Source organism: Haloarcula vallismortis ATCC 29715 (assembly GCF_000337775.1).
In the GTDB taxonomy this organism is placed as follows: domain Archaea; phylum Halobacteriota; class Halobacteria; order Halobacteriales; family Haloarculaceae; genus Haloarcula; species Haloarcula vallismortis.
This window is the reverse complement of the sequence record NZ_AOLQ01000030.1, coordinates 1-51749: the sequence shown is the minus strand read 5'-3', so window position 1 is coordinate 51749 and position 51749 is coordinate 1. Positions and strand designations below refer to the sequence as shown.

Here is a 51749-nt window from a genome sequence, read left to right as displayed (position 1 = left end):
GAGGAGACCGACACGCGAGACGACGAGATGAACAGTACGATCGAGCAGTGGATCGATGAGCTCGTCGCCGGCGTCGACGACGCGCAGGCTAGCGAGGAGTTTCAGGAGTGGCTCGACGTCCAGAGTCGCTTCCACGACTACTCGTATCGGAACACGCTCCTCATCAAGCAGCAGTACCCCGAGGCGACGCGCGTCGCGGGCTACCGAACGTGGCAGGAGGAATTCGACCGGCACGTCCAGGAGGGGGAGTCGGCCATCTGGATCTGGGCGCCGATCATCACGAAGCAGTGCCCGGAGTGCGAGAACTCGCCGAGCTACCACGAGGACAGTGACTGTGAGTACGACGAGAAGCCGCCCGAGGAATGGTCGGAGGGACTGGTCGGGTTCAAGCCCGCGCCGGTGTTCGATGTCTCCCAGACCGAGGGCGAGCCACTTCCCGACTTGGACACGCAAGCGACCGGCGACGCCGGCGACCTCGTCGAACAGTTGACTGCCGCCGCTGATGAGCTCGGCGTGACGGTGCGAATCGTTCCAGCCGAGGAGTGGACACACGGCGAGGCGAAGGGTATCTGTGAGCATCTGAGTCTGGTCGATATGCAGCCGCGTGTCGAGGTTCAGGATCGGGAGAACGACGCTGATCTCGCCCGGACGCTAGTTCACGAATGCGCGCACGCCCTGCTCCACTTCGACGTCGACGACGACACTGAGCGGTCGAAACGCGAAGTCGAGGCCGAAGCCGTCGCATACGTCGTCGGGCGGTACTGCGGGCTCGACACTAGCGGCTCAGCGTTCTACCTCGCAGCCTGGGAGTCGGACGATCCCGAGGTCGTTCGCGAGCGGCTCGGCCGGATTAGTACCACAGCAGAGAAAATCGTTGAGACACTCGAAAATTGAAGGATTATCCAGCGCTCGATTCGGTACTCCGCTGTTCGTTTGTTACCATACTCAGAATCGCTTTGTGTTGCTAGCGTATCGGGTGGCTGTTTTTGTCACTCGGCACTTTAGATGAGATTGTATGCCGGCGCCAACGGGAGCTGATGGAGTCGGACGCGGTCTACAGGAGGTGTTTGTCCCGCCGGTCGGCGTCTTCTTGATCGTCGTGTTCATCAAGGAGTTCGTTGGGCCGGTCGTAGCAGGACTAGTGTACCTGCTCATGCTTACAGGTATCTTCCTAGGGATCTATACGTCCGCGAAATATTGGAACATCCGCTACACGACGGGGTTCGTTCTGTCCGGTATCATCCTGATTTGGATGGCTCCCGGCATTATCTCGACAGTAATCCATCCCGTATTCGGGTTGTTGGGCACCCTAATTGGGTTCGTATTCCTTGGTGCGATGGCACTCCTATTGATTGAGAAATCTGGCCTCGATGAGATATTGACGAGGTAAGGTTAGTCGGACGGCAGAGGAACTCATCGACGTGCTCGAAGAGCCGGTTGCTCGCTAAATCTATTAACCAACAGATTGCCGGATTTTCCCTCTTTCGTTGGTTAAGTTTTTCTGCGCCCGCAGAGGGGCGGAGGCGCATTCTGACCTCCGCGAACCATGACTGACGACTATCTCACAACGGTCCTCGAGGAAGCCGAGCACGTCGCCGAGCAGCACGACCAGGTCGCCCGAACGACGGACAACCAAGCCCACGAGTACCTTCGATACGCCGTCCTCCGGATACTCGAGGGGCAGGCAGACCACCTCCCGACGGGTTGGACGCCGATCGACGGCGTCACGGTCGGCTACGGCAGCGACGACGCGATGTTCGACAGCTGGAGCGCCAGCGAAGACTGGTGGGAAACTGTCCCGCCTCAGGAGGCGTGTACCCGCTTCCGGGTGTTCTTCCCCGACGACCACCAGACCGTCCCACGGATCATCGTCGACGTGATGGCTGCGCTGGGTGCCTGGCGCGTCTGGATGGGGAGCGCAGCCGCGTGTGGCTCCTACGACCATCGCGAGCGCCGCGAAGTCCACTATCTCTGGCCGGAAGGCCATCCAATCGAGGAACGACTCTTCGAACGGCTCGGCGGTCCTGCAGAAGCCGTCGCCCCGGACGGTGGTCGATCCGGTGACGTTCGCAACCGACTGGTCGTCGACGATGACCCACGGCCACAGGCTGACCTCGAACCACGCACGAAGCGCGCCGTCAACGAATCGATGGACATCTCGCTTCTCTCGAAAGGTGGTCGCTACGAGGTCCAGTCCACGTCCGGCAATCGGTACGAAGTCGACGTAGTCGACGAATCGTGTACCTGTCCCGACTGGCAGCAACGCTCACCCGAGGGTGGCTGTAAGCACCTGCGTCGCGTCGATCACGAAATCAAAAACGGGCGTGTGCCCCGCCCAGATGGCCGTCTCCCATCGCAGCTGTGATTCCCGTATTCTTACGTCCAGGCCGATCTGTTCCAAGCAGTTTACCTCAGAGTAAACTACTTAGGTAGATTCAGTCGAATACACTGCTATGGATGACAGCCTTGGTGACAGTGACGAGACGACACCACGGGAACTCGTCCACTTCGTAACGCAGCAGACGCGGTTCGCGCTGATCAGCAACATCCTGCAGCACCCCGACCAGCTCCCCTCGATGTACGAGCTCGAGGAACTCAACCCCAGCGTGAGTGATGCCACTGTCTACAAGCACATCCAGAAACTCATCGACGCCGGCATCGTCCGAGAGGTCGCCCTCGACGATGATCAGCGCCGGCAGGGATATCCCTGGAAGTTCTACGGCCTCACCGAAGAGGGTCGCGAGTTCCTAGACGCTCACAACCTGCTCGCGGCGGAGGAGACGCTCCAGCAGATCTACGACACCATCTCTGACAAGCCCGAGAAGATGGTCAAGTACGAGAACGCGCCACGCCCCGACGACGTCTAACGGTACATTCTATTCTAGAATAGTATGCTATTCGTACGCTTTAGCCGGCGACGAACGAAATCTGATTAACCAACAAATCTTTGGTGACAGCCGCTCTGTTGGTTAACACGAGGCGACCGCTGATGTCCTACGAGCCACCCACGCCGCCGGCGGATCTCCCGACAGACATCGTCAACACACTCAACGACTACTCCCCAGATCAGCTCCAGCAGGTCGCACGCTACGCCGAGGAACTCGCAGAACACAAAGCTCGCGAGGCCCGTCTCGACGAAAAGTCAGAGGAGGACGAGATCGACGAGCGTCCCGATGATCTCCCAGATGATGTTCCCTCGAAAGCGACGATTACGATCAAGGAGATCAACGACAATCGCTACTACTACTGGCAGTGGCGAGAAGGTGAAAAAGTGCGTTCCCAATATAAAGGCCCTGTCAGTCCCGACGAATAGACGGCGCCGAAACCGTGGCCGGTGCTATTTCAGGCAGTTAGTAGCGTTATAGAGGACACCCCCCAGAGTGTGAATGGGTCCTGCCTACCACACACCCCTCAGTGTGAATGGGTCCAATCAACCCGGATGGACTCGAAGAGGGAAGCGACCCACCCCAGGTTTCCGTCGTAACTGGAGGCCGGTGGAAGGACTGTGGCCACGACGTCAGGCACCTCACCCCCCACGTTTCCGTCGTTTCGTCACCCACCCCACGTTTCCGTCGTATCGAGAAATACACTCGTGACCAGGGGTGCGCGGAGCCCCCTGAAACGTGAGCTAGGCCAAATCTTCCAGCCGGCTGTCCCGGAGTACGGATTTCAATACGATACCGGTATCCTGAACCAGCCGATGCTCAAGATAACTGCCTTCACCCCGACCACCACCGGTCCGGGTTGATTCTACGACGCCGAGGAACGCCTGCTCTTTCAACAGTTCGTAGACACGGTGCTCGCTGAGCGTCTTCGCATCAGCCTTCTCTGTCGTCGTCTTATAGCGTTCGTAAATGCGGTTAGTCGAGAACCCCTCCTCGTTGGGATTCTCCTCAGTGAGCAGCGCGAGTGAATAGAGGATGAATTTGACCTGGGTCGTCGACCCGCGTAGTAGCTCTTCGAACCGGTCGATTTCTGCCCATTCCTGTGCATCGCGGACGTGCTCCTCGACGACCGTGTCGACGTTTTCTCGCTCGGCAAGCTCGCCGGCGTGACGGAGGATCTCGATAGCCTTCCTGGCGTCACCGTGTTCCTGGGCAGCGAGTGCCGCCGTCAGCGGAATCACGTCATCTGAGAGAACGCCATCGTGGAACGCGTCCCGACGGTGTTTCATAATCTCCCGCAGCTGATTCGCGTCGTACGGTTGGAAGACGAATTCTTCTTCGCGAAGACTGGACTTGACGCGTTCGTTCAGCTGATCGCGGTACTCGATCTTGTTGCTGACTGCAATGACGCCCAGGTGGCAATCGGCTTTCCCAGATTCGCGAGCCCGCGACAGCTGCATGAGGATATCATCGTCGTCGAGCCGGTCCACCTCGTCGAGAATGATGATGACCGATTCGTAGGCAGTATCCAGAATCTCCCAAAGGTAGTCGTAGTATTCACCGCTGCCAATCCCTGCGCGTGGAATATCGAAGTCAGTCTCGTCCGTCTCGTTGAGTGAACGAGTCACCGTCCTGGCGACGCGTGTCTGTGTGTTGTGCTGCGCGCAGTCGACATAGACCGTGCCTACGGACACACCGTTCGACTCCGCGGCTCGCCGTGCTCGTTCGGTGACGTGTCGGGCAACCAGTGACTTCCCCGTTCCCGTTTTGCCGTAAATAATCACGTTGTTGGGCGGATCACCACGGACGATCGGCCTGAGTTCAGCAGCAACCGCTTTGATCTCGCCATCCCGGCCAACGATACGTCCACTTTCAGGGACGTGACCCACCTTCAGCAGTTCCTTCCGAGCGAAAATATTGGCTCGGTCGGGATCATCTTCATCAAAGTCAAAGAGGGGATCGTCGGCGGGGTCCTCGTAGCGGCCGTCGAAGTCAGAGAGTTGGGACGGTTCCTCAGCCATCAATATCAGACATCGCGGAAGGAACCTACTTAATGATTTGGCTACCTCGACAAGAGTGTAAATCGAGCTATTGTCGTCTTCTGATGTTTTGTCTCTACCGTATCAGCCTCACAAAGAGTCGAGTCAGTCCCGAGTGAAATCGGATTCTGGTCGATAGCTAGCAGCGTAGCCTGGCACCCCTAATCCAGAGTGAAAACGCCGGACTCAAGCGGGTTTGCCACACCCCTGGTCAAGAGTGAATAGCCCTTCACTTGGTGAGCCGAGAACTTCCTCAAGACCACACCCTTCGTCCAGAGTGTAACTTGGACGCGGTAATCAATCATTTCCCTGAGAGAACACGATAAAAACGAGTGTCTGACGCACGGCAGACACCCCTCGTCCAGAGTGAAACGCCGGTCGTGATGAATGAGGGTCGGATGTGATCGTCGAGTAGTAGAGACGAGAGTGTGTCGGCACCCCCGATCAAGAGTGAATAGCGTGATTCCATCGAATGTTCCCACAACGAGGACTACATCTCCAGGCGAACCAACGCGGAGCGCGCAATCAGTTCGCTTGGAATCTGGATTCCTGATTCCGGGCTACCGAGGTAGAACAGGAACTCGCTCCCCAAAAGGACGCTGTGCTGGGAGATTAATCGTCAAGACGTCGATTATTCTCTTAACGTCTCACAATCCACGAATGACGGAATCGAACCCACACACCCCTCGTCCAGAGTGAAAAGCATCGAGAGTGTCCCGGTTGCCTGGACGAAAACCGTCGGACGGGATGGGAGAAAACCACTGAAATCACAGGATGTGAGACAGCTACACTAACAAGACGGTGATTACACAGCCGACGATCTTCCAAACATACCAATTCGCATAGTATTACCTAGAACCTTTATTACCATCTGCTGCTTACCACTCCCCAAGTGCATTCAATACGACTAGAAGGACGAAAGTGGCATTCGTCCGGGTAGTTACGAACCGCCGCTCGTGTTTGTCGGTTTGTTCCTTCCGTGTTCACCCGTCTCTGGCCGTCTTTCCGTACTTCTCGTTCATGCGAACCTCCGTTTCACGTGGACCCCCCGACTCCCCCGATTAGTTTTCACTCTGGACGAGGGGTGTGTGGGCGATGTATTCTCCCTGCCCCTAATCAACACGGTTAGGTTCAGTCTTAACCAACAACTCGCAGCGTACTTCGATGATGTTGGTTAATCTCCGCTATCAGTAAAGGCAGTCACGTTCGCTTCCCGAGTTTCCGCGAGTTCCCGGCGAATCTCCGTCCGATCCCAACCGAGTGGTGACAGCAGACTTTCGACGGCTCGAACGAGCTGCGTCTCATAGTACGAGGCGTCGTAGGTCTCGATCTCCTCGTGGGCGAGGGCGACCCGCTCTCGTGAGTTCTTCTCCTCGTCGACGACCACGTACTCGATATCTTGTCCAGGATGAACAGCGAGGTCCTGGTCGCGAGCCCGTTTCAGGGCCGCCACGTTCTGGGTGTTCTGCGTGTACCCTTCCAGGGGCTTGGAGACACGATTCCGTTCGACGAGGTCCTCGATTGGGACCGTTCCAGCATGTAGGCGCGTGACTGCGTCCTGAAGACGATCGATGACCGCGTCAGGCGATCGAGTCGCATCAAATTGTTCGAGACAGTCCCGCTGGACCTTCTCGATAAACGGTGGTGTCGAGCGCTGCCGCGCTTCGATACCTCTCACTTTGAACTCGTCGGCATCAGCGACTTTCCCGAAGTACTTCGTCAACGCGCCGGCGTCGCTCTCGCGCTGCGGGACGAACGCGACCCAGTCGTAGCGGGCTTCGTGTTCGAGCCGAATCTCGACGTCCTCCGTAATTTCTGTCGCAAGCGCCACGAGGTCCTCGCGGTCATCGTCGTCAACGTCGGGATCGGGCGTCACCCAGATGGAGTCGACAATGCCGTGGACGACGCGCCAACCGCCGGCTTCCAGCCGCTGTTTCGCAGACAGCAGAATCTCGCGAGCGAATGCGTTGATCGCTTCGTGGCACTCGATGCGGCCGAACTTCGCGTTGCTGAACCCCTGATACCCGAAGCAGGCGACGAGGATCCATTTCAGCGCTCCCGACCGCCCCTCGAGTTCCGTCAGCCGGTCGTCGTCGGGGTCGTCTCGTTCCTTCTCGCGACGGATGGCCGCCTTGATCTCGTCGCGTGCGTCGATGATCGGTTGCAGCACGTCGACGAGGTAGCCCCGGTCGTCGCAGATCGAGTACCCAAGGCCGGGGACGTCGTCGCGGTCGCTGTGGCAGTCACACCGGATAACGTCGGGTGAGACGTTCCGGGTACAGATGATGTTCGGATAGAGACTCGAGAAGTCGAGTTCGTGAACGTCCTTGTGGACGCCGACCTCGGGCGCGAAGATGAAGCCGCCGCGGTCGGCGTCGTGGAGCGTCCCCATCGGTTTGTAGAACTCGTGGCGCCAGGAGTTCCACGGGACGAGGACGCCGCGGTCGTGGGCCTCGCAGATCTGAATCGCGGTGAGCACGTTCCCGATCGACGCCCACGCGAGCTCCTGGACTGGCTTTTTCGAGCGCGACACGAGGTCGAGGACGCCGTCGAGGTTCGTCTCCCCGTAAAAGAACGTGTTCGACTCGTCGATGATCGCCCGGCCGGGGACGTTGTACCGCGCCGGGGAGTGACCGACGCGGCCGTAGCTCGAGTACGTCGACCGGCTCGCGAGCTGCTGATAATCGACGTCCGGCCACCGACTCAGCGAGAAGTCATCGGCGCCGGCGTCCGTCGCCATCTCGTACAGGGTCGGGACGATCTCGCTGGTTGAGCAGACCAAGACGTCCGGATCGTGTGCGTCGAGTGCCCCCTGGACGGCGGTCAGGAGATCCGTCGGCGAGCCGATAACAGTATCGCCGGCGACAGACAGTTCCCCGTAGACGTCGTTGCTCGTTTCAGTCACCGGAACGCTGAGCCGGAGCGTCGACAGCTCGCTCGCCGGCGTCGGATCGATGTCTTCCTCAAGGCAGTATCGAAACTCTCGCGAAAAGTCCACGTTGAAACAGGCGAGATCCCCGACTGGATAGGCCGACAGCTGGCGTACCTGCCGGGCGAGTGGGGTGACGCGGTCGATGTGGGCGACGTCGACGGCGAGGACAGACTCCTCATCGCGACGGAATCCTGGGTGTTGCGTCACTATCTCGGTCGCGACGACGTCGGGGTGTTGGTCGTAGAACGACTGGAGCGCAGTAAGATCGATGTTGGCGTCAGGGTCGCGAGCAGCGACGTAGAACCGTGGCGTGTAGTCGTCGCGCTCCGTCGCGACGGCGCCGTCGTCGGTGGCGTCCCACTTGAGGATGCGCCCGTCGTCCAAGAAGTCGATAGTGAAGGGCATCGTCAGGTGTCTGATTCTGGCAAGCCGTCCTCCTGGTCACCGGCGGCGTCGACCGCGGCTTCGAGCTCCGCCAGACGCTCTTCGTGATCATCAAGACGAGCTTCCTGTTCGAGGTCGATGCTGACTAGCGCGGGGAGGAGCGGGTTCTGATGGTTCAGTAGCCCGCTCGCGTCGGCGTGCTCACGAGCGTACTCCCACAGCTGGTCGAACCGTGGTTGGTCGCGACGTCGCAGTGCCCGCCGGAAGTCCGCCCAGCGTTCCTCGATGGCCCGGAGTGCGTCCCGGTACGTCGGGTTTGTACGGCCCATCGGTTATCGCCCTCCAGCGCTGGCTGTCCACGCATCGAGCAGCGGATCTGTTCCGACTGCCACCGACTCTCCATCAACTGTGACACCGCTTCCGACACTATCCGGTGTTGGCGTCGACGGCGTCGTCGGCTCCACGCCGACCTGCGCTGCACGGGCTTCGAGCAGTTGTCGCCAGTAGGCGAACGTCGTCTGGTAGTACGCGCCGTCGTCGACGGGGTAGACGAGCGTCTCAAAGTCCTCGCCGAGGATTCGCGGCCCCATTCGTGTTTGCTTGCACTCCAGGTGATGATCGGCGACCGTCGCAACCGATTCGGTGAATTCGTCGCGCTCGCTCCGAGTGACGAGTACTGGAATGTCGTAGCCGTCGGCATAGGTCGCCAATCGAGTGAGTGTACGGGCCTGGAGTGTGTCGGCGTGGCGATCTCCGAGGGTGTCATCAGCACGATACTCGACGTCGACGGCCGGAGCGACGATGAGCGACGGAGTGTATGGTGATTCACCGTCACTATCCGCTGGCTGCCGATCTCGTACGGTGTCGTTGGTCGTCGATTCCCGGATGGACTGATTCACCGCCGTCGGGAGATCACAGACGGCGCCGTAGTGCTGGTAGGCGGTGAATCCCCGTGCGACGTGGATTCGGTCAAGTAATCGCCGGCTGGGGGCGATCTGAGCGAGTGTCGGCGTCGTCGCGTGCCCGTTTGCGTCGACCCAGAAGGCAGGGCCGTCGTGGAGGAGGAGGTGATTGAGCACGAGTGACTGCAGGATCGGGACGCCGCGGCTTCCTTCCACGTCGAGCAGTGTGACGCCGTCGTCTAGTGACGGCAACAGCATCTCGTCTGTAGCCGGATCGGCCTGGTCAGCAAGGGACCGATTGTGGTCAGCTCCCCGTGTCGGCTGGTCCACCGCCAATCGGTTCGACGTTGAGTGTTCTCCCATACTCGACTAGAGGTCTACGTTCCCGATAAGCCGCGGCGTGTCGCTTCCACGTTTCAGGAAACTCGATGTGATCCCCTCCAATCCCGGTACAGTCCCGAGTAGTCTCTGTTTTGAACCCGTTTCCGAGAATAGTTCCTGAATCGAGCGGCCTTCGTGTTAACCAACACTGGTGCGAATCGACGGCGATATGTTGGTTAACACTTCACAGCTACAATCTTGAGCCTAACTGCTCGGTATGTTAATGCTCAACGCCACGTTGGAAGAGGTGCTCTATGAGCTACCCACGAACCCACGTTGACCACCGAAACCCCGATCACCACGAGTCAATGCACCCAACTCGAAATATCGTGAACGCCCACGTTGTTGCCGGGGAATTTCTCACTTCGCGGTACCACGAGGCGCTTCAAACTGTTCTCCATCCCCTCGGCGAGTCTTTGGACACCAAAGACCAACATGCGCTCAACGACCTTGGAATCGTCCATGCTAATGGTTCCTTGAACGAGCTTTCCCCTATCGTACGCACATACGTAAAAATCGACGAGTATTGGACACGCACCCATCGTACTGCGCTCAACGAACTATTCGCCGATCGACGTGCTCACGTACTGAGTTGCTGTACGCGGTTCCTTTCTGAGTTCCCTCGACACACTCTTGAAGCCGAATCTGGCCGTTCCGGAACTGCCCTGGATACTACCCTTGCTCCGCTTCTCGAGTGCGGATTTCTCTCACACACAGATGATGAGAAAACCCCATACTCTGTTGATGAACACCACGCGCTATATCGACCGACTGAACGGCTCTTCGACGCACTTCTTGACCAAGCAGCTGTTCTCTGTGAGCTACTGCCCCCGACCGAGCTCTAACAGCACGATTCAGAGCCGTTCACATTTCCAGATACGTTGAAGACTCTCCCGGTCAGACCCAGATGTATGTGTGGCCGAAACTCGCTCTTTATCGACCAGGCTAACCTCGAGGCCCGCTTCGATGCCGAGGTCGTCGCGGACGGTGGGTACACACCCCGATACAACATCGCTCCTGGCGAGGATCTCTACATCATCACGAACGAGGCCTCCGACGAGATCGACGCCTATCACTGGGGGCTGATTCCGTTCTGGGCGGATGAGCCCGAGGAGGGCATTATCAACGCTCGCTCCGAGACTGCCGGCGAGAAACGCGTCTTCGAGCGGGCGTGGGAATCACGTCCCTGTCTCGTCCTCTCTTCAGGATTCTACGAGTGGAAATCGTCGAACGGCGGGTCGAAGCAGCCTTACCGGATTTACCGGGAGGACGACCCCGCATTCGCGATGGCCGGGCTCTGGGACGTCTGGGAGGGCGACGACGAGAGGATCTCGTGCGTCACGATTCTCACGACGGAGCCGAACGACCTGATGAACTCAATCCACGACCGGATGCCGGTCGTCCTCCCAAAGGACGCTGAGTCCGACTGGCTCGCCGCAGATCCGGACACCCGCAAGGAACTGTGTCAGCCGTATCCGAAGGACGATCTAGACGCTTACGAGATCTCGACGCGGGTCAACAACCCCGGCAACGACGATCCCCAGGTCATCGAGCCGCTGGACCACGAGCAATCGGGCCTCGGCGAGTTCAGTTCCTGATAGCTGACGGGGTCACAGTCACTGCATCGGCGACGCAGCCGCTGAATCGACGAGCGAGTACTCTCGGTCCCGACTCGTCCCTTCCGCCTCGAGGAGGTTGTACTGCTCCATCTTTGAGAGGTACGTCCGAACAGTCCGTTTCGTCCGTGGATCATCGACGTCCTCGGAATAGCGCTCGTGAATCTCGCTCGGCCCTACCGGGCCATGCTCGCGAACGATGTCGTAGACGACGCGCTGGTGCGGTGTGAGCGAGTCGAGGCTCTTCTGCTTGATTTGGGCCCGAGCATCCTCGGCGGCGTCTAGGAGAATGTCGTCGGTGATCCGCTCGTGGTTCTCGCGATCTGCTTTGCCGGCGGCGGTTCGGAGGATGCCGATGGCCAGGCGGGCGTCGCCGGCGGCCGCGTCGGCGATCCGGTAGAGTTGGTCGTCGATGATGACGTCCTCATCGAGTCCCCACTTCGTCCGCGCACTCAGGATATCGTACAGCTGCTCGTCGTGGTACTTGTCCATCCGGACATGTTCGCTGGAGCGCAGGCGGCTCACGAGGCGGTCGTCGACGCGGCTGAACAGCTCCTCTTCCTTGTTCGCGATGCAGATAATCGCGAACTGCGGGAGGCTGTGGAGGTCGTAAATGACACTGGGGTCCTCCAGTTGGTCAACCTCGTCGAGAATGACGACGGTTCGCGGGCCGTCGTGCTGCTGGAGGCGGTCGACGAGTTCGTCGTGCGGCGTCGACTGGCGGTGGATGTCGATGGTGGCGCCGAGGTCGTCGAGGATCTGGTAGAGCGTCCGGAACCGGGTGTAGTTACGCCAGCAGTTGACGTAGGTGGCCTCAACGTCGAGGACCTCTTCCCGGAGTCGTTCGGTGACGAATTGCGAGATGCAGGTCTTGCCGGCGCCGCTGGGTCCAGTGACGATGGCCGTGTCGGCGGGTTCTCCGTTCGTGATGGGCTCAAGAACGCTGGAGAGGTGGTTGACTTCGGCGTCGCGATGCTCAACTTCCCGAGGGACGAACCCGGCGCGGAGGACGCGAGCATCGCGAATCATCTGTCTCTGACAGACTGATTTCGAGCCAGGTTACAAAAGCCTGACCGGGTTGTTTCCGGAAAGAACAGTATATGCAATCTGTTACTGTAAGTGATTGAGTGAGTTCAATCCTGTATACGTTGATTCTATGTTTATGATTTTAGCATTTCCCGGAAACTCACGCACTTCCGGTTCTACCTTTCTGCTTGTCGATTAGACTTATTAAATGGGTCTCTCTGACAATAAGATATGGAAATTGAGCAGACGTTTGACGGGGAGATATATGAGATTGAAGTCCCTCTTGAGGACAAAGATAGACTTCGTCATGTCGCTCACTATCCGATTAAGGATGGTCCAAGGACGTTCAAATCAGTTAACGTTTTTGAGGTGATTGCCTCTGACTCCGGCAAGAAGGTCATTTCATTCTGGAAGTCTCGTCTCACCGACAGCAGGATCGAAGTCGAAGAGGAGACGATCTTCCGATGTCAGCCTGATGAATTACAGCGATTAATTGCTCTACTGGATAATCTCGAGGATATCGCAAATCTGGAAAGGGGGAATCACGTAATTCTCGCAAAGGATGCCCCATCAGTTGAGGCAGCAAAAGCAGCTATTGAGAGTATCGAATCTACAGATACCGAAGAATCTGAAGAATTAGCTGTTGAACTCATCAAGAGCGTCAGTGAAATTGAACCTGCTATTGATGATATCGAGGGATTTGCTGATGAGTTACCAGAGGACGTTGTTAATGTAGAATATCTCATTAGTAGGGCTCGAGCACGTAATGCAATCGATGAATTTCGAGAACTGATCCAATCGAGAGAACCTGAACGAGAATATCAGGAGTTCTTAGAGAGCCACCCTTGGATATTTGGTGCCAGATATGTTGATAACCGTGACGAGCGAGAGCTAACGCGGGATGAAGAGGTCGATTTTTGTCTCGAAACTGTGAATGGATATTACGACATTTTTGAGATCAAGAAACCAGATCACACAGTAATGGTTGAAGACCGGTCTCACGACAATTATCGGCCGAGTGCAGATCTCTCAGAAGCTGTTTCACAAGTGGAAAACTACATCAATGAAATCGAAGCGAGCCGCGATGGAATCCTCCGACGAGATGGGTTAGATATGTTGAAACCCCGGGGTACTGTGGTTATCGGGGCAGACCTAAATTCGGATGAACGGGAGGGACTTCGCGTCTATAACAGCTTTCTCAACCGGATTGACGTAGTGACGTATAGCGAACTTGCAAGAAAGGGGGAGCGGTTGGTCGAAGCGTACCAGACAAAGCTCGATTGAGAGTGGGTTGACAATTCCTATAGCCTACGAACACGGCCATCCCCGTGAAATCTTCTTGTTCCATCCTACAATAGGTATAGGACACAAGGAGATGATACGCAACTCAGTACGTAGGGCCACTCGTTCGACGATCTCCAATTCTCACTCAACAGATGCAGGCACTATCCGGATATAATGGTTGGATTATTGAATGATAATTGATGAAACTCAAAAAGCTTCTAGAGGACCCACTATGTTGCCCGATTCACTAGAGACTGTCTTTCATTTGTTTCTCGAAAGAACTAGATTGCTGTGGAGCTATCGAACGGCGAAAAACGACGAGCCAATATTCAGTATTATAAACACTTTCGACACCGCAATCCCGTGACCCCCATCTTGACAGGGTTATCAGGCGAGAGCTTCGCCTGGCAACTTGGACAGTTGACCGTGTCTGTATATCCGGCACCTGCTGCATAGGGAGCCCGCATAGTCTCGTTCCGCCCGCAATCAGCAAGTCGGAGTTCGATTTCGCCACGCTCGTACGACACCAGTGTAGTCGCTACTGGCTTCGTCTGAACTTCGAGATGATGACGCTGATAGATCTCGCGCCGCTTGTCTTCGAATCCATGTTGTTTCGATTCGAGGATGTCTGCTCGCTTCTTCTCGAGTTCCTCTTGCTTCGCTTGGAGCTCTTCTCGTTTTTGTAGGGCATCAATCCTGTCTTCGTGGGACGGCGCGGTATCGACGTCATCCGCGACATTCTGAAGACGGGTCGTCACCGAATCAATTTCATCTCGAAGGTCGCTCAGTTGTTGATTCTGTAGCTGTCGATACTCATCAAACTCGGCATCGGCAGCACGCGAGGCCGACTCACGGATATCGGCGATGGCCTCACGAACGTTATCAAGCGCAGTTTGCTGGCACTCGCTGACGGCTGCTTCGAAGACTTCCGTTCCGATCGACTCGGTACTGTTGTCCTCCCAACCGCTGTCTCCGGGCTCGTTCTTAGGGTCGTAGAAGGATTGTAGGACAGTCTCGGCCATACCGGTCAATTCCTCCTGTGACGAAGCGTCGATGCTGACGGCTTCGAGGAACTGTGTCTGGTATTCGCTCACCGTTTCGACGCCGATCTGCACGACCGCGAACACCGCCTCACGGTCGTAATATGGCATAAACGAAGCATCAACGACTTGGAGGTCGCTTTCTACGACCCAGTCGGGGTACTGGTACTCGCCTCCTGAGAGTTCGTCGGTAACCGATAGCCGACCGACGGGGGATATCGAAATCGCTTCGTCGAGTAACTGTTGAGCGAATTCACTCTCCGGGGCCAGAACGAATTCATCCTGTCCTCCTTGTTCACTAGAGTCTGTTTCGAGGACGACTTCGAACTCGCTCCCGTCGCTGAACTCGACATCGACGTAGTCGGGGAGGTTGACGTGCCATCGAGGTCCGTCTTCGTGGACGGATGCGCCAATGGTTTGCAGATACTCTCGAGCGAACGCAGTTAGTCTTGACTGCGTGACGGGGAGCGTAGCATCAGTCATCGGTCGCACCCAGGTCGAAGTTCTCGAAGACAGCGCTGTTGAAGTTCTCTACCTTCTCGGAGAGCTCCTGCTGTTCCTCGAGATCAACCGCCATCGCTTCGAAATCGTTTTCGAGGTTCGCATCGGAGTCCGCGTTGACGAGGCGTTCGAAGATCTCGTCTTCGAATCCCTTTCCGGAGTCTTCGAGCCGCGTGAGGATCGTGCTCAGCTCTCCGACGGTCTGTTGGAACAAGTCGATCTTGTGGTACAGCCGTTCCAGCACGTACTCCTCGATCGTATCTTCAAGCGCCATGTTGAACACGAACACCTCTCGCTTCTGGCCGATTCGGTGGATCCGACCGATGCGCTGTTCTACCTTCATCGGGTTCCACGGCAGGTCGTAGTTCACCATAATGTTACAGAACTGGAGGTTTCGCCCCTCGCTCATCGCGTCCGTCGAGACGAGAACCCCGCCTTCCTCTCGGAACCGATCCACGATATCTTCTTTTTCCTGACTTGAGTGTCCGCCGTGGAAAGCGTGGGTCGTGTACCCTTGTTCCTGAAGCGATTCCAAGACCTGCTGTTGAGTCGCTCGGAATTGCGTGAACACGATGACGCGCCCCATCTCGACGTGCTCGCGTGCTTCCTCGACGATATCGAAGAGCCGCTCCTGTTTGGTAACCGTCTCGATGGCATCGATCTTCTCCAGAATCGTCTCCAGCTCGCTTCGATGCGTGAGTTCGTTGTTCGCGTCTAGCTGTTTTCGAATCGTCTTCTTGAGGGCTGCAGGACTGCTCACGACCTCCTTTTGCAGCATCATTAACACCAACTTCTGTCCCCGATCCTCGCTGTACGCTTCTCGAACGTAGTCCGTCACGGCTTCGTATAGTTCGCGCTCGCTATTGCTCGGCTGGAATGTGCGCGTATCGATCTCTCGGTTCGTAAAGTCGATGTCGGTCTCGGCTCGCCGGTTCCGAATCATCACTTGGTGCAGACGCTGCTGAAGCTCGTTACGGTTCACCAGCGTGTCCTGACCGTTGTCCACGAAGTAGTGGTGGAACGTTTCCCGGCTGCCGAACAAGCCCGGCCGAAGCAGGGAAACGATGTTATAGAGGTCAGTCAGCTCGTTCTGAATCGGGGTGGCCGTGAGAAAGAACGCGTAGTCGTACGTGAGCTTGTCGATGAGTTCGTACCGATCAGTGTCCTCGTTCTTGACGTAGTGGGCTTCATCCAGCACGAGGACGTCCCAGTTTCGGGAGAGAACGCTGTGACGGTATCGGTCGCTTTTCGCCGTGTCGATGCTCGAGATGATGCGGTCGTGGGCGTCGAATCCTTGGAACTCGCCGTCGTAGTTACAGACGAAGTCGAGGCCGAATTTCTCCCGTAGCTCGCCTTGCCACTGCTTTGCGAGTTGAGCGGGCGTCAGGATGAGGACCGAATCGTCCGTCTCCCGGTAATGCATCTCCTTCAGAATCATTCCGACCTCGATGGTCTTCCCGAGCCCGACCTCGTCGGCCAGCAAGGCCTTCCCGTCCATCTCGAACAGCGCCCGATGGGCGGCGTCAACCTGGTGTTCGAGCAGTTTGACCTGCTCTTCATCGACGCTCGAGAGTGACCGGAGTTCCGTGTCAGGTTGGCCCGCACTCAGCCGGTTTGCAACGACAGTGAGACGGTGAAACGGAAATTCCGATGCTTCAGAGGTGTAAGCGTCCGATATATCGTCAGGAGCCTCGTGTGCGATCTCGACATCGACGAGGTCCTCATCATCCATACCTGCATAGATAGCTCTGACTGTCAAATGCGTTGTGTAGATACCGCTGCTGGGGTCAGAAAATTCGGTTCCCAATCACCGAGATATTCTCCAGACGATGGAGGAGCTGAGCGGTGACATTATATGAGGTTCTGACATCATACTCCATCGTAGCTCAATTCTATGTACTCCTTGCAGATTTCTAGGTCGTCTTTCTCAGAGATAGTGAGCTCTAGATCTCCGGTTCCATAGTGGCCGGTATTCGTAACATCCCTTCCGATATCTGGCATTGTTTCGAGCTCGTCGGGGTCGATCTTCAGGTACACCCGGATTTCGCCTTTATCTGGGGTAATATACACGCATACGAAATTCTGGATGCGCTTGTAAGCAAAGTAGTACTTGAGCTCTTTCTTCTGGATATCGTCCCCTAGTGACAGGACAAACTCGTCAAGCTCTTCGAACAGGCGGCGTAAGTCATCGCTCGCCTGCTGAATTTTCTCTCCGACGGTGGTATACTCCCGGCTGGATTCGGTTTCATCCGAAGATTCTACGACGTTGAGAAGCTCGAGAAGTAGGAGTCCACCTGAGTACTGCTCAAACCGCATAAGCTCGATATTTTGACCAATCTGCTCCACGGCGTGTGAGTCGTATTTCGTGAAGTCTGGGGCAATGCAGACGAGTCGGGGTGAACTCCAATCTACCTCTCGATCCGATGCTATTTTGTCGTGTACTAAATTCTCAAATTCGGCTTTGTGGTCAACGAGCCAGTCGAAGTAGTATAGCCCCTGATTGATAACATTTTGATTTTGTGTCTTCTTATACTCGATAATAACTGGAGAATTGTTCTCGTCAAGTCCTAATGTATCAATTCTCCCGCCATGCTTCTCGCCAGTACTGTATTCCGACTCCAGGAAAGTGATCCCGAGTAACTCTTCCAAATTCTCTTCAATAAGATTCTGTACGTTCCTCTCAAGCTCTACGGGATCCGGTGGTATCTCCGTAACACTCCCCTCGTCAGAGACGCGGAAAAGATTAATCTCGCCCATTAGCCAGACAGAACACTGTCACTCTCTTTTTTCTTGCGACCATCTACTCGAGTGGGTAGTACACGCTCAAGAACCCCTCTCATTTTGACCCGAAGAACAGAATCAATCGTACTCTGACAGGGACATTTTATAAGACGCCCGTGACAGGCTTAGGATAATGAGTAGCGGGAAACCGCGGTTCGAGGACTACGATCGGGAGGAGGCGGAAGAATTCAGCGGCTTCATCCTCAGCGGTGCGGCACAAGCGAAAGAATTCATCAACAAGACCAGCGACCCCGATGCCATCCGATACTTAGTCGAAGAACGGAACATCGATGTAGACGTTCCAGGAAGCGGCGCTGAAATCGAGCAAGCAATCTTAACCTCTCAGACGGCACCTCTCTCGGTTAAGCAGACCGTAGCCCAGCGGAACGACGATCTCGGCGACATTCGCGTTCCGGACACTGTACAGAAGAACGCCGAGACCGCCCTCGACGTCGGAAAACCGATCGTCCTCTACGGTCCAACCGGCACTGGGAAGACCTACTTCGCAAAGCAACTCGCCCTGAAAACCTGTATCAACTACTCTATCTCCACCGCGACGCCCAGTTGGACGCCCGCGGACATCACCGGCAGCATCCAGCCGGAGACCGACGACGGCGAAATCAAGTACGTCCGTCAGGCTGGTTGCGTCTCTCAGGGCATTCAGAAAGCGAACGAGTATCACGACAACTGGGGCGTCATCATCGACGAGATAACGCGAGCCGACATCTCCCAGGTCTTCGGCCCCCTGTACACGGCCATCGAGGATTACGACCAGGCGATTTTCCGTGACGAAGAGGGGAACAGTCTCACCCTCAACGACGACGTAAAGATCATCTGCACGATGAACATGTCGGACCGGACGGTCAACGAACTCGACAACGCGATCACCCGCCGGTTTGCGATGGTAGAACTGAGCCGCTACGAGGACGACCAGCGAGCGGACTTATTCGACGACTGGATCGGCGAACTCGGGCCGGACATCGATATTGACCAGGAACGGCTTCACGACCTCTTCGAGAGCCACCACGACGGTGTCAACAACGGAACGACGACGAGCGGCGAAGGAGGGATCATGGAGTTCGGACCGATGCACTACGTGGACGTCACGAAGTTCCTCAAGAGTGCCTGTGAGGAAGGCGGGCCGTACGAAAGCGAAGAAGCAACAGCGGTCGGGCAGGCGTTTTCGACCTATATTGCTCCCCGGCTCTTGAACAGCGCGTCGCTCCCCCAGATCAACCAACTGGCGACGCACTACGAGACGCTCGACGACCAGTTTGAGGCCTTCGACCTATCCTCGGCGATCGACCTCGCGGCCAGGGAAGCCGAGGCTGAAGAACGGGAGATGGGCGTCAGCGCCTATGAGTGACGCACTCCGATGTGAGTACGGCACGGAACTCTGTTCCGTCCAGGAAAATCGGAAGCTGATCGTCGAAGGCTGTGACCCGGAGAGTCTCCGGGACGAACTCCGGGCAGCGAACTTCGTCCGGGAAGGTAGCCGGTACGTGAAGAAACGCCCGCGACTCCGTCCGGAAGCAGACGACAGCGGCTCGGGGCCGCTTCACGTCCTCTCCGCTCGGATCGTGGAAAACTCGCTCCACGTCGAACCCTCCGACGTCGTGGGGATCGTCAAACTCGTGCCCGGGATGAGCGTTCAGGTCGAGCCGAAAATCGAGTGGGAGAACGTCATCCGAATGCTCCTCACAGTCTACGATATCGACCGTACACAGTCACACTACGGTATCCCGCTCGAGGAGCTGATTGCCGGTGAGATCGAAGCGTCCCAGCTCATCGCTATCCTGGCTATCAACTACGTACACGGCGTCAAGACCATCACGAAGAAGGGCTTCATCCGGGACCTCAATATCCGACGTCGGAACGGGTACGAGGGACTCGGGTCGGTTGACGTCGCCCAGACGCTGATGAATCACGCGACGGGAAACCCGGAACCGACGTGGGTGGAGACAGAGGTCGATTACGCGAATCCGGTGAACGAGGCCATCCACATGGCGGGAAAACTCTTGCTACGGTTACTTCAGCAGGAGCGCGACGGCCACCAGCATCCGCGGCAGGATTTCCTGCTGTCGATGGTCCACAATCAGGTGAAGGAAATCGAAGATCGCGGGATACAGAGCAGTCAAAAGCGCCTCGGGGAGTACCGGCGGCTTTCGCTGGCCGACCTTCACCGGCAACGCCACTATTATCGCCGGGCGGTTCACACGTCACAGTCGATCCTCTCGTCAGCCCTCTTGGGACAGACCGGCGGCGGCCCCGAGGAGCTGCTCGTGGATTACGCGTTGAGCATGGACTCGTTATTCCAAGACTATACGCAGCGAGTTCTCAGCCGGGAAGTCGAGTCGCTGCGAGCCCTCGACCACTTGGATCGACTGTCCGACGTCGAGTGCAAGGACGAACACCGGCTTTATCCGTTCGAGGGGAACGCAAAGGCCGCTCACGAGCCCGATCACCTACTGACCGACGGCGACGAAACGCTGGCCGTCCTTGATTCGAAGTACTACCAAGAAGGAAAGAACCCGGCGAACGATTCGGCCTCGCGGTCCCGGATGTTCGCCTACGCGTATCTCACCGACACCGACCGGATGGCATTCCTCTGTCCCCAGTACCATCGAGATCGTCTCTCTGTGACCAATACTGGTGGCGAAGTGGAGGTGCTCTCACCCGACGACGAGTTCGCCTGCGACGAGTACGAACGCCTCACTCGGGAGTATCTACTCGAGTCACTTGCGCTCAAATATCCCGAACTCCACGTGTTCGACGCAGTACAGCACGGCCGTCTCTGCTTAGAGGACGTGTCTGAAGACGACCTCTCAGATGTCTACGACACGACCGGACCGTTCGCAATCAGTAATCCGGCGACCTTCGCTGCCCGCGTGATCAACGACATCGCGTTCTCGACGTACGGACCGAACAAGCCGGACCTTGAAAACCAGGGTCAGTGGACGAAGTCCCGTATCAAGGACGCGTGCGGCAAGAGGGACGAGGACGACCGCCCGCGATATCCGCAACACGAGACGACGTGCGTCCCCGTCTACACCAACAATACAGACGCCGACCACGGCGAAGTTACGCTGTACTTCCTTCAGCAGATGGAAGAAGGTGTTACCGTTTCTCAAGAAGGCCCTTGGGCACTAATGTAATTCTGATAGCTAAGAATCTCTTTCGACAGTGTTGTTTAAAGTCAGAAACCCAGTTTTTTGCTTCCAGATCTCAATGACCGTTCCCGACCAAACAAACACTATACTGGCGGGATAGGCAGGAAGGGTAAAATCCGTCCCGAGGTGTAATATTGTAACCACTCCGGTGAACACAGCCGCAAGCATTCCAAAGACTAGAAATTCGATGATACTTTCGACGGACACTCCTACTGAGCGATGTAGAACGGAGTCTGCTCCGAGAAGACTAACTATCCATCTCCTGAGCCCTGATGGTTTGGATTGCTTTTGACTGTCGTTGGTCGGTTCTCCTGAGCCAGACATAAATTCATCTTTTACTCAGACTCTTCACATATGCTGACAGCCTTGGTCGTGAGTGAGTATCGATAGGGATTGTGGATGAAGCGAAGAGCGTGATAGTCCCCGTTCTTTTCGCGGTCGGCCTCCTCAATAGCCTCCACAACCTTCCGGTGCTTTTCCATCTGATCCGGCACCATCTCCCCCGCTTTGAGTTCGGTCTCAACTACACTCGCACCCACGTCTAGGGTTTCTGCCGCTATTTTCCGTAGAGTAGGCGGTTCTCCGCCGTCTGCTATGGTTTCAGATCCTTCTTCGGGAGGATCTTCGTCTTGGATCGCCTCGATCAGGGCGGTCTGTTCCTCCTCGACCATCTCCTCTAACGGCTCGCCATTAACAACACCCTGCTCATCGTGAATGACCAGGATCTGCGGTCCGTTAATCCATCTGCGCACGAAGTCTAAGTCGCGCAGATTTAACAAACAAGTCTCGACACTATGTTCTATATCTACCTCTGCGTTCTCGAGTTCCTCTTCCAACTCAGTCCGCTTGATCCCGTCACTCACTGGGGTGTAGTCGTTCTCCCAGAGGTAGGCGGCTACTTCCGCCTGATCCTCTGCGCTCCGAGTTGAATCTTCGTGTTCGACGATGGTTTCTTTCAGCTTTTCGACGGACATGATTTCTGTACCTCATAGTAGGGGGGATCACCCCATAAAGTGTCTAAACCCCCATACGATTCGATTTGATTCAGGGGGGTTCGATGTCCTTCTAGCACTTTCCAACCACAGTTGGAAACAGGTGAGCGATAACCTTATCCTCGATAAAATGCCAATAGAAGATAGTGTATCTGGGGACAGAACAGGTTCATATCGCCTTTCAGGGATACGAACGCGAGCGAGTCTATCGTCCCCCAATAGAAAGTAATGCAGACAAGGTCATCCTGATAGCACACAATGGGGAGACCGTCTCAAACTCTGAAGAATCCGCTGAGGAAAGTATAGATGAGGATATCTCCAAAGGGAGGGCTTGCCGGGACGAGGTCCGACGCAAGCTAGAAGAGGAAGATATTGACGTTGAGATAACAGAATGTGATTTCTTCGATCTGAATAGTGCAGTTCTGGGGGCTGGTGATGTGATTACACGCTATCAGTCCGACAACACGGAAATCTATCTGAATATTACTACAGGAAGTAAGATTACCGCCATTGCAGGAGCGATAGCAGCGACTTCCACAGATGCAACTCCCTATTATGTGCGAGCAGAATCATACTATGGGGAGCAGATTGCTACAGACATTCAAGATCCACAGACACTCCCCCAATATCCTTTCAGCAGCCCTCATCGGGACTTCCTTCGAGTTTTGGAATTCATACAGGAGGAGGCAACTGACCGGGGATACGTGATAAAACGAGAGGTAGTAGAGTTCTCTATGGATCTTTCCCTACTGTCTGAGTATGAGCGCTCCGAAGTTCGACATTACTATGACCCGGCCGACGAGAAGGTGCTCGATCCCCTGCTCGAGTGGGGGTACGTGAAAATGATCCCACGAGGTGACGAGAATCGATACCAGTTGACTGATGAAGGAGAAGATATTCTGGAAGTCCTCTCATTTATGTTAAATTGAGTTCTATAGGTCGAAGTTACACGATACAGAGTCATAAGTAGCGTTATATCCTAAATGTCGTCACCAACCAGCCGGGTTCTCGCTGCTTCATCTGCCGTCCGAAAACGGGACTGAGACCATAGAACTCTCCGTCTATTTCGACTTCGAAGGAGTCCCTGACGCTCTGGAACTCGCCTTCAACTGTAAATTGAACGGTTGGCAGTGGTCGCTGACCGTTGAGGTAATCCATTTCTCGGCGCATCGTATCAATGAGGTACTCCTGTAGTTTCTCGTCTCTGGCTAAGACATCGTCGAGCCCCACCACACAGATCTCCTGTGGCATATCGTGGCTCTCGAGCATCGTTATGAACTCCTCGACAGGGACCTGATAGTCAGCTGTCTCACGCCTCTCTCGATCGACGATATTGTACATCCCCGCGACGGCATCGATATCACTCATGATGTCGTCCTCGAATTACGGAGGTATCAAAGTGCACCAAGGTTAGAAGAGGGCCTCGTAGCCCTCGTCTCCAGTCAGCGTCGCCAGTTCCTCTGCGACGTCGATCATTTCCGAGGTCACGTTGAGGTCACGCTGTTCATCAGTTGGCTTCACGTCTTGCGCGTCCCGATAGCGAAGTAACTGCACTCCTTCGAGCGGCGTCAATTCCTCTGTGGATCGCCCGCGGAGGTATTCGATTCGCTCTTCTGCACGCCAGTCCGTCAACTCGAAACCGTCGTCAGTAACGAACAGGGCGCGTCGCCGAAGATCATCGGGGTCGATATCGGTCCCTCGACAGAACCGAGTCACGTCGTCGAGGGTGGGCTCGTCCATCTCGAGGAGGTCGAGGTAGATCTCGTCCGGTGTGACGTTCCCGGAGATGATGTCGTAGATCTCGCTGACTATCTCCGTCGTCGACATCACTGTTCCCCCGCGATGTACCTTCCCGTGGTGGTTCGAGTACTCGCGGAAACAGCGCCCCATCTCGACGATGCTGATATCCCCCTCAGAGAGCGTCTGTCCGGCCTGAATCTTTTCACGCGTCTCGCTCGCGCCCCGGTGAGCACGCCGGCGGAGCGACGACCAACTAATTGGCTCTCGGTTCGTCGCCGGACGAGCGACGACGACGACACTGAAGTTGAGTTCGTCGCCGACGACGAACTCGCTGAGGTTCGCGGAAATCGGATACGTCGCGGTAACGTCGAAGCCTTCGTCGCACAGTGATTCGAGAAGCGTTCCCCAGGTATCCTCGTCGCCGTGTCGATACGTGAACACAAGAACGCCGTCGTCCGATAGAACTTCGCGCATCCGCGAAAACGCGCTTCTAAGTTCTGATTCGAACGAATCTGAATCTTTCCCCTCTGCCGGGTTGGCGACGATGCTCTCCTCGCGCGGGGTTGTTTCGGGCGAGAAACCCTCGTATTCGTCACCGAGTAACAGACGCTGCCAGACGTAAAAGAAGTCGGAGACCTCGGAATAGACGACGTTGTCGTAGTACGGAGGATCGGTGATAATCGCGTCGTACTCCGACTCCAGATCCACGTCGTGCAGGTCGCCTTGATGTATCGTGTACTCGCCTCCAACGGGCTTCTCGAACGGCGCGGTCTCCTCATTATCCCCGTTTTTGATGTATCGCTCCGTAGGCCAGTGAGCAAACTCGACGCCATCAACGATTTTCGCCCAGGTATTGCTGAACGTTCCGAGGCCAGCCTTCGTCCCCCAAACGTTGTTCTCCACGTACTCAACCGTAGGCATGAACGAATTCTTTCGGAATATTCCCTTGATCTTCGTGGCGTTGATATTGTAGGTAGAGAAGTTGTTCTGAAACATCAGCGAGTCCGAGAACGCCAGCAGAAGGTACTCCTTGATGGTTTGATCGTCTACTTCCTCGTCGATCGCGCGGAGGAGCGTCGAGAGGCAGTACAGCTGGCGGTCGTTGAACATGTCCTGCCACGATTCGTATCCGTGACGGAAGACGTCGTTTCCGCTGACCGATGACGAAGTCGTAATCGCACCCTCGGGGATGTCCCCTTGCGGAGCATAGTCGGCGAGGGTATCTTCGCTCCTCCAGCTATCGGCTGCCCGTTCGTAACGCTCGATGTCTTCTTCGTTCGCTTGTTTGTATCCCTTGTATGTTGGGCGATCTTTCCCCTCGTCCTCACACTCGGTGCAGTAATACTCGAGGGCATAGAGAGACTCAGCGTACGATTGGCCGTCGGCGATCGCATCCACGATTGGGTACTTTAGACCGCACGAAGGGCAGCCGTAATTTCCACCCCGGGAAACGGGGCCATTCTCCGGGACGTATTCATTGCTACAATCCGGGCAAATCGTCTCAGTCTGATAATCGTCCGTCAGGAAGATGTTCCCACAATCCGGGCAATAGACGTGATATCTATTGTCGTTCCCGTACCTCTCCTTGGCGACTCGGTAGTCCTTGAACAGCGGGACCGTCTCGCCGCAAGACGTGCAGTCGAGTTCCCTGACCCAGAACGCGTAGACAGCATCGGCGACGTGACTTTCGTCGTTGGGACACGCTGTCTCGTACTGGGACTGGAGTTCCTCGGCGACCGCGTCCTCGACGTCCTCGAAAGCGTCTCGGAGTTCGTCGGGATCGACGCTGTGGGCCTCGAGCTCCTTCTTCGTGATGAACCACGCGACGGGGTTCAGATCGACACCGGTCACGTCCGCGTCGAATCGGATCGCTTCGAGGAGGCTCGTCCCGCCGCCCATGAACGGGTCCAGAACGTCGGCGTCTTCGACACGGATGTCCTTGGAGTAGAGATCCCACATGGCGTCGGGGTTGGCCAAATCGACGCTCTCGATCATCTCCTTGATATCTGCCGTGTCCGCTCTTTCGGACGCTTCGTCGAACTCTGTGAGGTCGTGATCCTCCTTGTCCGGGTCTCGAACGGAGACTCGGTCGGGATCGGAGACGAGCGAGTACAGCGAAATCGTACGAAAGACACAGCCGAGCCGCCGGGCCCACCACTTGTGCATGGTCGTCAGCGGCCGGTAGTGGAGTTTCGCCCGGCCCTCACGGTCGGCTAGGTCGTTCACCTGCTCGATGGGAAACCCGCGCTCGATGGGGAGATCAGACCGCGAAGCGTTCGAATCAGACATGGGGAATGATGGGCTCGGTATCGTATTTAGATGTGCGTCTCACTCGAACTGAATCGTGACGTCGATGCCGGAGGCGGACTCCGGGATATTCTCGAGGAGATCGGCGACCGTCTCGTGTGACTGGCCGAGTTCGAGCTGGAGGTCCGTGTGTGCCTTCTGGAACTCAGCGACGCCCTGAAGCGACTCGGGCGCACCGCTGTCGCCCTCCGTCGTGAACGATACCGATCCGTAGGCGACCGAGCCCGACTCGTGGGAGTCCTGCCACTTGTCGCGGAGTTCAGACGGATTGTTGCCCTGATACTCGAACGTCCATCCGGTCTCGGGCGGGATACGGAAGCCGGCTCCTGGGAACCAGTCGCCGGGATCTTCGGATCCGGTCGCTCCCACGACGTAGTGCGGGTCGCTCTCGCCGAGGTGGTCGAGGAGGAAGTGCTGAACCGCGGACTCGTCGTGGTCCGGGGCGCACTCCCTCTGAACGTCTCCCACTTGGAACGTCGCTTCCTCGTCGAGATCGCCGATGTACTCCAGGATGCGCTCGCCGACGTTGTCGGGAACCATCGGCACGATCACGACGGCTGTCGGGTCGCGGTCGCCCAGCGAACCGACGTAGTCGCCCTCGGTTTTGAGCTTATAGCCCTCGGACAGCAGCGTGTTCACGGCCCCGTGGAACGCGCCTTCGGTGTCGTCCTGCGGGAGGTACACCTCGGTGTCGTTCCTGATCGCGGTGAGGACCTGGGACGTGTCGGCCTCGCCGGCGGCGTCGATGGTCTCCTCGATACGCTCGCTTACCTCGGGAGCGCCAATCTCGCGCGCGTCCGAGACGTCCCGGAGCTTCGCGTCGGACCGAGCCTTGGAGACGATCTCGTTGCCGCTCACCAGGACGTAGTGGTCTTCGTTGGCGAGCCGACCGACCGCGCGCATGATCGCGTCGTGGGGGTCGTCATCGACGATCCAGACGTCCGTCCGCTCGAGGACTTCGAGCTCGAACGAGCCGATATCGACCTCCGTGGTGCCGCCGCTGAACTCGCGCTGGAGCGTGGACGTGATGTCGTCCACCGACCACTTGTCCACTTCCTCTTCCAGGACGAGGGTCGTGTCGCGGTCGAGGTTCCGGAGTTCGTCGCTGAACTGGCTCCCGTCGTGGGCGAGCACGGGCTTGTCGTCTAGGCCGTCCTCGACGGCGTTGGCGACCGCCTGCACGCTGCCCGGGATCGAATACGTCGGGTCCATCAGGAACTGTTCGTAGATGTCTTCGACGGAGGTTTCGGAGCGGCTGTCGAGACGGTCGCGGACGATGTCCCAAGCATGGCGCTGGAGGTCGAACGGGTCCGCTTCGGCAGCGGCCGCGATGTTCCCGGCGTCGAGTTCGTCCTCCGCGGCGACGAAGTTCTCAAGCGTCATCTCCGCGGCGTATTCGAACTCGTTGAGCAGGTCGTCGCCGTCGATGACCTCTCCGTACGCGCCCTCCAAGCGGTCGAGGAGGTCGTCCTCGTACTCGCCTTTGAGCTCCGCGATATCCTCGCGTATCTCCTCGCTCAGGTTCTGGTCGTCCTCACGGAGCCGCGCTCCGATGACCTCCCGGGCCTTACTGAGGAACTTCTCCTGCTGGGACGTCGTCGAGATGGTCTTGCCGTTCTTCGGCTGGACGAACACGAGCGTGTTGCGCCACTGGCGGCCGGCGGGCTGGTTCTTGATGATCTCGGCGACGCTGTCGGCGTCCCACGGACCGTTCTTCACGACGACCTTGACGTTCTGACTGTCCGGGACGCTCTCCAGTTCGCCGTCCTCGTTGAACCCGACCGCGGACGAGTTGGAGCCCAACAGGCGTTCGACGGTGTCGCCGATGAGTTCGATCGCCTCCCCCGGCTCGACGTCGCGGGCGGCGTTCCGAATCAGTGACCGCGGGTTCTCGTCCTCTCGGATGACGAAGCGGTCGTCGGACTGCCACAGGTGGTAGACCTCGCCCTGGAGGCGCTCGAGATCGACGATGATGTCGTTGACGCGGTCGCCGGCGTGGAACGTGCCGACGACGATGTCCGACGTCGTCGCGCCCTCGTCGAGACCGGGCGTGAGCGAGTAGATGAGGACCGTGCTGAGGATGTCGCGGCCGTAGTCGATGTCCGCGTCGGCGAGGCGTTCGACGATGTCGTCGTAGCAGCGGTCGGGGCGGGCGTGTTCGACGTTGATGCGGGTGAGTTCGTCGTTGTACTCGACGGCGTCAACCTCACCGTGAGTGATGAGGTCGGTCTGCTGGTGACGGTCAACGAGAACCTTCGCGAAGAGATAGAGCATTCCCCGGGTCGCGCCCGACTCGGTCTCGGCGAAGTACCGCGTCTTGAGCGCGTCGATGAGTTCCGGATGGAACGGGTACGTTTCGTACATCTCGTCACGGAGGCCGTCCGGGAGGTCAACGTAGTCCGTTTCGGCGTAGGCCTCGATGTACTCGTCAACCAAGTCGCGCATCTTCGATTGGTCGATGGAACCGGGCTCGACGAGGCGGTGGCGCAGCACCTCCCGGATATCGACTTGGTTGGACATGTTGACCTCGACGCGCTCCTGGCGGGACAGGATGTCGTGGACATCGGATCCTTCGCGCAGCACGGAGATGATAGCGAAGAGGTTCGTGCGCGAGGTCGCCTCGAGTAGCGCTTGGAGGAAGCCCTTGTTCGCGCTCTTGCGGCGACCCTCGAGTGATCCGAACCAGTCCTCAAGTTCGTCCACGAGGAACGCGACCGTCCGGTCGCCGACGGCGTCGGTGATCGTGTCGATATCAGGGTAGCCGCCGTCCTCGTACTCGGACTCGTCGAGGTCGTAGTCGAGGGCTTCGAAAAGCGGCTCCCACAGGTGCTCGTACTGCTCTTTCTGGAGGGAGACGACGACCGGGAGGGCATCACGCGGGAGCGTATCATCTAGTCCTTCGATGCGACCGTCGGCCCACTCTTCGACAGTTCCCGGGGCGTCGAAGCAGTGATACATCGCCACCATCTGATGGGACTTCCCCGTCCCGTAGGGGCCGTACATCTCGTGGATGCGCGTGTTGTCCTCGCCCTGGATCGTGTCCCGGAGGCGTTTCAGCGAGTCCTCAAGCCCTTCGGTCAGGAGCGTCCGGTCAAAGAAGCGCTCTGCATCAGACTCGAGGGTTCCCGCGTCACTCTCTACGTCGTAGAGGCGAATCTGGCCCTTGACAAGGCTATCCCCCTCCGTGAGCTCCCGACTGAGCGTCAGGGTCTCGTCGATCGTCGTCTCAGGAATGGCGTCCGCACTCATCGTTGTCCGATAAGATGGGGCATCGCCTTATGAATGTGCGACATCTAAACGTCCTGTCGCGGTCAGTACCGATACCAGTGCGGTGATGACCCGGATCTAACGGCGCGATAGAGGATCCGGCCGATAACAGATTATAAGTGTAGCCGGGCAGAAAATCTGCGTGTGATGAGCGCCAGAGAAACAGCGATCTCACAGGAAAGCCTTAGATCGGAATTCATCGAGAAACTCTCTGATCGAAGCGAGGCTGTGAGCATCAACTATCTGCTCAACGAAACCTCCGTCGAGGACCGGAGAGAAGCAAAGCAGGTTCTCCGGACGATGATCGACGAGGGGATGATCTCGACTACTCCTGGTTTCAAATATAAGCTCGCAAGTGACGTTTCTGCGACCGCGTAGCATCGTTTTAGATGACAGCGGACTTTCCTCGTGATCGCCGCCCATCAGATCTCGATCAAGATTTGAGTTCCGGGTACGATCCAGAAAAAGAGTCGGGAAAGAGTGTAAACCGTGATACGGAAGATCAGAGGCGTCCATTCGAGCGAGACCGGGATCGGATCCTGTACAGTCGAGAGTTCCGTCGGCTCAAGGATGTCACGCAGGTCGCTCGCGCGGGTGAGTCATACCTGTATCACGACCGATTGACTCACTCACTGAAGGTCGCACAGGTCGGGCGAAGACTCGCCGAACTGCTTGAGGATTTCTATGAGGACGAGTTCGGGAACCTCGAGAATTATCTCGACCCTGAAGTTGTCGAGACAGCGTGTCTGGCTCACGACATCGGCCACCCACCATTCGGTCACGAGATCGAAGAGCTTCTTGATGACAAAGTGAGGGAAAAGTCGAGTGAAGACGAAGAAGAGGAAAACTGCGAAGACACGGACGGCGACGGAAGAGATGGTGAAAATAAGGGGAGCAACAAAAACCACGACAGTGGGGAACAAGACGAATCAGAGGTACAGGGGTTCGAGGGGAACGCACAATCGTTCCGTGCCGTGACCCGCTTGGGGTCGCATCGCTCGGGTATCGAAGGTATTGATCTGACTAGGGCGACCCTCAACGCCATCCAGAAGTATCCCTGGTCGAGGGCGGCAGACGCCAATACGGACGAAGACACAGACGACAAGTGGGGATACTATCCGTCGGAAGAGGGGTACTTCGATTTCGCGCGAGCTGGGACCGCTGACGGCCGGAACAAGATCCTCGAGGCCGAGATAATGGACTACGCCGACGACCTGACGTATGCGATTCATGACGTCGAGGATTTCTACCGAAGTGGGCTGCTCCCCTTCGACCAATTGCTGCGAGAAGCGGGAGAACTCCGCAATCAGCTCCCGGACGACTTTGGTGAAGACGACGATATCGAGCAGCATACCGACTTGCTCCGATCATATGCCGAGTCGTACGACATGAAACTCCACGATTTCGGCCAGTACATCGACGACGACACAGACGTCGATGCGTCAATCGAGGACGTCCTCTCTTTCTTCGTAGAACTCCGTGATTTTGCGACGGTCGTCGAAGAGTTCTATACGCCATACGAGGGGTCCCAGTCAGAACGCAACCTCCTGAACGAGTTCTCATCGTCTATGATCAGTTGGTACCTTGAGGCGACCGAGGAGGACCCCGACGACAGAGAATACGTCGAACTCGGCGAACACGACGCTGATAGCAATCCGACACTGGTCGTAGACAACGAGCTACGACAGGAAATCGAGATTCTAAAACAGTTGACCTTCTACTACGTCATCAGTAATCCGACCCTCCGGGGACAGCAAAGAGGACAAATTCAGGTCATCGACGAGCTGTTCGAACTGTTGTACGACGAAGCAGCGCCGAACTCGGTCGATACGTCCGCGATACTGGAACCCTATCGTGAACGGCTGAGCAACACCAACGAGGACGACGATCCTGCACGGGCTCGCATTGTAGCCGACATGATCTCGAACATGACCGAGACACAGGCCGTCGAGATGTATGAACGAATGTCAGGGGCGCGGCCCGGGTCCCTTCAGGACACAATTATGCGGCAATAGAGGTCTTCCGAGGCACTATTCGTCACGGAACTCGGCCAGCGAGGTATCGACGCCGATCATCTTTAGGTACGTCTCGTCGCCGGTCGCTTCTGCCAGCCCCTCACAGAGTTCTCGGAGTTCGTCAGCGTCCCACCGGTCGAAGTATTCGCTGATTGACCTTCCCTGCTCGAAGCGATAGCGGAGGAAATGGGCCTTGTCAAGCGTGGTGAGGTCGCCGTTGTCCTCTTCGACCTTGCTCTGGACGTACGCTTGGCGCTTCTCGTCGTCCCACTGGGTGAGGACGAAGTCACCATTATCCAACCGGAACAACTGCATCTCCTTCATCTGCTCCTCGGACGCATCCGACCGCTTGAGGTGCTTGTTCAGGTCGTTGTACGTTGCGTCATTTACGTCGAGAAGATCTCGATAAACATCTTGCTCACCTCGGTCGTTGTCCTGGATAATGCCGTAAATCTCATCGACGACATCCTTCGCGGACATCAACTCCCCGGCGCGGTGGACCTCGCCGTGGTGCTTAGAGTACTCCTGGAAGCACTTCCCCATCTCAATGACGCCGATGTCTCCGCCGGCGAGTTCCCGATTCTCTTCGAGTGTTTCACGGGTTTCTCTGGCCGTTCGTACGATGCGGCGGCGTAGCGAATCCCACGAAATCGGCTGTCGATCCTCTGTGGGACGTGCGACGATAACGATATCGAACGCGACGGCTTCGCCACCGATGAATTTGGTCAGGTCAGAGTTGATCGGATACGTCGCCGTCACTTCGAAGTCATTCTCACAGAGCGATTCGAGGAGTTCGCCCCACGACTCTTCATCGCTGTGATGGTACGTGAATGCGAGCATCCCGTCACTCTTGAGAGCCTCGTTGATTACAGCGAGCGCCTCACCCATCTCGTGTTCGAAGTCCTCTGCGGTCTTCCCCAGGTACGGATTAGTCACAATTGAGTCCGCTCGCGGCGTCTTCTCTTGGTCGAAACCCGGATACTTGTCTTCAAGTAGAATCTTCTGCCAGACGTAGAAGTAGTCCGCTACTTCGGAGTAAATGATGTTGTCGTAGTACGGGGGGTCAGTGATCACAGCGTCGTACTCGTCAGTGGCATCGATGAGCCGCATATCACCTTGGTAGACTTCGGAACCGTTGCCAATTGGTTGGGCAAACTCTGGCGTCTCCTTCGTCTCCCCATCCTCGACGTACCGTTCCGTCGGTGCATTCGCGTACTCAACGCCTCGAATAACCATATCCCATATGTTACGGAACGTTCCCCGGCCGAACTCGGTCCCCCAGAGATTCCCCTCGATCATATCGTTCTGGGGCGGGAACGCCTTCATACGGGCGAGCGCGGATTCGACCTTGTTGGCCGAGTAATTGTACATCGTCAGAAGGTTGTAGGATAGGAGCGAGTCCGAGAGCGCCAGCAGGAGGTAATCACTGGACTTCCCGTCGATACGATCAATGGCCTGCATCATCTTTGCCAGATTGAGAAGCTGGCGCTCGCTGAACATGTCTGTCCACTTCTCGATTCCATGCTGGAACACGTCGTTTCCACTTATCGCTGAAGCCGCCGTGATAGCGCCCTCCGGAATCTGCTCATCAGGTACGTAGTCGTGTAAGTCCGTTCGAGTTTCCCACTCCCGCTTCGCTTCCTCAACGAGGCGTTCATCAGCGGGGTCTGGTTGTTTGTAACCTTTGTACGAACTCTTCTCCAACCCTTGTTGGTCGCAATGTTCGCAGTAGTACTCGACGGCGTAGAGCCGTTTCTCCGGCGATCCCTGATCAGCAATAGCGTCAGTGATGGATTCTTTCTGGCCACACTCCGAGCAGTGGTAGTAACCGCCACGGGTGACCGGTCCATCTTCGGGGACAAACTCGTAGTTGCATTCGTGACAGTGGCTCTCCTCGTGCCAATCCTCACTCAGGGTCACCGTTCCGCAATCCGGGCAGAATACGTAGTATTTCCCATCGTCTTCGTACCGCCCGGACGCAACACGGTAGTCCTTCAGGAGTGAAACTGTGTGTCCGCAGGAGACGCAGTCGAGTTCCTTGACCCAGAAATTGTACATCACGTCGGCGTCGTGGTCACCGTTCGGGCAGGGCGTACGGTAGTATTCGAGGATTTCCTCTGCTACGTCGTCTTTCAATCGCTCGAAGGCCTGTTGTAGTTCGTCAACATCGACTTGCCCGGCTTCGAGCTGCGTCTTTGTCACGAACCACGCGACGGGGTTTAGATCCATCCCGCGGGACTTCACCCCGAATCGTGACGCTTCGACGAGCGACGTCCCGCCACCCATGAACGGGTCCAGAATCTTCTTGTCCTTGATGCGGACGTCCTTCGGATAGAAATCCCACAGCGATTCGGGATCGTCCATATCCACATCGCCGATCGCCTCGACGAGATCGTACTCGTCCAGTCCGGTACTCCCCAGCTGTTGGTTCTCACCGGGCTCGTACACCTCGACGTCATCCGCGGTCGTATTCTCGTCGAGGAGCGAGTATAGCGAGATGGCACGGAACAGGCAACCCGGGCGGCGTGCCCACCACTTGTGCATCGTGTAAATGGGGCGGTAGTACTGTTTCGCCCGAGTCTCTTTCTCGGCTATCTCGTTCACCCGCTCGATGGGAAAACCGCGCTCAATGGGCAGCGAGGTGTCCTCGTCCCCGCCAGTCCGTCCGTCGCGGGTCATCGATACTGACCGGGAGTTGGACGATTTGAGTTTGAATCCGCGCCCGGAACACGGTTTCTCGACGAATTCGCGGACGACGTGCACAATATCCGCTGCGCATTCCTCAGCGGATAACGGCGAAATCAGCAACGGGCTTTAGATCGCACAGATCCCGGCTGACCAGTTCCCGTAGATTTTTGCGCCTCATTGAGCAACCACGTTACAATGATGGATCGCCGTCAAGCAAAGAGTCAGACACTAGACTTCCCTCAAGAAGAGAGAGTCACGTCCCCACAAGTGAAGAATGCGCAGCGGGTAGTACTCTACTGAGGTCTCCGTACGGCGAAGCAGTAGACCCTACGAGTGGATATCACTGAGCGCACGGCGTGTCATCGCCCCGTCGATATTGAGGTACTGGCGCGCGGTTGCGAGATCCTCCCACCCGAACATCGACCGGAAGGCGGCCAGTTCGAGCCCGCGAGATGCATGATACGACGCGGCCGTCGCCCGAAGCCCGTGTAGAGATGTCGAAGTTCTATCGAGCGAGCGCGCACATTCGAGCGCGGCGTCGAGTCGCCGCTGTAGCGTCGAAAACGAATACGGCCAACCGCCGTACTCGTTGGCGAGTGACTCGACGGCGAGCTCCACCCGCGCGGAGAAGTGAAACGGGATCGGACGGGAGGCCGCGTCCGTCTTCGGCTGCCAGTACTGCTCGGCGATCTCGTCGAACGACGCCTCTTGGTCGTGGCGTATCCGCTGCTCGACGGCCTGTCGGCAATAGCCACAGATCTCGCCATCACGGCCATCCCGACAAGGAGCGTGATCGGGGACGTGAACGATCTGGCGCTGCCGATCTACCCAAGACTCGTCGAAGTGTGTGAGTTCTCCCGGCCGAAAGCCGAGCCGCCCCCCTAGCAGGATGACCGCGTGAGCTTCGAACCGTTGAGTCTCGTCGTCGATTCGACGCGCGCCATCGAGAAGTCGTTCGAAGTCCCGTTCCGTGAGCGCTTTCTCGCGTGTCGGAGCCATAACGCCCGATACTCGGATTCCGAAACTGGAAGTGCCGAAGTCCGGGCTCGGGATTACTCTTCGCCGAATTCCGCCAGCGAGGTATCGACGCCAATCATCTTCAGGTACGTCTCGTCACCGGTTGCTTCCGCCAGCCCCTCGCAGAGTTCCCGGAGTTCGTCCATGTCCCAGTCTTCGAGGTACTCGCTGGTGGACTTCCCCTGTTCGAAGCGGTAGCGGAGGAAGTGTGCCTTGTCCAGCGTGGTGAGGTCGCCGTTGCCCTCTTCGACCTTGCTCTGGACGTACGCCTGGCGCTTCTCGTCGTCCCACTTGGTGAGGACGAAGTCGCCGCCCTCCATACGGAACAGCCGCATGTCCTTCATCTGCTCCTCCGACGCGTCCGACCGCTTGAGGTGCTTGTTCAGGTCGTTGTACGTCGGGTTCGACTCCTCGAGCAGGTCCCGATAGATGTCCTGTTCGCCGCGGTCGTTGTCCTGAATGATGCCGTAGATTTCATCAACGACCTCCTTTGCGGACATTACATCGCCGGCACGGTGAACCTCACCGTGATGCTGAGAATACTCTTGGAAACACTTCCCCATCTCGATGACACCGATATCCCCACTTGCGAGTTCTCGATTCTCTTCCAGTGTTTCACGGGTTTCTCGTGCGGTTCGGACGATTCGGCGCCGGAGCGAATCCCATGAGATCGGCTGGCGACTTTCTGTTGGACGAGCAACAATAACGATATCAAAGGCGACTGCTTCCCCTTTCATAAATTTGTTCAGGTCAGAATTGATGGGGTACGTAGCGGTGACCTCGAATCCCGTTTCGCAGAGGGACTCAAGCAGTTCTCCCCAAGATTCAGAGTTACTATGGTGATACGTGAAGGTCACCGTTCCATTCTCTTTCAACGCCGTGTTAATACGGGAGAATGCCTGTTTTAGCTCTGACTCAAACTCTTCACTACCCTTGTTTGAAGCCGGATTCACAACGATACTCTCAGCACGTGGGGTGTGTTCAGGCTCGAAGCAATCGTACTCTCCTTCAAGCATTGGCTTTAGCCAAACATAGAAAAAATCAGAGAGTTCAGAGTAGAGTATATTATTATAGTACGGCGGATCAGTTATCACCGCGTCATATTCATCTTCAGCCTCAATGAGGCGCATATCCCCTTGGTGGATAGTGGTGTTCTTTCCGAATGGTTGGCTGAATTCTTCTGTTTCGTGTGTTTCACCGTCTTTCACGTAGCGTTCTGTAGGTGAATTCGCATATTTCACCCCCCGCTTCACCATTTCCCAAATAGACTCGAAAGTGCCTCGTCCATATTCTGTTCCCCATACATTTCCCTCGCACATCTCTCGAGGCGGATCAAACGAGTTGGATTTGAAAATATTCACAATCTTGTTGTATGAGTAATCGTAGCCAACCATCATTGAATTTGTGCGAAGTGTCCCAGATAAGGTCAGCAGAAGGTATTCCTTCGTATTTTGATCGTCAATATCGTTGATGGACTTAAGAAGTTTAGCAAGAGCCAGAAGCTGCCTGTCATTAAACATATCTGTCCATTTTTCGATCCCATGCCGAGGTAGATTCCCGTTTCCGGGCATAGTCCCATCAAATTGGGTTGCATCGGTCTTCCACCCGGGGCGAATTGACTTGTTCGGAACGAACTCACGAAGAGATTCAGAGTTCTTCCATTCTTGTTCAGCCTCCCGATAGCGCTCTCTATCTCGCTCTGAAGCTGATTTATAACCTTTCGTAGTTGACTTCGATGCACCCTGCTGGTCACAATGCCTACAATAATATTCCAAAGCGTAAAGTCGTAGATCGAACTCTTCCCCCTCTTCAATCTGTTCAGTGATAGAATACTTTTGACCGCATTCTGTACAGATATAATCCCCGTAATCGACGTTCCCCTGCTCAGGCACAAACTCGTACCCGCATTCTTGACACCCACATTCTTCACGCCAATCATCGACTAAAATAACTGAATCGCAGTCAGGGCAGAGTACGTTATATTTATCGTCATTCTCATACCGTCCCTTCCCGATACGGAGATCTTGATGTAAGGGAATGGTGTGCCCGCAGGAACGACAATCAATTTCTTTCACCCAAAACGAATACATCACATCAGCATCGTGATCACCGTGAGGACAGTCCGTCCTGTAGTACTCGAGAATTTCGTCGGCTACGTCCCCTTTGACCTGTTCGAACGCTGATTCAAGTTCTTCGACATCAGTTTCACCCGATTCAAGTTCCTTCTTAGTAATGAACCATGCAACTGGGTTGAGGTCAATACCGACCGAATCTACGCCGAAACGGGATGCCTCGCCCAATGACGTTCCACCACCCATAAACGGATCCAGAATCTTCTTATCCTTTATCCTGACATCTTTCGGATAAAAGCCCCAGAGAGGTTCTGGATCGTCCATATCGACGTTGCCAATCGCCTTGATAAGGTCGTCCTTGTCCAATCCATTGTTCCCGAGTTGCTGATTCTCTCCCGGCTCGTATACCTCAACGTCATCTGCGGTCGTGTTTTCGTCGAGAAGTGAGTATAGGGAGATGGCACGAAAGAGACAGCCAGGCCGGCGTGCCCACCATTTATGCATAGTATAGATCGGGCGATACCATTGCTTCGCTCGCCCTTCTTTTTCGGCGATTTCATTGACACGCTCAATGGGGAACCCGTCTTCAATAGGGAGATCGGGACGCGCTTCTTCCCGTTCGCTCTGTTCCTGTTGAGACATTAGTTGTACCACTCTATCCGGACGAGCCATATAAAAATGCGGAACAGCGCGGCGTCGAGAGCGACCAAGCAGAAGAATAACGAACCGGAGGAGATACTTTCGAGATATGACCTTCCCTGTAAACCCAACTGCGGACGATGTGTCTCCAGTGAATCTTTTGTTGGAGCTCCCCTCTCATGCTGCGCTCCACCGAGCGCTTGCCGCGGCCGACATCGAAAGCGAACTCGGCGACGATGACGATCCCGAGCAGTTCCTCGATGAACTCTCACAGGTCGAACTCCGCCAAGCGGCTGCCCAGGCGCGCTACGCGGCTCCACAAACGGTCCACTACTTCCGACTATCCGGGCTGACAAACATGTCTCCGTCCGAACTCGCCGACCTCACCGACTCCGGAGGATTCGGCGGGCAAGTTCGCGCGGTTGAGGAGCTGCACGACCGCGTGTACGTCGTGTGTAGCGTCCCGGAGGACGGAACGCAGGCACAGCTTTCCGTGTCGGAGGACGCGCGCGTCACGACTGTCGCCACCTTCAACCCAGGAACGAACCTTCTCGCGGTCCGGGCAGACGATAGTGATCTCGCTGCGGGAACCGTCCAGGCTCTCCGAGATCACCCTGACCTGTCCGAGTGGACTTCCGTCTCGTTCCGCGACGACGGGTTTCGGGGGCGGTTCGAGGACGCCGCCGTCGCTGCGTACGAACAGCTGTCTCTCTCAGTGACGTCCGTCGAGGCCGGAACAGAGCGTATCGACGTCACCGGCGAGGAACGGGGTGATTCGGGACGCGCGGACGTACGTGGAGACGAGGTAGTTGACGACCTGCTCTCCAGAAGTGACACGGAACGGCGTACTGCGCAGGTGCGACTCAGCCTCCGGACGGCCGATACGATTCCTCCGAATCCGACTGTCCGCATCGACTTCGACGAGAGCTCCGTTGAGTTCCGCCAATGGGTTCCGGAGCGGACGCTGATACAGCTTGACTGCGTGATTCAGGACGCTGAGTGAGCGGTGACGGGTTGCAGGAGTGGGTCACTCTCGGGGAGGGCGGGGTGGATCTGACAGGTCTCAGGAAATGGTGGTTGGTCAGGCTTACGTCGATTCCCTGGAGCGAGCAGATTTAGTTCGGACTCTCAGGAAACGATTGGGGTGAAGAGTCCCCCTGTACTCTCCGGAAGCAGCGCGGAGTGACCAGGGTGAAACTACGCACAAGCCCTGATTCGAGAGTTACCAAGAGAAGTCTCGCTGTTGCCCGTCAATTATGTCGTAAACGGTCCACTCCGACCCCATCATGTCCTGCTTTCCTCTTGCGTTGAGGACCAACGGCCCGGAGGAGTGGTAGACGTCTGAATTCCCGTTCGTGTCGTTGCTGTCAAAATCAGATGGCGCAGTAGTCACGATACGAGCGTTCGGAGAGCCGTAGCGCCGGCGATAGACGTAGTCGATGTCGTTCAAGAGATCCTCGACCTGCTGCGGTTCCCAAGCGTAGCTTCGCTGATAGAGTTGGACTTGTAATTTTGCGTCCGAGAAGATCTATGAGACTGTTTTTGACCCGCCTTCGGCATGTATGCAGGTCTTTTAAATGCCGACGAAATGAATTCCTGTACCGACGGAGGACCAACACCCCACCTACGAACGTATGCCCGCAGGTTTCTACGCCGCACTCGCTACTTCGGCAAGCGTCTTTATCGGGATTCTGACCGCCCTCTTAGTCAGTAACCTCTCGAATCTCAAGGCCGAACGCCACTGGATCAACCGCCGGCTTGAGGAGATCGACGCCAAGCTTCGCGGTCTCGATAGAGAACAGACCGATATCGAGGACAAGACGCACAATATTGACGAGCCTCGGTATGTCGAAAAACCCCGGTTCTCACCGGAACGGGAGTTCTATCGCGAGTCAGAAGAGTCACAGACGGCGAACGTTCAAGCCGACATCCAGAGCGCCAGACGGCATAATCGAAACCATCGCCGCTGGCTCCAGCTGCGGAGTCGACGGGAAGCACTCACCGACGAACGACAGCGACTCGTGAGCCGTTATGAAGCTCTTGACCCAGCGAATGTAACAGGAACTCTCAAAGCGAGTGTGATCGCGATTCTCTTGGCGGTCGTTGTGCCTTCACTCGCGTACCTCCTTCGTGTACTGGGACTAGCAACTGAGTTCGGATCAGCGAGAGTGCGCTTGATTGCTGTGTTCGCAGCGTGGGTGTGTGGTCTCAGCTACGTATTCCTACACCTCTATCGAGAAATTTCGGAGGTATCGGACGAGTCACCCAAGCGGTCAGTGGATGATGACACGACGGACGCGGCGGACGAGAATCAGCCGGTCTAACGGTGAACTAAGTGGAAGGATAGAGTGGTCCCTGATAGAATGCCACCTGAGTGGGGCGCTGATGTGCGCCCACTAATCAAAGATGGAGTCCAAGCCGTCATCGAGCAGCACTCCGACGTGGATGTCGATCCACCAACACGGACGTTCAATCAGCTGAGTACTGGCGGGTTTATGCAGAACACCGAGGAAGTCTCGGCTCCAGCTCCCGGTGATCTCTTCGACGACAGGGATCTCTTCGATACCCTCTATGCTGGTGAATTTGCAGAGGCGGCCCAAGTCATCTACGATCAGCTCTCGGATCCTCCCGACGACGATCAGTTATCCGAAGCCAACCGTGTCGAGTCTATCGAACGGGGACTGTTCGAGTTCGTCGGGGTCGTGTTGAACTACGCCGGCGAGTTTCAGTTCGACGAGGATGCCTTCACAGCTGCCTTCGAGGAGCAGTTCGAGCCCCGGTTCACCGATCGAGAATACTCCCGATTCCTGCTCGTTCTGAAGAACACCTCCATCGAGCCAGACATCAAGATCGACCTCGAAACGGAGATCCAAGGTAGCCCGGACTATCTGGGACCATACGCCGTTGACACCCTCCGGATTCGTCCCTTAGACCGCTTAGAGGAAGCTGGAATCGCGACGCACGAGGCCCCGGGGACGAGCGTCCTCGAGCCAGTCGAGACGCTCGATGCAGGCGGCCCGAACGCAGCACTAGAAATCGGTCTCCGACGCCGGCGGCCCTATCGAGAGATAGCTCGCGAAATCGATGACACCGAAATCAGCCCCTGGGAACGTCCCGACTTCGACGTCACACCGGCCGACGTCTATCCCTGGCAGCAGCTGACCGAGGTGATCGAGTATCTCGCGGCGAGCGTTCGTCGGTGTCTGCGGCTTCTCTGCCCGTTAGGAATTGTTGGATACGAGAAGGGCTACAACGTGGTTCCGGGCTGGGAAACGTACCACGGGATTTCGACACCGGTCACTTTCGAGCTCGAATTCGAGTGTCCAAGTTCGACGACAGGAACGCATATCGCTGAAGATCGTGCCCTGGAGATTCCTCGGCTGTGGAGGGATCATCGACATCGAATCGCCCCTGGGCATGACAAGTTTCAGAACCCGCTGGCCCGGTTCGAGCGAATGTTCAGCCGGGAGTCCCTCGAGGATCAATTAGTCGATTGTGTCGTTGGCTGCGAAACGACCGTGCTGAAAGGTGGCTCCCCTGGTGGGAATAGATATCGCCTCGGTGTTCGGACGGCAGTGCTTCTGGGTGAGCAGAACGCTCGCAATTGGTCGTCAAAGCGGATAGGAGAGTTCTTCAGAACACTGTATGACTACCGTAACAAGGTCGTACACGAGGATACAACACTCCCAGACGAACCGAGCGATGGTGAGTGGATTACAGTCGAGGACGAGGAATTCCTTGCTAGCACGTTCCTCATCCGTGCTCGCGAACTCTATGCGGATCTCATCTTGGAGTACCTTGATTTAATTGTACCTCAGGATGCGTCCATCGAGGATGTCAACGAACAGATTGACAACCGGACACTTGAGAACTGCACAGAGATTCGCGAACAGCTGTTCTAAATTCGTCCATGCCCGATTGGAACAGCATGTATTTCAGCGGGCTGTTGACATATTTGGTGTTGCTGAGTATTTCTCGCTAATTCGGTTTTCTCGCCAAAAGTGAAGTGAGGCGGACCTCTTGTTGAGTAGTATTCGATGAATAATACGCTTCTAACTGGTTCCAGACATTCACGTTTGGAACAAGCTGCCTTTGAACGGGCGGACAAGGTGGCTGATGACCTTCTTGGTTCAATCCTCTACATAACGCGGAACGACGCTCGCCGGAGTATGGTCGAGGACCGCTGGGCCGCTTCGCACGAACCTCTCCGTCTTCGTGCCGAGACGCTCGATGCGGTCGTTCGTGACTGGTACGAGGACCTCCAGGGCCCGGTTCAACCCCTCTCCGGGCAGTTGAATCGCCGACTGGCGGAGTACGCGCTTGACAGAACGACAGCCGAAACAGATGGCGCACTCGCCGGCGAACCGGCCTCTGCCGCCCTCGCTGATTCGTTCAGTAGTCGCTTCTCACTCTTCGACGACGCCGGCGTCGGTACCGCTGACGCGCTCGTAGCGGAGTTCGAGGGCTCCGCTCTCGATGACCGTATCGCGACAGCCACTGTCGACGCGTACCGACACTACCGGAATCTCCACGCTGACTACGTCGACGAGTGGGTCTGTACCCGGGGAGAAATGTTCGACGCCGTGGCGACGGCGGAGCAGTCACTATCGGCGCTCTCCACGGAACTGGATGTCGTCGTCCTCTCCGGGTATCACGAGTTCCGCCCCGTCGAACGCCGCCTCATCGAACGCCTCGCCGACGAACTTCCGTTGATCGCACTACTGCCGCTCCATCAGGATGGCCGGAGCGGAGTCGACGCCGTTGCGGAGGACGCCTTGGAGGTCTACGACGCACTTGACTTTGAAACAGTGGAACTCGAGCCCGTCGACGAGTCAGGGCGGGCTTTCGGAACGATCACCGAGTCGCTCTACCGCCCGGATCCCCACACCGTCCCTGCTCCAGACGCGCTCCGGTGGCGTGAACTCCCGACGCCCGAGCGCGAGATTCGCTTCGTCGCTCGCGAGCTCCGGACTGAGTTGGCCAATGGTCGCGATCCCGACGACCTGGCTGTCGTCGTCCCCGGGACCGAGGCCCATTCGGGGTACGTCGAGGACACGTTCGATACGTTCGACATCCCGCACGTCACGACCGCCGCCTCACAGCTGAACCGGACGTTCGCCGGGAGCGTCGTCCACGACCTCCTGAACCTCGCCGAACCGGATCCACGCGCAGAGGACCTCACGTCGCTACTGGCGAATCCGCTGGTCGATATCGTCGATAGCGACCAGGCCAACGCCATTACGGCAGCTGCCCGCCGGCGCGACACGGTTTCGGTGTCACCGCTCCTCAACGATGTCGACGATGAGGCAGAGGTGCTGATCCAGGATCTGCTAGCTACACTCGAGACGCTCCGAACGGGGAACGTTGAAGACGCAATCGAGACGCTCCGCCGGCTGTTGGACGCCAAGTTCGATCTGGAAACGGCGACGGAAGACTACGCTAGCGGTGCCGAGCAAGCCGTCGAACAGCGAGCCTACGACCTCGTAGACGAGGTCCTCTCCTCGTTCGAGTCGCTGGCGGCGGTCAATAGCGATCTCTCCCCGTTGGCACTGTTCACCCGTGCGTTCGATGGTGTTCCGATCCGGGTTCCGCAGCGCGCTGCTGGCGGTCACGTCGAAGTGATGGGGTTGCTCGACGCCCGGATGCGCTCGTTCGAGAAGGTGTTCCTCGTGGGACTGACGAGCGAGCACTTCCCGGTGACGCCGGAACGCCCGGCCTTCTTCGAGGAGATGACCGACGCCCATCCGCGGTTCGACACTGGCGACGAGCGCCTCCGGGGGCGCTATCTCTTCGCGACGCTGCTCGCGAACGTTGACGAACTCACGATCACCACCCCAGAGACGGGCGACGACGAATCCGCCGTCGTCCGGTCGCCGGTCCTCGACGAACTCCAGCGCGTGACTGGCATCGACCCCGAAGACGGCGTCGACGATCGCGTGGGCTCTCGCGAAGACCTCCAGCGGCACGTCGCTGCAACGGCCGACCGGCGTGCGGCAGTCAGCCGCGCCGGCGACCGAGGTGATCTCTCCCCCGAGCAGACCAAGCGCACGGACCGGGGACTCCACTGTGCGGCCAACAGGGGAACGGCTGGCCTCTCCGACCACGACGGCGTGTTGGATCCCGAGACAGTCGATGAGGTATACCCTCCGTCGGAGCGGGAACCCTACAGCGCGAGTCGCATCGAGCGATACGTCGAGTGTGGGTTCAAGTTCTACGCTGACGAAGTACTCAGAATCGAGGATCCGGATGACGTCGAGGTCGTCCCTACGCCGCTCGAAACCGGATCGTACGTCCACGATGTCCTCGAACGGTTCTTCGCCGATCTACAGGACGAGGCCGAAGACGGTGTTGACCTCACCGCGTTTGACCGGGACGAATTGGCCGCCCATCTCCGCGAGATTGCCGTCGATGAACTTCGAGACGCTGACTTCGAGTACGACGGCCTGTTCTATGAGCAGTGGAAGGCGGAGATGTTCGCGGGCCTGGGTGAGGGCGAGAGCGCTCCGTACGAGGCCGGGAGCAAACCTCACGACGCGCCGGAACAGGGGCTGTTCGCTACCTTCCTCGACAACGAGCTCTCGCGGGACGGCGCCGGCCGCCCACACCTGTTCGAAGCCCCGTTCGGCGAGGGGCTTCCCGACTCGGATGCTGGGCCGTTCACAGTTGAGCGACCGGACGGCTCGACTGTCTCGATTCGGGGATACATCGACCGCGTTGACGTGAGTCGGGATGGCGAACAACCGACGCTCACGCTCTACGACTACAAGACTGGTCGAGCACCGTATATGACGAAGACGACCGGCGGCACGAAGTTCCAGCTCCCCATCTATCTGCTCGCTGCGGCCAACGTCGTCGACGGGGATCTGTTCGAGCAGGGAACGCTTTCAGCGACGTACTATCAGGTGCGACCCCCCAACGACCTCAAGGTTCCACGCGGGGTCGAGTCGAAGTTCGATTCAGAGGTCGAACTTCGCCGCTTCCTGAACGATATCGTTCCGGAGTGGTTGGGCCAGATCGACGAGGCAATCGGCAACGGACGGTTCCATACGACGCTCCTGTCCGCCCGCGGTGCGAACTGCCGGTACTGTGACTACCGGCGGGCGTGCGATGTCCGCCATCACCGCAAGCGGGAGTTCGTCGACGAGGTCCACGAGGATGATGCTGCGTACGTTCCGCTCCGTGTTCGCGACGACGAGGACATTGAGGCGGTGATGAGCGATGACTGAGGAATCCGAGGAGATTCAGCTCACTGAGGAACAGGAGGACGCGCTCATCCAGGGCCGGAACGTCGCGATCACTGCCGGCGCCGGGACAGGGAAGACGACGACGCTCACCGAGCGGTACGTGACGATACTGGCCGAGAATCCATCGCTCACGCCGGAGAATATCGTCACGATTACCTTCACGCGAAAGGCTGCTGCCGAACTGACCGAGCGCGTTCGCGAAGAGGTCTACGACCGACTCGAGGCCGCTGACTCGCCGGCGGCGTATCAGCGCTGGCGAAACGTCCTCGACGATCTGGAGGACGGCTACGTCCACACTATTCACGCGTTCTGTACCCGGCTCTTGCGAGAACGGGCTGTCGAGGCTCCGGTCCCGCTCGGCTTCGACGTGCTCGACGAAGACGGCGCTGCGACACTCCAACGCGAAGCCGTGACGGAGTTCCTCGAACGCAACCAGGACGATGACGACGTGAAGCTCCTTGCTCAGCTCTGGGGCCGTGACCAGTTGGTCGATGTACTCACTGGATTACTCGATGAGCGCCCTCAGAGCGAGTCTGTCCTTGAGGCGTGGCGTTATGCGGAGGTCGACGACTACGTCGATATCTGCTGGGAGGTCGTTTGTGATCTCGACGCTGCCGACGCTCGACAGACGCTGTATGCGGACGGACTCCTTGACCAGCTACGCACGGTTGCGGGCCGTGTCGACCGCGAGGCCGCTATCGCCGACGAGGACGGCCTTCGGTCCTACCGGGCCTTCTCCGAGGTCGCGACGACACTCCCTGACGACCCCCAGGAAAGCGATCCCCGCGACTGTCAGCGCGCAATCCTCGAGCTGTACGAGGCCTGTGAGAAGAAGAACGGCGGCCTGTACAGCAGTTCGGGATACGTTGTCGGTGACCGGGACGACTGGGGTGAGTACGGAGATGTCTATGACGACCTGAAGGACGCCATCGACGCGACCATCGCGGCCGTCGAACCGCACGAAGACGCCGTTGAGACGACGCCCGGGGAACTGGAAGCGAATAGTGCTCACTACGCGCTCGCTCTGCTTCGGGTCTTCGACGACGTCCTCGCAGCCTACACAGCCGAGAAGGATCGCCGCGATACGCTCGACTTTCCCGACGTGATCGAGACGACCCTCGAATTCCTGCGAGCCAACGACGCGGTCACGGAGCGGCTTCGAGAGCAGTATGCGGCCGTGATGGTCGACGAGTTCCAGGACACGGACCCGCGCCAGTGGGAGTTAGTCAAGCTCCTCACGGGCGTCGACGAGCAGACGGCGTCGAACGTCTTCCTGGTCGGCGACGAGAAACAGAGCATCTACGGATTCCGTGGCGCCGACGTGACGACGTTCGGGGCGGCGAGAGCAGAACTTCAGGCCGTCAACGAGGCCCGTGGGGTTGACCACGTTCCCGGCAGCGATGCCGAGAGTCCGACCACGCTCGAACTCTCCGGAAACTTCCGGACGCTGGACGAGCCGTTATCGTTCCTTAACGAACTCTTCGACCACCTGTTCAAGCCGGAAGGTGACGACCACCTCCCCTTTGAAGCGCCACCACAGGACCTGACCACTGAGCGCGACCAGGTAGAGGACATCGAGGGACTGACCGGGAGCGTCGAGTATCTCGCTGTGCCCGACGACGCCGATACGGCAGCGGAGCTCTTTGGGGACGACCATCCGGTTGCCGAAGGTGCGCTTGATCACACAATCGAGGCCGAGGCCCAAGCGCTCGCTGCTCGACTGACCCACCTGTTCGACGATCCGCCGCAAGTCCAAGACCCCGATACAGGTGTCCATCGCGATGCTACGCCGGACGACACGGCAATCCTCCTCCGGCGCCGAACCCATCTAGATCGGTATCAGCGTGCTCTCGAGGAGTACGACATCCCCTACACTGTCGTCGGTGGCGTCGGGTTCTACGATACGCCTGAGGTCCAGGCGCTCACGAACCTGCTTCGGGTACTCGGTGATCCACAGGACGATGTCTCCCTCTACGGGGTGCTTCGGTCGCCGCTGTTCGGATTCGCGGATGATCGCCTTGCACCGGCTGTCGCAGAGGCTGATTCAGTATGGGATGCCCTCGCCGAGACGGACGATCCTCAACTCGCGGACGCATTCGACCTTCTCACAACGTGGCGGACCCTCAGCGGTTGTGCGACGCCGTCCGAGGATGGCGTCCTCCCGTGGAACCGCCTGCTGTCCCGTGTGATCGACGACACCGGGTATCTGGCGAGTGTGAGTGCTGACGAACGCGGTCGACAGGCCGTCGCGAACGTCGAGAAGTTCCGTGATCAGGTCCGCACCTGGAGTGAGAACGGCGTTCACACCGCTGCCGGGTTGCTCCACCGGATCGACCGCCAAGCCGAAATCGACCCCCGCGAGGGGGAGGCCGATATTCCTGGTGACGCTGAGGGCGTTCGGATCATGACGATCCACTCCGCGAAAGGACTCGAGTTCCCGATCGTCACCGTTCCTGATCTCGGAAGCGATCTCAACTTTGGGCGGTCGGTCGACGACCATGGATACGTTCGGCTCGTAGACGGGACTGATGACGCGCCACCGCTGCCGGCGGTTGGTGGGCCGAATCTGAATGATGCGTTCTCGATTGAGAAGACGGCAGTCCACGAGTACGCCAACCGACAGTCGTTGCCCCAGGAGCGAGCGGAGTCGAAGCGACTTCTCTACGTTGCATGTACGCGGACTCGAGATCATCTACTGCTCTGCGGAACCCACAAGATCGACGTCGACGAATCCGGCACTATCCAGCTTGACGAGCCAGCGGCCTTTGACGAGGCCGATCGGTGGCGAGACTGGCTTCAGCCGGCACTCCTCGATGGCACTCTCCTCACCCGAGCAATTCGGGAGGAGCGAGCCCTTGGAGAGATCGGAGAAGCCAGCTATACGATTCAGAGTCCGCCGCGTCCGGTCGCCTGGAATACTGACGACGATGCTGTGGATTCGGCACCGGAGATCTCGATTCCTGAACCGCCATCGTTGGCACCGGCAAAACGGATCGCAGCCACGACGCTCGTTAATGCGGTGGCGGATGCATCTTCGGACGGGCACAGTTACTCTCAGCGTGAAGAGTCGGTCGGGTTGAGTCCAACGACGTTTGGAACGGTGGTCCACCGGATCAACGAACTCCGTCCCTCGAGAGACGAGTGGACAGCCCTGATTCGACGTCTGAGTCGGATGAATGGTGAGGAACCGACGGAATCAGACCTCCACGATGCTGTTGAGCACGCCGCTGATGCGGTGGAATTTGTGAATCAGGTCGAGGCGAATGCCCAGCTCCAAGCGGTCTACGATGAATACTCTGTTGTCGCCCGAATTGATGGGTCTCGGATTGTCGGTGATATCGACCGGCTGCTCGTTACGCCAGAGGCCTACCACATTATTGACTACAAGACAAACGACCTTTCATCGACGACATCGACTGAACTCGCAGAGCACTATCGACCCCAGATGCTTGCGTATGCCCTCGCACTTCTACAACACGACCAGAGTCGGGACGTACGAGCGTCACTTCGGTTTACTGACGCTGGCGTAGAAGAGCGGTTTAATTGGGGCCTGGATCAGATAGCGGATATTCAATCGGAACTTCGCCCGATGATGGACTTAGTGGAGTGATCATCCGACTATTCGACAATCAAGTGTTCGCAGAATAGTCTATAGCCACTACTAACGCTCAATCCAATCTATTCACCTGTTCTCTCAGATACTCCTGAAGGGCGTCGACCGTTTGTTCTGAAACAGCTGAGGCCCCGAAGTCGCTCCGAAATCCGTGCTTGAGTTCGTCGCTCTCCAAGATTTCCAGTCCACGCTCAAGCTGCTTCCGTAACGCATCGTCGTCCCCTCGCCGTAGGTGGGGCGTGACAGCGTCAAGGTCGATCTCTTCTGCCACTGCCAGGACGTCCCGAAGGTCTGTTTCACGGCCGCTGTGGAGTTTTGCCGCGACGAGGACTGCCCCATCGATAACTCTGGCAGTCGTCGTCACCGTCCCCCCACTCACCTCCTGCTGGTGGCTGTGGTCGTATAGGTAGTCGAACGACCACTGTGCCTCTGTTTGGCGACACCCGAGTCCGTTCACCAGAAGATCGAAGCCGATCGGCTGTTGCGGCGTGAGCCGCTTTTCGTACTCGATCACTTCGGTGTCGTAGAACCATTCCTTGGCGTGGCTGTCTGTTTCCTCGAAGCCCTGTTGTTGCAGGAATTCGACGAATTCAGCCTTGGAGTCAGGTGCGACGACGATGTCGAGGTCCGTGGAGAAGCGTGCGTTGAACGCGGAGACAGCGTAGCCGCCGACAAGGACGAACTCGTGCCCCGATTGCGTGAGTTCCTCGAGCAGTTCGATGAGTGCGTCACTCCGGTTGTTGAAGCTCATGTCTGTGCCCGTTCCGTCTCACGATATGCGACGCCGAGGTCGAGGTCTTCGTACATCCGGTCGAGCATCGCCAGCCCCGACTGGAACTGGGCGTAGTTCTCGCGCATGTACTCGATCGTCTCAGCTCTCGGGATCACCGGGTACCCTTCGACGTGATTGACGTCGAGTGACGGGCGTGGCTCAAGGACGATCTGTAGCGATCCATCCAGTCCGTCTCGGGGCTGTCGTTCGAATGCGGTGGGGAGGTCGAACGCCTCGAAAAACGTCTCCCAGGCGTCGACGTCTTGCTCGCGGACGGCTAGGAAAAGCGGATAGTCATCGGGGTCACGACCGACTTGATAGCCACCCTGGGTCCATACGTAGACGGCGTCAATCCGCGTAAACGCGTACGGTCGGTCACCGAACTGTGGGATGACGTATGCCTCCTCAATCGAAGGCGGACTGACGCCGGCGCTGGCAGTCACGAGATCGCGTGCGGCGTCTCTCACGCGCTCGTCGACGACGGAGAGGCCATCATCATAACTGATGTAGCCTGCGTCTTCGAGACGGTTCACAGCCTGTCTCACCGTCTCGTACGGCGTGTGAAGGTGTTGTGCGACACGGCGGATAGAGTCACCACTCTCGATAGCGAGGATGACCTGCGCCGCCGTGTCATCGAGCACCTCGTACATTTGGTAGTTACCACTATTCCGGGAACAGTAAAAAGTCTTACTAGAGGTCTGGGTGAGTCTCTCCAGCCACGGGGCATTTCTCCGATAAATTTGAAATGGTGACTTCCGTAGCGACGGATCACTTCTCCTGATAGTCGTGTTCCTCGTTTGTTGTGGGCCTGTTTGAGTGGTCGTCCAGTCAACTGAGCGCTATCGAGTCTGAGCTTCGGTCGATGTTAGAACTCTTCCTGATCCTACGTTCTCTTCTTCTATCCACTCTATTTAGGAATAGATTACTATTCTAAAATAGCCTTATCGGGAAGGATAGAATACTATTCAAACTATTCACCACAGAGTTAAGTCGTGAGGGATGATACTGTTGAATAGTATGAGTGGCTCAGATAGCAAGAATAGTATAGATAGCACAAATAGCCCAAATAGCCCATATAGCTCGGTACAGACTGACGGGAACTCTCGCGCTGTGTCGGTGTGTATGCTGAAGGGGGGCGTTGGTAAATCAACGATCGCAGTCAACCTCGCTCGACAGCTGGCCGCTCAAGATCACGATGTTCTTCTTATTGATCTTGATCCGAACGGTCACGCATCCGTCGGATTAGGCTATGACGATGAATACCACAACACCGAGGAAACCATTGGTGATGTCTTCTTCGACGATGCTGACCCAACCTCTGTCGTCTATGATACCGGCTACGAGTTCGACATTCTCCCCTCCAGCGAGGATCTCGAGCAGGTTGAGCGGGAGATCGTGGTTGGCGACGTCTTCCAGCCCTCTGCGCTGCTCAAGCGGGAGGTCGTCGACCCACTTCTCGAGGACACCTACGATTACATCGTCACGGATTCGCCGGCGTACCGATCCCGACTCACGGACAACGCACTAGTTGCGACGGCAAATTTGGTTCTTCCCCTTGCACCTGGAAACGAGGCGATGGCTGGCCTTGAGCGAACTATTGAGCGTCAAATTTCCCCACTTCGTCAGCATATGGACGTGGACGTGCTGGCGTTGGTCCCGAATATGCTGAGCGGTCGTATCGACCAGCAGACTCAGGATCGACAGCTCCTCGAACGATTGAATTCCCACGATAGCCTTCAGGACCGTATTCCGAATTTCGCGCGGATCACAGACTGGGAGGCCGTTGACGCCGGCGACCTCAAACCCTCACCGGGCATTCGGGACCGTACCAGCATCACGAAGGCCTACGGGGAGCGCAAGCCGTTACTCGACTATGATCCCGACTGTGACCAGTTAACGTGTTTCGACGAGCTGGCGCACATCGTCGAGGCCGGGGAGGTGGTCCGCCATGGCTGATGATGATCCGTTTGCCGACCTCGGAGAGACGCTTGAAGATGAACCGGACGACGAACCACAGGATACGGATGAGGTGTCCGAACCGGAGACGACGAAGGAGACCTCGACTCAGGACTCAGTCGAGCCGCGTGACCCGATAACCGATACTGCGTTCAGCTACGAGGCTGCCAAACAGCGCCCCTTCTATGCCCGTGAGGCTACGATCGAGGACTTCGATTCTTGGCTGAAGTACGAATTGGAGCGCGAGCTCAATCAGCAGGGCTACCAGAATATCGTCGTTCGGGAGATGACGGACGCGCTCCTCCGAACTGTCGTGGAGGAAGACCTCGTCGACGAAGTGGCCGAACGGTTCGGACAAGCCCGCGAATCTGCTTCTTCAGAATCAGATGAATAGTGTGCTATTCTAAAATAGAATACTATTCTACAATACTCAACAACAGTCCCAGAAGCCCTGAATCTCCCGCTCGTAGGCTGGGCTCAGCCGAG

Annotated in this window: 37 protein-coding genes; 19 read left to right on the top strand and 18 right to left on the bottom strand. The window is 57.3% G+C overall.

All coding sequences use genetic code 11. The annotated features are described in order from the left end of the window. The 5 genes from C437_RS20810 to C437_RS07870 all read left to right on the top strand — a co-directional run. A partial coding sequence (locus C437_RS20810) for an ArdC-like ssDNA-binding domain-containing protein (RefSeq protein ID WP_004516405.1) occupies positions 1-894 on the top strand: 894 nt, incomplete at its 5' end. A 121-nt stretch (positions 895-1015) separates the two neighbouring features. After that, positions 1016-1390, top strand: a complete 375-nt coding sequence (locus C437_RS07885; RefSeq protein WP_004516404.1) for a hypothetical protein — start codon at positions 1016-1018, stop codon at positions 1388-1390. Positions 1391-1546: 156 nt separating this feature from the next. Continuing rightward, positions 1547-2365: a hypothetical protein gene (locus C437_RS07880; protein ID WP_004516403.1), complete on the top strand. Its 819-nt coding sequence runs from the start codon at positions 1547-1549 to the stop codon at positions 2363-2365. An 88-nt stretch (positions 2366-2453) separates the two neighbouring features. Continuing rightward, positions 2454-2867, top strand: a complete 414-nt coding sequence (locus C437_RS07875; protein WP_004516402.1) for a helix-turn-helix domain-containing protein — start codon at positions 2454-2456, stop codon at positions 2865-2867. Positions 2868-2989: 122 nt separating this feature from the next. After that, positions 2990-3313 carry a hypothetical protein gene (locus C437_RS07870; protein ID WP_004516401.1) on the top strand — a complete coding sequence of 108 codons (324 nt, stop codon included), beginning with the start codon at positions 2990-2992 and terminating at the stop codon, positions 3311-3313. A 315-nt stretch (positions 3314-3628) separates the two neighbouring features. Here the strand turns inward: C437_RS07870 and C437_RS07865 are convergent, their stop codons facing one another. From C437_RS07865 to C437_RS07850, 4 genes are all read right to left on the bottom strand, one after another. Next, a complete protein-coding gene (locus C437_RS07865) occupies positions 3629-4906 on the bottom strand; it encodes a Cdc6/Cdc18 family protein (protein WP_004516400.1) in 1278 nt (425 codons plus the stop codon). 1192 nt (positions 4907-6098) lie between these two features. After that, positions 6099-8261 carry a type B DNA-directed DNA polymerase gene (locus C437_RS07860; RefSeq protein ID WP_004516399.1) on the bottom strand — a complete coding sequence of 721 codons (2163 nt, stop codon included), beginning with the start codon at positions 8259-8261 and terminating at the stop codon, positions 6099-6101. 2 nt (positions 8262-8263) lie between these two features. Then, positions 8264-8569: a hypothetical protein gene (locus C437_RS07855; protein ID WP_004516398.1), complete on the bottom strand. Its 306-nt coding sequence runs from the start codon at positions 8567-8569 to the stop codon at positions 8264-8266. A gap of 3 nt (positions 8570-8572) precedes the next feature. Then, positions 8573-9505: a hypothetical protein gene (locus C437_RS07850; protein WP_049919685.1), complete on the bottom strand. Its 933-nt coding sequence runs from the start codon at positions 9503-9505 to the stop codon at positions 8573-8575. A 929-nt stretch (positions 9506-10434) separates the two neighbouring features. Between C437_RS07850 and C437_RS07840 the strand changes: the two genes are divergently transcribed. Further along, positions 10435-11121: an SOS response-associated peptidase gene (locus C437_RS07840; protein WP_004516395.1), complete on the top strand. Its 687-nt coding sequence runs from the start codon at positions 10435-10437 to the stop codon at positions 11119-11121. Positions 11122-11139: 18 nt separating this feature from the next. On the opposite strand, the gene C437_RS07835 is transcribed toward C437_RS07840, so the two are convergent. After that, on the bottom strand, positions 11140-12168 hold the full coding sequence (locus tag C437_RS07835) for a Cdc6/Cdc18 family protein (protein ID WP_004516394.1): 1029 nt from the start codon (positions 12166-12168) through the stop codon (positions 11140-11142). Between the two features lie 228 nt (positions 12169-12396). On the opposite strand from C437_RS07835, the gene C437_RS07830 reads away from it, so the two are divergent. Continuing rightward, positions 12397-13449, top strand: a complete 1053-nt coding sequence (locus tag C437_RS07830; protein WP_004516393.1) for a Shedu immune nuclease family protein — start codon at positions 12397-12399, stop codon at positions 13447-13449. Between the two features lie 335 nt (positions 13450-13784). Here the strand turns inward: C437_RS07830 and C437_RS07825 are convergent, their stop codons facing one another. From C437_RS07825 to C437_RS07815, 3 genes are all read right to left on the bottom strand, one after another. Continuing rightward, positions 13785-14972, bottom strand: coding sequence for a hypothetical protein (locus tag C437_RS07825; protein WP_004516392.1), 1188 nt, complete (start codon positions 14970-14972; stop codon positions 13785-13787). Beyond that, positions 14965-16722, bottom strand: a complete 1758-nt coding sequence (locus C437_RS07820; protein WP_004516391.1) for a DEAD/DEAH box helicase — start codon at positions 16720-16722, stop codon at positions 14965-14967. Before C437_RS07820 ends, C437_RS07825 begins: the two co-directional genes overlap by 8 nt. Positions 16723-16859: 137 nt before the next feature. Next, complete coding sequence (locus tag C437_RS07815) at positions 16860-17747, bottom strand: DUF5655 domain-containing protein (protein WP_004516390.1); 888 nt, start codon at positions 17745-17747, stop codon at positions 16860-16862. Positions 17748-17904: 157 nt separating this feature from the next. Between C437_RS07815 and C437_RS07810 the strand changes: the two genes are divergently transcribed. Both C437_RS07810 and C437_RS07805 read left to right on the top strand, forming a co-directional pair. Further along, positions 17905-19137: an AAA family ATPase gene (locus tag C437_RS07810; protein ID WP_004516389.1), complete on the top strand. Its 1233-nt coding sequence runs from the start codon at positions 17905-17907 to the stop codon at positions 19135-19137. Beyond that, the gene (locus tag C437_RS07805) at positions 19130-20926 is read left to right on the top strand and encodes a 5-methylcytosine restriction system specificity protein McrC (protein ID WP_004516388.1); all 1797 of its coding nucleotides are present in this window, start codon (positions 19130-19132) and stop codon (positions 20924-20926) included. The genes C437_RS07810 and C437_RS07805 overlap by 8 nt, the downstream gene beginning before the upstream one ends. A 350-nt stretch (positions 20927-21276) precedes the next feature. Here C437_RS07805 and C437_RS07800 read toward each other — a convergent pair whose 3' ends face one another. After that, positions 21277-21915 (bottom strand): hypothetical protein, encoded by a 639-nt coding sequence (locus C437_RS07800; protein WP_004516387.1) that lies wholly within the window; start codon positions 21913-21915, stop codon positions 21277-21279. Positions 21916-22079: 164 nt separating this feature from the next. On the opposite strand from C437_RS07800, the gene C437_RS07795 reads away from it, so the two are divergent. Continuing rightward, the gene (locus C437_RS07795; RefSeq protein WP_004516386.1) at positions 22080-22862 is read left to right on the top strand and encodes an HFX_2341 family transcriptional regulator domain-containing protein; all 783 of its coding nucleotides are present in this window, start codon (positions 22080-22082) and stop codon (positions 22860-22862) included. Between the two features lie 43 nt (positions 22863-22905). On the opposite strand, the gene C437_RS07790 is transcribed toward C437_RS07795, so the two are convergent. The 3 genes from C437_RS07790 to C437_RS07780 are packed head-to-tail and all read right to left on the bottom strand — an operon-like array spanning position 22906 to position 29229. Then, the gene (locus C437_RS07790) at positions 22906-23301 is read right to left on the bottom strand and encodes a hypothetical protein (RefSeq protein ID WP_004516385.1); all 396 of its coding nucleotides are present in this window, start codon (positions 23299-23301) and stop codon (positions 22906-22908) included. Between the two features lie 42 nt (positions 23302-23343). Beyond that, positions 23344-25962: a DUF1156 domain-containing protein gene (locus C437_RS07785; RefSeq protein WP_004516384.1), complete on the bottom strand. Its 2619-nt coding sequence runs from the start codon at positions 25960-25962 to the stop codon at positions 23344-23346. A gap of 39 nt (positions 25963-26001) precedes the next feature. Continuing rightward, positions 26002-29229, bottom strand: coding sequence for a DUF499 domain-containing protein (locus tag C437_RS07780; protein ID WP_004516383.1), 3228 nt, complete (start codon positions 29227-29229; stop codon positions 26002-26004). A 165-nt stretch (positions 29230-29394) separates the two neighbouring features. Here C437_RS07780 and C437_RS07775 point away from each other — a divergent pair, with 165 nt between their 5' ends. Together C437_RS07775 and C437_RS07770 are read left to right on the top strand one after the other, a co-directional pair. Beyond that, the gene (locus C437_RS07775; protein WP_004516382.1) at positions 29395-29625 is read left to right on the top strand and encodes a hypothetical protein; all 231 of its coding nucleotides are present in this window, start codon (positions 29395-29397) and stop codon (positions 29623-29625) included. A gap of 11 nt (positions 29626-29636) precedes the next feature. Continuing rightward, positions 29637-31262: a deoxyguanosinetriphosphate triphosphohydrolase family protein gene (locus C437_RS07770; protein ID WP_241431648.1), complete on the top strand. Its 1626-nt coding sequence runs from the start codon at positions 29637-29639 to the stop codon at positions 31260-31262. Between the two features lie 15 nt (positions 31263-31277). Here the strand turns inward: C437_RS07770 and C437_RS07765 are convergent, their stop codons facing one another. The 3 genes from C437_RS07765 to C437_RS07755 all read right to left on the bottom strand — a co-directional run bounded on the left by C437_RS07765 (position 31278) and on the right by C437_RS07755 (position 37681). Then, positions 31278-33941, bottom strand: a complete 2664-nt coding sequence (locus C437_RS07765) for a DUF1156 domain-containing protein (protein WP_004516380.1) — start codon at positions 33939-33941, stop codon at positions 31278-31280. A gap of 336 nt (positions 33942-34277) precedes the next feature. Next, positions 34278-34949, bottom strand: coding sequence for a site-specific integrase (locus tag C437_RS07760; RefSeq protein ID WP_004516379.1), 672 nt, complete (start codon positions 34947-34949; stop codon positions 34278-34280). A gap of 53 nt (positions 34950-35002) precedes the next feature. Continuing rightward, entirely contained in the window at positions 35003-37681 is a 2679-nt protein-coding gene (locus tag C437_RS07755) for a DUF1156 domain-containing protein (RefSeq protein WP_004516378.1), read from the bottom strand. A gap of 106 nt (positions 37682-37787) precedes the next feature. Here C437_RS07755 and C437_RS07750 point away from each other — a divergent pair, with 106 nt between their 5' ends. Beyond that, positions 37788-38681 (top strand): hypothetical protein, encoded by an 894-nt coding sequence (locus C437_RS07750; protein WP_049919684.1) that lies wholly within the window; start codon positions 37788-37790, stop codon positions 38679-38681. Positions 38682-38900: 219 nt separating this feature from the next. On the opposite strand, the gene C437_RS21220 is transcribed toward C437_RS07750, so the two are convergent. Next, positions 38901-39206, bottom strand: coding sequence for a GmrSD restriction endonuclease domain-containing protein (locus tag C437_RS21220; protein WP_079992074.1), 306 nt, complete (start codon positions 39204-39206; stop codon positions 38901-38903). Between the two features lie 106 nt (positions 39207-39312). On the opposite strand from C437_RS21220, the gene C437_RS07745 reads away from it, so the two are divergent. From C437_RS07745 to C437_RS07730, 4 genes are all read left to right on the top strand, one after another. Continuing rightward, positions 39313-40002: a hypothetical protein gene (locus C437_RS07745; protein WP_004516376.1), complete on the top strand. Its 690-nt coding sequence runs from the start codon at positions 39313-39315 to the stop codon at positions 40000-40002. 39 nt (positions 40003-40041) lie between these two features. Beyond that, the gene (locus C437_RS07740) at positions 40042-41580 is read left to right on the top strand and encodes a HEPN domain-containing protein (RefSeq protein WP_004516375.1); all 1539 of its coding nucleotides are present in this window, start codon (positions 40042-40044) and stop codon (positions 41578-41580) included. Between the two features lie 267 nt (positions 41581-41847). After that, complete coding sequence (locus C437_RS07735; RefSeq protein WP_004516374.1) at positions 41848-44904, top strand: PD-(D/E)XK nuclease family protein; 3057 nt, start codon at positions 41848-41850, stop codon at positions 44902-44904. Further along, positions 44897-48532: a UvrD-helicase domain-containing protein gene (locus C437_RS07730; RefSeq protein ID WP_004516373.1), complete on the top strand. Its 3636-nt coding sequence runs from the start codon at positions 44897-44899 to the stop codon at positions 48530-48532. The genes C437_RS07735 and C437_RS07730 overlap by 8 nt, the downstream gene beginning before the upstream one ends. A 58-nt stretch (positions 48533-48590) precedes the next feature. On the opposite strand, the gene C437_RS07725 is transcribed toward C437_RS07730, so the two are convergent. Continuing rightward, positions 48591-49286, bottom strand: a complete 696-nt coding sequence (locus C437_RS07725; protein WP_004516372.1) for a nucleotidyltransferase domain-containing protein — start codon at positions 49284-49286, stop codon at positions 48591-48593. After that, positions 49283-49957, bottom strand: coding sequence for a helix-turn-helix domain-containing protein (locus tag C437_RS07720; protein ID WP_004516371.1), 675 nt, complete (start codon positions 49955-49957; stop codon positions 49283-49285). The genes C437_RS07725 and C437_RS07720 overlap by 4 nt, the downstream gene beginning before the upstream one ends. 367 nt (positions 49958-50324) lie before the next feature. On the opposite strand from C437_RS07720, the gene C437_RS07715 reads away from it, so the two are divergent. Next, a complete protein-coding gene (locus tag C437_RS07715; RefSeq protein ID WP_074654952.1) occupies positions 50325-51263 on the top strand; it encodes a ParA family protein in 939 nt (312 codons plus the stop codon). Continuing rightward, positions 51256-51657 (top strand): hypothetical protein, encoded by a 402-nt coding sequence (locus C437_RS07710; protein ID WP_004516369.1) that lies wholly within the window; start codon positions 51256-51258, stop codon positions 51655-51657. The genes C437_RS07715 and C437_RS07710 overlap by 8 nt, the downstream gene beginning before the upstream one ends. Positions 51658-51749: the final 92 nt, after the last annotated feature.

Coding starts and splice junctions, on each gene's coding strand:
- C437_RS07780 (WP_004516383.1), bottom strand. CDS start 29,229: ATGAGTGCGGACGCCATTCCTGAGACGACGATCGACGAGACCCTGACG.
- C437_RS07790 (WP_004516385.1), bottom strand. CDS start 23,301: ATGAGTGATATCGATGCCGTCGCGGGGATGTACAATATCGTCGATCGA.
- C437_RS07825 (WP_004516392.1), bottom strand. CDS start 14,972: ATGACTGATGCTACGCTCCCCGTCACGCAGTCAAGACTAACTGCGTTC.
- C437_RS07735 (WP_004516374.1), top strand. CDS start 41,848: ATGGTCGAGGACCGCTGGGCCGCTTCGCACGAACCTCTCCGTCTTCGT.
- C437_RS07870 (WP_004516401.1), top strand. CDS start 2,990: ATGTCCTACGAGCCACCCACGCCGCCGGCGGATCTCCCGACAGACATC.
- C437_RS07775 (WP_004516382.1), top strand. CDS start 29,395: ATGAGCGCCAGAGAAACAGCGATCTCACAGGAAAGCCTTAGATCGGAA.
- C437_RS07725 (WP_004516372.1), bottom strand. CDS start 49,286: ATGAGCTTCAACAACCGGAGTGACGCACTCATCGAACTGCTCGAGGAA.
- C437_RS07715 (WP_074654952.1), top strand. CDS start 50,325: ATGAGTGGCTCAGATAGCAAGAATAGTATAGATAGCACAAATAGCCCA.
- C437_RS07805 (WP_004516388.1), top strand. CDS start 19,130: ATGAGTGACGCACTCCGATGTGAGTACGGCACGGAACTCTGTTCCGTC.
- C437_RS07855 (WP_004516398.1), bottom strand. CDS start 8,569: ATGGGCCGTACAAACCCGACGTACCGGGACGCACTCCGGGCCATCGAG.
- C437_RS07840 (WP_004516395.1), top strand. CDS start 10,435: ATGTGTGGCCGAAACTCGCTCTTTATCGACCAGGCTAACCTCGAGGCC.
- C437_RS07710 (WP_004516369.1), top strand. CDS start 51,256: ATGGCTGATGATGATCCGTTTGCCGACCTCGGAGAGACGCTTGAAGAT.
- C437_RS07880 (WP_004516403.1), top strand. CDS start 1,547: ATGACTGACGACTATCTCACAACGGTCCTCGAGGAAGCCGAGCACGTC.
- C437_RS07765 (WP_004516380.1), bottom strand. CDS start 33,941: ATGACCCGCGACGGACGGACTGGCGGGGACGAGGACACCTCGCTGCCC.
- C437_RS07830 (WP_004516393.1), top strand. CDS start 12,397: ATGGAAATTGAGCAGACGTTTGACGGGGAGATATATGAGATTGAAGTC.
- C437_RS07835 (WP_004516394.1), bottom strand. CDS start 12,168: ATGATTCGCGATGCTCGCGTCCTCCGCGCCGGGTTCGTCCCTCGGGAA.
- C437_RS07755 (WP_004516378.1), bottom strand. CDS start 37,681: ATGTCTCAACAGGAACAGAGCGAACGGGAAGAAGCGCGTCCCGATCTC.
- C437_RS07820 (WP_004516391.1), bottom strand. CDS start 16,722: ATGGATGATGAGGACCTCGTCGATGTCGAGATCGCACACGAGGCTCCT.
- C437_RS07760 (WP_004516379.1), bottom strand. CDS start 34,949: ATGGCTCCGACACGCGAGAAAGCGCTCACGGAACGGGACTTCGAACGA.
- C437_RS07815 (WP_004516390.1), bottom strand. CDS start 17,747: ATGGGCGAGATTAATCTTTTCCGCGTCTCTGACGAGGGGAGTGTTACG.
- C437_RS07740 (WP_004516375.1), top strand. CDS start 40,042: ATGCCACCTGAGTGGGGCGCTGATGTGCGCCCACTAATCAAAGATGGA.
- C437_RS07860 (WP_004516399.1), bottom strand. CDS start 8,261: ATGCCCTTCACTATCGACTTCTTGGACGACGGGCGCATCCTCAAGTGG.
- C437_RS07730 (WP_004516373.1), top strand. CDS start 44,897: ATGACTGAGGAATCCGAGGAGATTCAGCTCACTGAGGAACAGGAGGAC.
- C437_RS07885 (WP_004516404.1), top strand. CDS start 1,016: ATGCCGGCGCCAACGGGAGCTGATGGAGTCGGACGCGGTCTACAGGAG.
- C437_RS07720 (WP_004516371.1), bottom strand. CDS start 49,957: ATGTACGAGGTGCTCGATGACACGGCGGCGCAGGTCATCCTCGCTATC.
- C437_RS07800 (WP_004516387.1), bottom strand. CDS start 21,915: ATGTCCGTCGAAAAGCTGAAAGAAACCATCGTCGAACACGAAGATTCA.
- C437_RS07785 (WP_004516384.1), bottom strand. CDS start 25,962: ATGTCTGATTCGAACGCTTCGCGGTCTGATCTCCCCATCGAGCGCGGG.
- C437_RS07850 (WP_049919685.1), bottom strand. CDS start 9,505: ATGGGAGAACACTCAACGTCGAACCGATTGGCGGTGGACCAGCCGACA.
- C437_RS07770 (WP_241431648.1), top strand. CDS start 29,637: ATGACAGCGGACTTTCCTCGTGATCGCCGCCCATCAGATCTCGATCAA.
- C437_RS07865 (WP_004516400.1), bottom strand. CDS start 4,906: ATGGCTGAGGAACCGTCCCAACTCTCTGACTTCGACGGCCGCTACGAG.
- C437_RS07810 (WP_004516389.1), top strand. CDS start 17,905: ATGAGTAGCGGGAAACCGCGGTTCGAGGACTACGATCGGGAGGAGGCG.
- C437_RS07875 (WP_004516402.1), top strand. CDS start 2,454: ATGGATGACAGCCTTGGTGACAGTGACGAGACGACACCACGGGAACTC.
- C437_RS07745 (WP_004516376.1), top strand. CDS start 39,313: ATGCCCGCAGGTTTCTACGCCGCACTCGCTACTTCGGCAAGCGTCTTT.
- C437_RS07750 (WP_049919684.1), top strand. CDS start 37,788: ATGACCTTCCCTGTAAACCCAACTGCGGACGATGTGTCTCCAGTGAAT.